The 57,671-nt window shown below is 50.8% G+C and carries 49 protein-coding genes (2 of these 49 running past the window's edge); 44 read left to right on the top strand and 5 right to left on the bottom strand.

The features are described 5' to 3' along the window. The 12 genes from ffh to ACYVUU_RS06820 form a co-directional block, all read left to right on the top strand. Positions 1–1,259, top strand: partial view of a signal recognition particle protein gene (ffh, locus tag ACYVUU_RS06875; RefSeq protein ID WP_484500424.1) — the 3' portion only. 172 nt of this gene lie to the left of the window's left edge; the window shows 1,259 of its 1,431 coding nt (coding positions 173–1,431); its start codon lies beyond the left edge, outside the window; its stop codon occupies positions 1,257–1,259. A 94-nt stretch (positions 1,260–1,353) separates the two neighbouring features. Continuing rightward, entirely contained in the window at positions 1,354–1,626 is a 273-nt protein-coding gene (rpsP, locus tag ACYVUU_RS06870; RefSeq protein ID WP_002879737.1) for a 30S ribosomal protein S16, read from the top strand. Positions 1,627–1,689: 63 nt separating this feature from the next. After that, the gene (gene rimM / locus ACYVUU_RS06865; protein WP_270447732.1) at positions 1,690–2,193 is read left to right on the top strand and encodes a ribosome maturation factor RimM; all 504 of its coding nucleotides are present in this window, start codon (positions 1,690–1,692) and stop codon (positions 2,191–2,193) included. Continuing rightward, the gene (gene trmD / locus ACYVUU_RS06860; protein ID WP_484500423.1) at positions 2,193–2,921 is read left to right on the top strand and encodes a tRNA (guanosine(37)-N1)-methyltransferase TrmD; all 729 of its coding nucleotides are present in this window, start codon (positions 2,193–2,195) and stop codon (positions 2,919–2,921) included. The genes rimM and trmD overlap by 1 nt, the downstream gene beginning before the upstream one ends. Before the next feature lie 19 nt (positions 2,922–2,940). Next, a complete protein-coding gene (locus ACYVUU_RS06855; protein ID WP_484500422.1) occupies positions 2,941–6,489 on the top strand; it encodes a DEAD/DEAH box helicase in 3,549 nt (1,182 codons plus the stop codon). Between the two features lie 121 nt (positions 6,490–6,610). Beyond that, positions 6,611–6,958, top strand: a complete 348-nt coding sequence (gene rplS / locus ACYVUU_RS06850; RefSeq protein WP_003612033.1) for a 50S ribosomal protein L19 — start codon at positions 6,611–6,613, stop codon at positions 6,956–6,958. 266 nt (positions 6,959–7,224) lie between these two features. Continuing rightward, on the top strand, positions 7,225–9,075 hold the full coding sequence (locus tag ACYVUU_RS06845; RefSeq protein WP_484500421.1) for a bifunctional metallophosphatase/5'-nucleotidase: 1,851 nt from the start codon (positions 7,225–7,227) through the stop codon (positions 9,073–9,075). A gap of 153 nt (positions 9,076–9,228) precedes the next feature. Then, positions 9,229–11,124 carry a TerB N-terminal domain-containing protein gene (locus ACYVUU_RS06840; RefSeq protein WP_484500420.1) on the top strand — a complete coding sequence of 632 codons (1,896 nt, stop codon included), beginning with the start codon at positions 9,229–9,231 and terminating at the stop codon, positions 11,122–11,124. Continuing rightward, positions 11,124–12,446, top strand: coding sequence for an ATP-binding protein (locus ACYVUU_RS06835; protein ID WP_439776237.1), 1,323 nt, complete (start codon positions 11,124–11,126; stop codon positions 12,444–12,446). Before ACYVUU_RS06840 ends, ACYVUU_RS06835 begins: the two co-directional genes overlap by 1 nt. Before the next feature lie 23 nt (positions 12,447–12,469). Continuing rightward, a complete protein-coding gene (locus ACYVUU_RS06830; protein WP_484500419.1) occupies positions 12,470–14,704 on the top strand; it encodes a DEAD/DEAH box helicase in 2,235 nt (744 codons plus the stop codon). Between the two features lie 56 nt (positions 14,705–14,760). Then, positions 14,761–15,294, top strand: coding sequence for a hypothetical protein (locus tag ACYVUU_RS06825; RefSeq protein WP_484500418.1), 534 nt, complete (start codon positions 14,761–14,763; stop codon positions 15,292–15,294). Positions 15,295–15,489: 195 nt separating this feature from the next. Next, positions 15,490–16,350 carry a transporter substrate-binding domain-containing protein gene (locus ACYVUU_RS06820; protein WP_484500897.1) on the top strand — a complete coding sequence of 287 codons (861 nt, stop codon included), beginning with the start codon at positions 15,490–15,492 and terminating at the stop codon, positions 16,348–16,350. 86 nt (positions 16,351–16,436) lie between these two features. Here the strand turns inward: ACYVUU_RS06820 and ACYVUU_RS06815 are convergent, their stop codons facing one another. After that, positions 16,437–17,285 carry a GRP family sugar transporter gene (locus tag ACYVUU_RS06815; RefSeq protein ID WP_439776233.1) on the bottom strand — a complete coding sequence of 283 codons (849 nt, stop codon included), beginning with the start codon at positions 17,283–17,285 and terminating at the stop codon, positions 16,437–16,439. Between the two features lie 427 nt (positions 17,286–17,712). Then, positions 17,713–19,125 (bottom strand): RNA-guided endonuclease InsQ/TnpB family protein, encoded by a 1,413-nt coding sequence (locus ACYVUU_RS06810; RefSeq protein WP_484500417.1) that lies wholly within the window; start codon positions 19,123–19,125, stop codon positions 17,713–17,715. A 66-nt stretch (positions 19,126–19,191) separates the two neighbouring features. On the opposite strand from ACYVUU_RS06810, the gene tnpA reads away from it, so the two are divergent. Continuing rightward, positions 19,192–19,653 (top strand): IS200/IS605 family transposase, encoded by a 462-nt coding sequence (gene tnpA, locus ACYVUU_RS06805; protein ID WP_484500896.1) that lies wholly within the window; start codon positions 19,192–19,194, stop codon positions 19,651–19,653. Between the two features lie 69 nt (positions 19,654–19,722). Here tnpA and lexA read toward each other — a convergent pair whose 3' ends face one another. Beyond that, positions 19,723–20,343: a transcriptional repressor LexA gene (gene lexA, locus ACYVUU_RS06800; protein ID WP_439776232.1), complete on the bottom strand. Its 621-nt coding sequence runs from the start codon at positions 20,341–20,343 to the stop codon at positions 19,723–19,725. Positions 20,344–20,495: 152 nt separating this feature from the next. Between lexA and ACYVUU_RS06795 the strand changes: the two genes are divergently transcribed. The 4 genes from ACYVUU_RS06795 (at position 20,496) to ACYVUU_RS06780 (ending at position 24,741) form a co-directional block, all read left to right on the top strand. After that, positions 20,496–20,732, top strand: a complete 237-nt coding sequence (locus tag ACYVUU_RS06795) for a DUF896 domain-containing protein (RefSeq protein ID WP_484500416.1) — start codon at positions 20,496–20,498, stop codon at positions 20,730–20,732. Between the two features lie 112 nt (positions 20,733–20,844). After that, a complete protein-coding gene (locus ACYVUU_RS06790; RefSeq protein ID WP_296226826.1) occupies positions 20,845–21,069 on the top strand; it encodes a YneF family protein in 225 nt (74 codons plus the stop codon). A gap of 128 nt (positions 21,070–21,197) precedes the next feature. Then, positions 21,198–22,958 (top strand): ABC transporter ATP-binding protein, encoded by a 1,761-nt coding sequence (locus tag ACYVUU_RS06785; protein WP_439776230.1) that lies wholly within the window; start codon positions 21,198–21,200, stop codon positions 22,956–22,958. Beyond that, positions 22,951–24,741, top strand: coding sequence for an ABC transporter ATP-binding protein (locus tag ACYVUU_RS06780; RefSeq protein WP_484500415.1), 1,791 nt, complete (start codon positions 22,951–22,953; stop codon positions 24,739–24,741). The genes ACYVUU_RS06785 and ACYVUU_RS06780 overlap by 8 nt, the downstream gene beginning before the upstream one ends. A 57-nt stretch (positions 24,742–24,798) precedes the next feature. On the opposite strand, the gene ACYVUU_RS06775 is transcribed toward ACYVUU_RS06780, so the two are convergent. Further along, positions 24,799–25,233 carry an ACT domain-containing protein gene (locus ACYVUU_RS06775; RefSeq protein WP_439776228.1) on the bottom strand — a complete coding sequence of 145 codons (435 nt, stop codon included), beginning with the start codon at positions 25,231–25,233 and terminating at the stop codon, positions 24,799–24,801. A gap of 139 nt (positions 25,234–25,372) precedes the next feature. Between ACYVUU_RS06775 and ACYVUU_RS06770 the strand changes: the two genes are divergently transcribed. From ACYVUU_RS06770 to ACYVUU_RS06760, 3 genes are read left to right on the top strand one after another with little or no spacing between them, the layout of a single operon-like run. Beyond that, on the top strand, positions 25,373–26,521 hold the full coding sequence (locus tag ACYVUU_RS06770) for a homoserine dehydrogenase (protein ID WP_484500414.1): 1,149 nt from the start codon (positions 25,373–25,375) through the stop codon (positions 26,519–26,521). After that, positions 26,514–27,854, top strand: a complete 1,341-nt coding sequence (locus ACYVUU_RS06765; RefSeq protein ID WP_484500413.1) for an aspartate kinase — start codon at positions 26,514–26,516, stop codon at positions 27,852–27,854. The genes ACYVUU_RS06770 and ACYVUU_RS06765 overlap by 8 nt, the downstream gene beginning before the upstream one ends. Continuing rightward, positions 27,855–28,841: an aspartate-semialdehyde dehydrogenase gene (locus tag ACYVUU_RS06760; RefSeq protein ID WP_484500412.1), complete on the top strand. Its 987-nt coding sequence runs from the start codon at positions 27,855–27,857 to the stop codon at positions 28,839–28,841. Between the two features lie 81 nt (positions 28,842–28,922). Here ACYVUU_RS06760 and ACYVUU_RS06755 read toward each other — a convergent pair whose 3' ends face one another. Further along, positions 28,923–29,537: a lysophospholipid acyltransferase family protein gene (locus ACYVUU_RS06755; RefSeq protein ID WP_439776224.1), complete on the bottom strand. Its 615-nt coding sequence runs from the start codon at positions 29,535–29,537 to the stop codon at positions 28,923–28,925. Between the two features lie 70 nt (positions 29,538–29,607). Between ACYVUU_RS06755 and ACYVUU_RS06750 the strand changes: the two genes are divergently transcribed. From ACYVUU_RS06750 to ACYVUU_RS06635, 24 genes are all read left to right on the top strand, one after another. Then, the gene (locus ACYVUU_RS06750) at positions 29,608–30,618 is read left to right on the top strand and encodes a GIY-YIG nuclease family protein (protein WP_484500411.1); all 1,011 of its coding nucleotides are present in this window, start codon (positions 29,608–29,610) and stop codon (positions 30,616–30,618) included. Between the two features lie 163 nt (positions 30,619–30,781). Beyond that, positions 30,782–31,543, top strand: a complete 762-nt coding sequence (rpsB, locus tag ACYVUU_RS06745; protein ID WP_270447754.1) for a 30S ribosomal protein S2 — start codon at positions 30,782–30,784, stop codon at positions 31,541–31,543. A 62-nt stretch (positions 31,544–31,605) separates the two neighbouring features. Next, positions 31,606–32,634, top strand: coding sequence for a translation elongation factor Ts (gene tsf, locus ACYVUU_RS06740; protein ID WP_439776222.1), 1,029 nt, complete (start codon positions 31,606–31,608; stop codon positions 32,632–32,634). 149 nt (positions 32,635–32,783) lie between these two features. Beyond that, positions 32,784–33,509: a UMP kinase gene (gene pyrH / locus ACYVUU_RS06735; protein ID WP_296226799.1), complete on the top strand. Its 726-nt coding sequence runs from the start codon at positions 32,784–32,786 to the stop codon at positions 33,507–33,509. Beyond that, a complete protein-coding gene (gene frr / locus ACYVUU_RS06730) occupies positions 33,509–34,066 on the top strand; it encodes a ribosome recycling factor (RefSeq protein WP_050890309.1) in 558 nt (185 codons plus the stop codon). Before pyrH ends, frr begins: the two co-directional genes overlap by 1 nt. A gap of 2 nt (positions 34,067–34,068) precedes the next feature. Further along, on the top strand, positions 34,069–34,800 hold the full coding sequence (uppS, locus tag ACYVUU_RS06725; protein ID WP_484500410.1) for an undecaprenyl pyrophosphate synthase: 732 nt from the start codon (positions 34,069–34,071) through the stop codon (positions 34,798–34,800). Between the two features lie 5 nt (positions 34,801–34,805). Then, complete coding sequence (locus ACYVUU_RS06720; protein WP_439776090.1) at positions 34,806–35,603, top strand: phosphatidate cytidylyltransferase; 798 nt, start codon at positions 34,806–34,808, stop codon at positions 35,601–35,603. A gap of 9 nt (positions 35,604–35,612) precedes the next feature. Next, entirely contained in the window at positions 35,613–36,860 is a 1,248-nt protein-coding gene (rseP, locus tag ACYVUU_RS06715; RefSeq protein WP_439776089.1) for an RIP metalloprotease RseP, read from the top strand. 39 nt (positions 36,861–36,899) lie between these two features. Further along, complete coding sequence (locus ACYVUU_RS06710) at positions 36,900–38,597, top strand: proline--tRNA ligase (protein WP_439776088.1); 1,698 nt, start codon at positions 36,900–36,902, stop codon at positions 38,595–38,597. 12 nt (positions 38,598–38,609) lie between these two features. Further along, entirely contained in the window at positions 38,610–42,947 is a 4,338-nt protein-coding gene (locus tag ACYVUU_RS06705) for a PolC-type DNA polymerase III (RefSeq protein ID WP_484500409.1), read from the top strand. A gap of 109 nt (positions 42,948–43,056) precedes the next feature. Continuing rightward, the gene (rimP, locus tag ACYVUU_RS06700; protein WP_439776086.1) at positions 43,057–43,533 is read left to right on the top strand and encodes a ribosome maturation factor RimP; all 477 of its coding nucleotides are present in this window, start codon (positions 43,057–43,059) and stop codon (positions 43,531–43,533) included. 19 nt (positions 43,534–43,552) lie between these two features. Continuing rightward, on the top strand, positions 43,553–44,749 hold the full coding sequence (gene nusA / locus ACYVUU_RS06695) for a transcription termination factor NusA (RefSeq protein ID WP_439776085.1): 1,197 nt from the start codon (positions 43,553–43,555) through the stop codon (positions 44,747–44,749). Between the two features lie 9 nt (positions 44,750–44,758). Continuing rightward, positions 44,759–45,058 carry an RNase P modulator RnpM gene (rnpM, locus tag ACYVUU_RS06690; protein WP_072551267.1) on the top strand — a complete coding sequence of 100 codons (300 nt, stop codon included), beginning with the start codon at positions 44,759–44,761 and terminating at the stop codon, positions 45,056–45,058. 26 nt (positions 45,059–45,084) lie between these two features. After that, the gene (locus ACYVUU_RS06685; RefSeq protein ID WP_484500408.1) at positions 45,085–45,369 is read left to right on the top strand and encodes a L7Ae/L30e/S12e/Gadd45 family ribosomal protein; all 285 of its coding nucleotides are present in this window, start codon (positions 45,085–45,087) and stop codon (positions 45,367–45,369) included. A 4-nt stretch (positions 45,370–45,373) separates the two neighbouring features. Continuing rightward, positions 45,374–47,851 carry a translation initiation factor IF-2 gene (gene infB / locus ACYVUU_RS06680; protein ID WP_484500407.1) on the top strand — a complete coding sequence of 826 codons (2,478 nt, stop codon included), beginning with the start codon at positions 45,374–45,376 and terminating at the stop codon, positions 47,849–47,851. Positions 47,852–47,863: 12 nt separating this feature from the next. Further along, positions 47,864–48,226 carry a ribosome-binding factor A gene (locus ACYVUU_RS06675; protein WP_270447765.1) on the top strand — a complete coding sequence of 121 codons (363 nt, stop codon included), beginning with the start codon at positions 47,864–47,866 and terminating at the stop codon, positions 48,224–48,226. Positions 48,227–48,276: 50 nt separating this feature from the next. Continuing rightward, entirely contained in the window at positions 48,277–49,173 is an 897-nt protein-coding gene (gene truB, locus ACYVUU_RS06670) for a tRNA pseudouridine(55) synthase TruB (RefSeq protein ID WP_484500406.1), read from the top strand. 14 nt (positions 49,174–49,187) lie between these two features. Next, positions 49,188–50,129, top strand: coding sequence for a riboflavin biosynthesis protein RibF (gene ribF, locus ACYVUU_RS06665; protein ID WP_484500405.1), 942 nt, complete (start codon positions 49,188–49,190; stop codon positions 50,127–50,129). Between the two features lie 134 nt (positions 50,130–50,263). Next, a complete protein-coding gene (gene hrcA, locus ACYVUU_RS06660) occupies positions 50,264–51,307 on the top strand; it encodes a heat-inducible transcriptional repressor HrcA (protein WP_439776080.1) in 1,044 nt (347 codons plus the stop codon). Positions 51,308–51,318: 11 nt separating this feature from the next. After that, on the top strand, positions 51,319–51,936 hold the full coding sequence (grpE, locus tag ACYVUU_RS06655; protein WP_484500404.1) for a nucleotide exchange factor GrpE: 618 nt from the start codon (positions 51,319–51,321) through the stop codon (positions 51,934–51,936). A gap of 58 nt (positions 51,937–51,994) precedes the next feature. Next, positions 51,995–53,839: a molecular chaperone DnaK gene (gene dnaK, locus ACYVUU_RS06650; protein ID WP_439776078.1), complete on the top strand. Its 1,845-nt coding sequence runs from the start codon at positions 51,995–51,997 to the stop codon at positions 53,837–53,839. An 82-nt stretch (positions 53,840–53,921) separates the two neighbouring features. Beyond that, the gene (gene dnaJ, locus ACYVUU_RS06645; RefSeq protein ID WP_484500403.1) at positions 53,922–55,061 is read left to right on the top strand and encodes a molecular chaperone DnaJ; all 1,140 of its coding nucleotides are present in this window, start codon (positions 53,922–53,924) and stop codon (positions 55,059–55,061) included. 122 nt (positions 55,062–55,183) lie between these two features. Further along, positions 55,184–57,022, top strand: coding sequence for a translation elongation factor 4 (gene lepA, locus ACYVUU_RS06640; RefSeq protein WP_484500402.1), 1,839 nt, complete (start codon positions 55,184–55,186; stop codon positions 57,020–57,022). Continuing rightward, positions 57,003–57,671, top strand: the 5' portion of a protein-coding gene (locus ACYVUU_RS06635; RefSeq protein ID WP_484500401.1) for a class A sortase. The gene runs 33 nt beyond the window's last position; the window shows 669 of its 702 coding nt (coding positions 1–669); the start codon lies at positions 57,003–57,005; the stop codon falls past the right edge of the window. Before lepA ends, ACYVUU_RS06635 begins: the two co-directional genes overlap by 20 nt.

Below are 57,671 nucleotides of genomic sequence, written 5' to 3'. Positions count from 1 at the left end.
AGCGGGCCCTGGGCCAGGAAGTGCAGGAATCACTGACTCCAGGCCAGCAGGTCATCAAGATCGTCAACGAAGAATTGACCAAGATGATGGGGGAAGAAGCGGTCGGCTTGAACAAGTCCCCGCATATCCCAACCGTTATCATGATGGTCGGTCTGCAGGGTACTGGTAAGACCACCACGGTCGGCAAACTGGCCAACCGCTTGATGAAGGAAGAAAAGGCCCGGCCGTTTTTGATCGCCGGCGACATCTACCGACCAGCCGCCATTGACCAGCTCAAGCAGATCGGGGCGGACTTGAACGTGCCGGTTTTCAGCGAGCCGGATGAAAAGAACGTGGCCAAGATCGTGGAAGACGGTCTGGCCGAAGCAGCCGTCCACAGAAATGACTACGTGATCATCGACACGGCCGGCCGGCTGGAAATCGATGAACCGTTGATGAAGGAACTGGAAGAAGTCAAGGCGGTCAGCCACCCGGACAACATCCTGTTGGTAGTTGACGCCATGACTGGGCAAGCTGCTGCTGACGTGGCCAAGACTTTTAACGAACGCTTGGACGTCACCGGGGTTGTCTTGACCAAGCTGGATGGTGACACCCGGGGCGGGGCAGCCTTATCCATCAGAGCTATTACCGGCAAGCCGATCCTCTTCACTGGTCAAGGGGAAAAGCTGACTGACCTGGAAGTCTTCCACCCGGACCGGATGGCTTCAAGAATCCTGGGCATGGGGGACATGCTGACCTTGATTGAAAAGGCCCAGCAGGACTACGATGCCAAGCAGGCGGAAAAAGTTGCCCAGAAGATGCGGGAAAACAGCTTCGACTTCAACGACTTCATTGACCAGTTGGAACAAGTGCAGAAGATGGGGCCGCTGGATGAAATCATGAAGATGATTCCTGGCATGGCCAACAACCCGCAGCTGAAGAACTTCTCAATCGATGAGAAGCAGATCGCCCACACCAAAGCCATCGTCTACTCCATGACTCCAGAGGAAAGAGAAGACGAAAGCCTGCTCAACCCGAGCCGGCGCCGGCGGATCGCGGCAGGTTCCGGCGTGCCGATCGTGGAAGTCAACCGGATGATCAAGGAGTTCAAGACCGCCAAGGACATGATGTCCAAGGTGACCAAGGGCAATTTCAAGGACCTGGAGAAATTGCCTGGCATGAACAGCCCGATGGCCAAGATGGCCATGCGGCGGATGGGGAAGAGCTTCAAGAAGAAGAAGGCCAAGAAAATGAAGAAAGTCAAGCGCTTCCACTCATAATTTTTAAAAAAGAGCAGGCTGTTAAGTAAAAATACTTTACAGACTGCTCTTTGGGTGTTATAGTAGAACTATTGAAATTTAGGAGGACTAATTAATGTCAGTTAAGATTCGTATGCGCCGTATGGGTGCCAAGAGAAAGCCATTTTACCGGATTGTTGTAGCAGATTCACGTGCACCTCGTGACGGCCGCTTCATCGAAGAAGTTGGTTACTACAACCCAGTTTCACAACCAAAGGAATTGAAGCTTGACGAAGACAAGATCTTTGAATGGTTGAAGAAGGGTGCACAACCTTCAGACACTGTTCGTTCACTTCTTTCAGGCGCTGGCTTGATGGCTAAGTTGCACGACGAAAAGTACAACAAATAATTGGAAAAGGTTTGGGGCACTAGCTTCAAACTTTTTTTATTTGAAAAGGAAAAAACAAACAATATGAATTACTACAATGTTGGCAAAATCATCGCGACCCACGGCTTGAAGGGTGAAGTCAAGGTCGCTTTGACCACCGACTTTCCGGAAGACCGCTTCAGAACTGGGTCACGTCTCTACCTGGGCGATGGCAGCCGGGAAGTGACGGTCGCTGCTGGCCGGCCCTTTAAGCAGTTCTGGCTGGTAACTTTTGAGGAAATCACTGATATCGATCAGGCTGAAAAGCTGAAGGGAACGGAAATCTTGATCAGCGAAGAAGACCAGGGGGAACTGCCTGACGGAGTCTACTACTACCGGGACCTCTTGGGCTGCAAGGTTTTCGACGATGAAAGCGGGGAAGAAATCGGCGAATTGACCGATATCGAAGCTCCAGGCGCCAATGACATCTGGGAAGTAACTGACGAAAACGGCAAGAGCTTCTGGCTCCCATACATCCCGCAAGTCGTTAAGAGCGTGGATATTGCTAAAAAAGAAGTCCGGGTTGAATTAATGGAGGGCTTGAGATAGTGAACATCAACGTATTGACCCTTTTCCCTGAAATGTTTACCCCCTTGCAGGTATCCTTGCTGGGCCGGGGGCAGGAAGATGGCAAGTGGAAGTTGAACTTGGTTAACTTCCGCGATTTTTCAGACCGGCCGCACAAATCCGTCGATGACACCCCTTATGGGGGCGGGGCCGGGATGGTTTTGCAGGTGATGCCAATCAAGAAGGCCTTAGATTCGCTTGAAAACAAGGGCAAGGTCATCATTACGGCTCCTCAGGGGAAGACTTTCAACGAGCAGATGGCTCAAGAGTGGTCCAAGGAAGAAAATCTGACTTTCATTTGCGGGCACTTTGAAGGCTTTGACCAGCGGGTTTATGACCTGGCTGACGAAACTGTCTCCATCGGCGACTACGTTTTGACTGGCGGGGAGCTGCCAACCATGAGCATGATCGACGCCACTGTCCGCCTTTTGCCAGGAATCTTGGGCAATGCCTTGTCACCAGTTGAAGAATCCTTCTCAGACGGCCTGTTGGAATATCCGCAATACACCCGGCCAGCTGATTTTGAAGGGCAAAAGGTACCGGAAGTCCTCCTTTCAGGCAACCACGGCAAGATCGATGAATGGCGGCACTACCAGGCCTTGAAGGCCACTAAATTGCACCGGCCGGACCTGCTGGAGAAGCGGAATTTGACGCCAGAAGAGGTCAGAATGCTGCGGCAGATCAGAGCAGACGAGCAGGCAGAAGACTAACTAAGGAATAGGTGATTAGATGACGCTGCAATGGAGAAAGCTTTTTTCCAACCGGATCCTGGACCGGGGAAGGGACTACTGGAAAAGGGACTGGGTTTACGCGCCCAGCTACAGTGAATTGCCTGCTGGCATTCACTGCCGGGTTGGCAAGCCAGGGAACAGCTATGATGTAACGATCGACTTCTCTGACGACTGGAGCGAGATCAAATGGATGGACTGCGACTGCCCCTACGCTGCTGAAGGCTACAACTGCAAGCACGAGGCAGCTTGTTTGTACGCCACGGAGCTTTTTATCGAAGGGATGCAGGCCATCCAGGAACCCTTGACCAGTGATTTGACAATTGACGAGCGCAAAAAGCGTCAGAAAGAGATAATTGACAAAGTATATGGAATGGGCCAGAAATACGTCAATTATATTTTTGACGCTGGCAAGATCCTTGAATCTGTCGACTTTGACCCGGTCCTTTGGGAGCGGATCAATAAAAATCCTGCCTTGGCCAATTTGGGATTTGTCAAGGTGAGTGAAGATGGTGAGCAGCTTCTGACCGCTAAGTCATTCGGCCAGTTTTCTCCCCGTACAGGTCAAGACGAAGAAGCCGAGGTCAAGGTCAGCCCGGATAAAGCGATCGAGCTGAAATGCACTTATGACGAATGCCAGCAGGACCAGATCACTGGACCTTGCCGGCATGAAATTGCCCTTTTGCAGAAGCTGGTCTATATAATCATGCGGGAAAACCCGGGTGAAGTAACCGACTATCAGGCAGACCAGGCCTTGACCAGGGCAGAGATGCTGGAAGAATTCGACCAGGATGCCTTGCAAGACGTTAAGCTTTTGGCTCAGCTGGAAAGCGAGCTTGGCGGATCTTTTTTAGTCAAATTTAAAGTCGGCAAAAAGCGGCTCTATGTGGTGAAAAACATCGAGACCTTCGTAAATGACGTTATAAACTGGCGGCCAATTTCCCTGGGGAAAGAAGAAGTTTTGCTTTCACCGGATTCTTTTGACCCGGCCAGCCAGCGCCTGTTCAGCTTTTTGGCCACGATCGCGGCCGATGGTGCCGATATATACGGGGAGACAAAAAGAAGCATTGAGATTGCTTCCGGCCGAATTGACAGCTTTTTCGCGGCTGTTGAAGGCAGTAAAGTCGAGAATTTGAACAATAAGCAGCTTGTCCCAGCCAAGCGGGGTGAGCTGGAAAAAGCTGACCTCGAAATCGACGATTACCAAGGCCGGGGGATCAGCATTACCGGGTCCTGTCCGCCGGTTCTCCGGGGCATCCAGGCCAGCTACCAGCTGACTGATGAGGCATTTGTAGCTAGCAAGCTTGGCAATATGTTATACGCTCTGTTTAACAATCAAGAAAACATTGACGCAACTTTTGACTTAAACCAGCTGAGCCAATTCAAGGCCACTGTCCTGCCCCTTTTGAAAAAATACAGCAACTTGACCATTAGTCCGGCTGCCCAGCAGCTTTTAGAAGAAGCAGGAGGCCTGGAAAAGAGCCAGCTGCGCCTGGATGTAGAGGGCGATGAAGTAGTTGGCCAGGCCCGGGTCTTTTACCAGGGTAAATCGCTTCGCTTGGGCGAAAGCGGCGAGCGGGAAATTAAGCGGGACTGGTACAAGGAAAAGAAGCTGGCTGAGCTTTTAGAGAAATTTTTTGACCTGGAAGACGGCGACTGCCGCTTGGACAAGGGGGATGACGACGCGGTATACCAGCTTTTGCAAGGGATGCCGAAGTTGCTTTCCGCCTTTGATGAAGTTGAAGTCACCCCGGCTTTTAAAAAGCTCAAGTTTAAAGACAAGCTGAATCTGGCTTTTGGCCTTTCCTTAAGTGACGGGCTTCTGCACCTGGATCTGAAAAGCGACCTCACGCCAGAAGAATTGGCGGAAGTTCTCAGCCAGTACAAGGACCGAAAGAAGTACATCCGCTTGAAAAACGGCAACTTTGTTAACCCGGATAGCCAGGACTTGGCAAAGCTGGCTCTTTTGGCCCAGAATCTGGATTTAAGCGCCAAGGATTTTGGCAAAGAGCAACTGGAAATGCCGGCCTACCGGGCCCTTTACGTCGACCAGCTCTTAAAAGAGCAGGAGATGGGCGAAATTGAAAGAGACGACCACTTCCAGCAATTGATCAACGACTTTGACCAGAAAGAAGCGCCGCTAAAATTGCCAGAAAGTCTGGACAAGATCCTCCGGCCCTATCAAAAGACCGGGACGGCTTGGATGAACCGGCTGGCCCAGCATGGCTTTGGCGGGATTTTGGCGGATGAAATGGGCCTGGGCAAGACCCTGCAGGTGATCAGCCTCCTGGCCAGTCAAAAGGACAAGCCAAGCCTAGTCGTGGCTCCGGCCTCTTTGGTCCTTAACTGGGAAGCGGAGTTTAAAAAGTTTGCCCCGGAAATGAAGACCCTGGCTTTAGCCGGCTCTAAGAAAGAGCGCAGCGAGCAACTGGCTGATTTGAATGATGTCGACGTTGTGATCACTTCTTATGACCTGCTTAAGCGCGATATTGCCAACTACGCCCCGCATACTTTTGTCTATGAAGTAATCGATGAGGCTCAGATGATCAAAAATCCGCGCACAGCCGCGGCTAAGGCGGTTTCTGTCGTCAAGGCCAAACACCGCTTTGCCCTGACCGGGACACCGATTGAAAACCGCTTGAGCGAGCTTTGGAGTATTTTTAACTTCATCATGCCGGGCTTTTTAAAGAGTTACCGGGAATTCAAGAAGGATTTTGAAAGCCCGATCGTTAAGGAAGATGACCAGGACTGCCTAACCCGGCTCAGCCAGATGGTTGTCCCCTTCATCCTCCGCCGCTTGAAAAAAGACGTCCTCAAGGACCTGCCAGACAAGCTGGAGGAAGTTCGCTACGTCGGCATGGGCAAGGAGCAGAGAAAGCTTTATGACGCTGAAATTGCCCGCTTGAAAAAGAAAGTCATGGCTGAAGACGAGGAAGGCATCAAGCGCGAGCAGATTCAGATTCTGGCGGCATTGACCAGAATCAGGGAAATCTGCTGCGACCCAGGCCTGCTCTATGAAGACTACAAGGGTGAATCGGAAAAGCGCCTGGCCTGCGTGGATTTGATCAAGAGCGCGATTGACGGGGGCCACAAGGTCCTGCTTTTCTCCCAGTTTACCAGCATGCTGGACCTGCTGGAAGAAAGCCTTAAAGCAGAGGAAATCGGCTTTTTACGGATCGATGGCCAGACTCCTAAGGCCAGACGGCTGACTTTAGTCAACGTCTTCAACCATAAAGACAGTCCGGCTAAGGTCTTCTTGATTTCCCTTAAAGCCGGAGGGACGGGCCTTAACTTGACCGGGGCGGATACCGTCATTCACTATGACCCATGGTGGAACGTGGCGGCCCAGAACCAGGCAACCGACCGGGCCCACCGGATCGGCCAGGAAAAGAAGGTAACGGTCTACAAGCTGATTGCCAAGGACACGGTTGAAGAATCTATTTTGGACTTGCAGGAAGCCAAGAGCCAGCTGGCCCAAGGTATTTTGACAGCTGAATCAGTTTCCAGCGCCAGCCTGCAAAAGGAAGACTTGCTCAAGATTTTGGACTAAAGAAGCTTGCTTTGCCTGGCCAAAGATGGTATTCTATTAGACGTGGTATTTTGCCAATAAAGATTAGGGGTGTTCCGCTGGCCCAGAGAGGTTGATGAATGCCGTAGAAGGAGAAACAATAATGGATCCATTAATTCAAGAATTGACTAAAGAACAACTTCGTGACGACATGCCTGAATTCCGTGCCGGGGACACTGTTCGTGTTCACGTACGTGTTGTTGAAGGTACTCACGAACGTATCCAGATCTTCGAAGGTGTCGTAATCAAGAAGAAGGGTACTGGCATCGGTGCTACTTACACTGTTCGTAAGATCGCTTCCGGCGTTGGCGTTGAACGGACTTTCCCAGTTAACACTCCACGTGTTGCCAAGGTTGAAGTTACCCGTCACGGCCGCGTACGTCGTGCTAAGCTTTACTACCTGCGGACTCGTAGCGGTAAGGCTGCTCGTATCGCAGAACGTCGTCGTTAATTCTGACAACGAATCTGAAACTGCTTTGCATTTTGCAAGGCAGTTTTATTTTTGCAAAAAATGAGAAAAAACAAAGTGATTTTTTCTGACTAATTATAGTTTTTGCCTTAAAAATAATCCGTGTTTTACCGAGAACATTGCTTAATATATTTGAAAAAAGCAATTGTTTGCCTTTGGTAGCCGAACTTTTCCTGTTAGCCAACTCTTTTTTGCGCTATACTAGCAGCATGCTGTTGTTTAATATTGAGTAATTCACGGAGGAAAACATGGCTAGATCCATCAAAAAAGAACTTGCTGCCCTGCTTTTGGCCGCGGCAGTTTTAGCGCCGGGCCAGGCTAGCGCCAGCAAATTGAAAGTTACCAGCAAGGCTGACACTGCCAGCAAGCCTGCTCAAAGCAAGGACTGGAAGAATTCCAAGAAGTACAGCAAGGACATTCCAGTGCAGTTTTTGAGCATCAATGACCTGCACGGCAACCTGTCAACGACTGGTACGGCAACTCTGGGGCAAAAGAGCTACAGCAATGCCGGTACGGTTGCCCGCCTGGCTGCTTACTTGAATCAAGCCCAGAAGGATTTTAAGCAGAAAAACAAGCAAGGGACGACCTTCAGAGTCGAGTCTGGGGACATGGTGGGGGCATCCCCGGCCAATTCCTCACTTTTGCAAGATGAATCAACCATGCATGCCTTAAAGGCCATGAAGTTTACCATCGGAACCTTGGGCAACCATGAATTCGATGAAGGCTTGGGCGAATTCAACCGGATTCTTTTAGGCAAAAAGCCAGTTAAGAAGTACAATTCTGCTGAAATGGCCTACCCCCACCAAAAATCGGGCTTAAAGATTATTGTGGCTAACGTTGTTAGAAAGTCCACCGGCAAGGCACCATATGGCTGGAAGCCTTACACGGTCAAGACGGTCAAGGCAGGCAAGAAGAAGGCCAAGGTCGGCTTTATCGGGGTTTTGACCACGGAAATGCCAACTTTGACGACCAAGAAAAACTACTCTGCCTTCAAATACCTGGATGAAGCCAAGACCATTGCCAAGTATGAAAAGGTTCTGCGCAAGAAAGGCGTTAAAGCAATCGTTGTTTTGGCCCACAAGGGGGTTGAAACGGCAGCAGATAGTAAGGGTAAGCTGACTACCAGCGGCGACAGCGTGAAGATCTTAGAGAAGCTAAACAAGATCGATCCGAAAAACACCGTCGACTTGATGATCGCCGGCCACTCCCACCAGTATGCCAACGCCAAGGTCGGCAAGACCCGGCTGGTTCAAGCTTTGAAGTATGGCCAGGCCTACACTGACTCAATCGGCTACATCAGTCCAAAGACTAAGGACTTCGTCAAGGGCAGCCTGGTTTCCCATGTCTACCCAGTCCTGTCAGCTGCTGATGACCCGAAGACTAAGGACAACAAGACGGTTGCCAAGATTGTGGCTGACGCTGACAAGCGGGTTTCAGCCATCACCAAGCAAAAGATTGCTACTGCCCAAAAGGCGGAAACGATCACTGGCCGGGAAAACAACAATGCTTCAAATGAAAACGCGGTTGGTGACTTAGTTGTTGACGCGCAATTGTCTGAAGCCAACCGGCAAGGTTTCAAGGCCGACTTTGCCATGACTAACGGCGGCGGGGTCCGGTCTGGCCTGGTTGTGGGCAGCGACAAGTCAATTACTTATGGTGCAGCTATGGCTGTTCAGCCTTTTGGCAACAGCCTGCAGGTTTTGACCATGACTGGCAAGCAGATCTTGGCCGCCCTTAACCAACAATACCAGCTGGATGGCCACTACTACCTCTTGATCAGCGGTCTGCACTATGTCTACACCAAGGACGCGGCTGGCAAGGTCAAGATCGTTAAGGTTTATGTTGGCGAAGGCGAGAAGACTGAACTCTCTTTGACTAATAATTACCGGGTCGTAGCTAACGAATTTATCGCTGGCGGCGGCGACCACTTCAGCCAATTTACTGCTGGCAAGAAGGTTGGTATCTTGACGGGAACGGACACGGAAACCTTCATCAGCTACCTCAAGCAGCAGACGGCTAGTGGTAAGCAGATTGCAAGCCCGGCTTTGAACCGGAAGGTAGAAATTTCTGCTGACCAGGCAGCTGCTTTGGAAAAATAGAAATAGGCCGTAAATAGCTTGCAAACAGGCGACAATTAATTTTTGCTAACTTGAAATCTTCCCTCTCGGGAAGATTTTATTTTTGCGCGTTTTGGAACTAACGTTCGAAAAATCGTGCTATAATTATGATAAAAACAGCAAGGAGGGGCAGGCATGCGCTTGGCGGAAGTAGCCGACTACATTCAAAGCAAATATGGAATTGAGGCCAGCTATGTCGACCTGGCTGGGCAAACCCTGGCCGCGGTCACGGTCCCAGGAGCAAACGAAAGCTTCGCCCTGCTTCTTAAGAAGGACGGCCGCGAAACGGTTGAACTGAAATGCGGGTCATTGGCTAAGTTTTTGGCTGCCCAGCCGGCTTTTGGACCGGCCATCTTTATGCAGGATCTGGCCTGGATCAGCGTTGATTTAGCAAATCCTGCTTTAAACGACCGCTTCTTTTACAAGACCCTGGATTCTGCCTACCAGAGTTCCCGGCCGCTGGAAGCGGTGAAAAGTAATGTAGAAGAAAAGAGCCAGGAGCATGAAATCTACCTGCTAGACGAAGAGGGAGAAGACTTCCAAGAAGAAGTGATCCCAAAGAGAAAGCAGCGGCCAGCCTTTTTCAAAGACAGCGACTTTGACCGTCTGCTGGCTGAGAAGGGCAAGCCCGTGGTTCCGGAAGGGATCAAGCAGATGCAGGAAAGTTACGATTATCTGGCCGTTCCCCGGCGGGAGAGCAATTTTTACCGGCAAGGGATGCTGATGGCCAATTATGAAGATGACTTTGGTAAAATGGTCCCAATTAACAAGCAGCGGCCAGTCTACCATGATCTGAATGTTGACCAGTTGCGGTCCTATTTTTCCTGGCGGACCAAATTCCGGCAGGGCAAGTACAAGACTGCTTCTAGCGCCTATATTTACCTTCTGGCCAGTGAATTGGTCAGCCAGATTGGGGTTAAGGATAAAGCCGACGGTCTGCGCCAGCTGCGCCTGCTTTTTGCCAAGTGCGCGGAACAAAAAGATATTTCCACCAGTTGGCAGCAGAAACACATCCTGCAGAATTACCTGGTCTATTATGATTTTCCGCTTGATGAAGTCCGGCCAGCCTTTGAAGACGAGCTGATGCGGGGGGAAGTTTATCATAATCTCCTGTCTGCTGAAGCAAGCGGGCAGGAACTCTACCAAGCCATCTGCTGCTTGTCTTCATATTTGCCCAAGAACAATCCCTTGCTGAAAAAAGAGCCGGAGAAGTTTTATGAACTTTTAGCCCAGGTTTGGCAACAGGTCCGCTTGAACCCTTACCAGCTGCTCAAGCTTTTGGTGGGAGAAAAGACCACTTTTCCGGTAGAAATGTTTGCTGACACGGTCTTCTTCAGCCTTGATCCGGTAAAAGAGGCTGAGCTTGTTTTAGGCCCTGGCCTGGTCTACCGCTGCCAAGGCGGGCAGTGGAGTAATGAAGTCTACTGGCCTTCCAGCCGGCAGAGGCAGCTTTTGGCCAATTTCATGCATGAATTTGACCGCTTAAGCCGGCAGGCTTTTAAACAGGGGCGGGCCCTAAAAGAAAAAGACCTGCCCCCGGCTTTTAAACAGGCAATCGTGCAAGGAATTGCCGACTACCAGGAAATTCTGGCTGAAAGAACCCGGCCAAAGGTTAAAATCAACCTGGCCAGCTTGGACCAGATCCGGGCCGATGCCGCTGAAACCAAGGAAAGCCTGCTGACTGAGGAAGAGCGGCAGCTGGAGGCGGAAGAAGCTGAGATAAGTAAGCAAGTAACTGATTCTTCTGCTGCAGAAGAAAAGCTGACAAAGGACATCGATGAAATGGCTGCCATCGACCTGGGCTTAAACGACACTGAGCAAAAGCTCTTGCTGGCCATATATAATGATCAGCCCTACCAGGACTTTTTGCGCCAGCAGCACCTGCTTTTAAGCGTAGTCGTGGACCAAATTAATGAAAAGATTTTTGACGAAATCGGCGATGCCGTAATCGACTGCGATGGCCAAAAGGCGGAAATCGTGGAGGATTACCGAAGCGACCTCGCTGACTTATTAGGAATTGAGGAGAAATAGTGGAGCAAAAGAAACGGATTCCCAAGCGGATTGCCCAAACAGTTATCAGTTCACTTAAAGGCGGGGTAGTGCCTCGGATCGGCCTGCCCTATATTACAGTGGGCCGGAAGGCGGAAATCGCGGCCCTTTTACATGACGTCGACTTAGTCAAAGAAGGCGGGGCTTCCTTCCGCTTCGTCGTGGGCCGGTACGGGTCGGGCAAGAGCTTTTTGCTGCAGACCATCCGCAATTATGTGATGGACAGGAATTTCATCGTCTTAGACGCTGACCTGTCCCCGGAACGCCGCCTGCAGGGCAGCAAGGGGCAAGGTTTAGCTACCTACCGGGAACTGATCCAGAACCTGGCAACTAAAACCCGGCCGGAAGGCGGGGCCTTAACTTTAGTTTTGGACCGCTGGATCAACAATGTCCAAACGGCAGTAGCCAGCGAAATTTCTTTTGATGACCCCGGCTTTCAGACCGCTGTTGACCAGAAGATCGTCAGCCAGATTTCTTCTTTGAGTGAAATGGTGCATGGCTATGACTTCGCCCAGCTTTTAGAGCGCTACTACCATGCTTACCTGGCTGGTGACGAAGAGACCAAGGGCAAGGTAGTTAAATGGTTCAGAGGGGAATACCGGCTGAAAACCGAGGCCAAGCAGGACCTGGGCGTCAACATTATTATTTCTGACGAAGACTGGTACGAGTACTTGAAGCTTTTTGCCGTCTTCTTCCGCCAGGCTGGCTACAGCGGCATGTTCATCATGGTCGATGAATTAGTCAACCTCTACAAGATTCCCAACGCCATCTCTCGCCAGTACAACTATGAAAAGCTGCTTAGCATGTATAATGATGCCATGCAGGGCAAGGCCAAGTACCTGGGCATTATTATGGGGGCCACGCCGCAAGCGATCGAAGACCGGCGGCGGGGTGTTTACTCTTATGAAGCACTTAGGTCCCGTCTGGCTGAAGGCAAGTTTGCCAAAGAAGGGCAGCGGGACTTGTATGCCCCAGTTATCCGCCTGGAGCCCTTGACCGCTGAGGAAATGCTGGTTTTAACTGAAAAGCTGGCTGACATGCATGCCAGTCTTTACGGCTATGAACGGACGATCAGCGAAAAGGATCTGGCTGACTTCATCAAGATTGAGTATGGCAGAGTCGGCACGAGCAGCATGATCACCCCAAGAGAAATTATCCGGGACTTTATTGAGCTGCTGGACATTGTCTTGCAGAATCCTGGCCAGACCGTGCAGAGTCTTTTAACAGACGGAGATTTTGCCTATACTGAGCCAGACGCCGTCTCAGATGAAAAGACCAGCGATTTTGCTGAATTTACGATTTAAGATGTGCTAAGGGAAGTTTGTTTATGGATACTTTTTCCCGCTATGCTCCCTTCATCCAGGACTATATTTATTCCCGGGGCTGGGAGACCTTGCGGCCCCTGCAGACGGCAGCGGCCCAGGTGATTTTTGATACGGATGACAATCTGCTTTTGTCGGCTTCGACTGCTTCCGGGAAAACCGAAGCAGCCTTTTTTCCCATCTTGACAGATTTGGCGGAAAATCCGGCTGACTCCATTGCCTGCCTCTATATCGCCCCTTTAAAGGCCTTGATCAATGACCAGTATGACCGGTTAAAAGACATCTGCGAAGGCAGTGACGTCCCGGTTTGGCGCTATCATGGGGATGTTTCGGCTTCTCAAAAGCGGAAAATGTTCAAAAGGCCCCAGGGAGTCCTGCAGATAACGCCGGAGTCTTTAGAGAGCCTCATGATCAACAAGCACGCGGATATTCCGCGCTTATTTGGCGACCTGCGCTATGTCGTCATCGACGAGCTGCATTCCTTTTTAAGAAGTGACCGGGGCGGGCAGACCTTTTGCCTCTTAGAGCGCCTAAACCGGCTGGCGGCCGTTAAGCCGCGCAGGATTGGCCTGTCAGCTACTATCGGGGATCCAGGGGCGGCTGGACAGTTTTTAGGGGCAGGATCGGGCCATAAGACCAGGATCCCTAAGGTTAAAAGCCAGCCCCAACGCTGGCGCTTGTCAATGGAGCACTTTTATAAGAGCGGTGAGCAGGCAGGCGAGCATTCTGCCCTGCCGGCCCAAGCTGTTTTGGCTAAGGCCAGTGACCAGGCACCAGAATTAGCTGATCCGGGTCTGGCCTATATTTTTGACCATACTCGGGGCAAAAAGTGCCTGGTCTTTACCAACAGCCGGGAAGAATGTGAAGCTGTCTGTCAAGTTTTGCGGCAGTATTGCGAATATAAGCACGAACCAGACCGCTTCATGATCCACCATGGCAACCTGTCCGCTGCTCTCAGGCAAGGGGCGGAGGCCATCATGAAGGATGAAGACGCCAACGTTACGACCTGCGCAACGGCTACGCTTGAACTGGGCATTGACGTCGGCCAGCTGGAGCGGGCCTTTCAAATTGAAGCGCCCTTTACGGTTTCCGGCTTTTTGCAACGGATGGGGCGGACCGGCCGGCGGGGCAACCCGGCAGAAATGTGGTTTGTCATGCGCGAAGAGCAGGCCGAAAGCCGGGCCATGCTGCCGGTCTTGATTCCCTGGTCACTTCTGCAGGGGATTGCCTTGGTTGAGCTGTATTTACAAGAGCGCTGGGTCGAACCGCCAAGAGACCACCAATTGCCTTACAGCCTCCTTTACCACCAGACCATGAGCACTTTGATGGCCGGCGGGGAGATGAGCCCGGCAGAACTGGCCTCCCGTGTCTTGACCCTGTCCTACTTCCGCTGGGTCAGCCAGGATGACTATAAAGTTTTGCTCCGCCATCTGATCAAGACCGACCAGATCCAGCTGACGGAAAATGGCGGTTTGATCGTTGGCCTGGCCGGCGAGCGGGTCACCAACAATTTCAAGTTTTACGCCGTTTTCCAAGAAAATGAGGAATACAGCGTTCACGCTGAGTCTGAAGAACTTGGGACGATCGTCAAGCCGCCGCCCTTGGGGGAAAAAATCGCCATTGCCGGCCATGTCTGGGTGGTTGAAGAAATCGACCGCCGCCGCCGGCAGGTCTATGTCCACCAGGTCAAGGGCCGGATTCCGGCTTACTTTGGGGATGTAGCGGGCGACATCCATCCCAAAGTCCTCCAGCAGATGAGGAAGATTCTAGCAGAGGAGCGTCAGTATCCTTACTTGATGAAAAACGCGGCTGCCCGTTTGAGCGAAACCAGGGCAATGGCGCAAGCGGCCGGCCTGCCAGGTAAGCAGCTGGTCAATTTGGGAGCTAAAACATACTGCCTGTTTCCTTGGACGGGTTCTTATGCCTTCCTGGCTTTGGAGCGCTTCTTGCGCCTTAAATGCGCAAGCCGCTTAGGGCTGAAGAATTTTGACTCAGTCCGGCCCTACTACATCCAGTTCAGCATGGATGTCAGTGAAGGAGACTTTTACCAGATTCTGGCTGAAGAAGCTGCTAAAGACTTTGACCCTTTAGACCTGCTTTATCCCAAGGAAGTGCCGGTTTTTGACAAGTATGACGAATACCTGCCAGATGACCTGGTCAGAAAAGAATTTGCCTATAGCGTCCTGGATTTGGCTGAAATGCGGCGGGCAATTGGAGAGATTACGAGACAAAAGGACTGAAAAAGTTGTACAATAATTTCTAATAATCAAATCTCGATTTTTTAGAAAGGAAATTTATGTCAGTAAGCAAGCGTCCGATTTCCAGTTTTCAAGAATTAGAAACAGCCGCTGATGACAGCGATGAGATACATTTTAAGTTAAACGGCCAGCAGTGGCTTTTAGTTGATGACGGCAATCCTTTGACTCCAGAAAGCAAAACCTTGATCAACTGCGATTTGCCAGAAGAGCAGCAGTTTTTTGCCAATACAGAGGAATTTCTGGCCTGTGAGATTGGGGGGCAATCTTTAGCCGCCTGCTGGCCTGCGATGAGCGAGGTGGCCGTTTGGAGCGTGCAATTTGAGAGCTTGGAGGAGTTTGTCCAGGCAATAAAAGACGGCTGCGACATTCAGTTTTCTCTGGAGGGCCGCCAATACAGTCTGGGCCAGTCCAGTGAGCGGAAGGTTTACCGGCAGCTGACCTGGCGCTTGGAAAAAGGCGGGCAGGTGAAGGTAAAAAAATTTGCTGACCTGGACCAGCTCTTAGCCTTTGAAATTGCTGGCAAAAGCTTGGGCAAGCAATGGTCAGCCATGAAAAATGTCGACTACGGTTGATTTTAATTTAAATTTTTTCGAGGACAAAAACTCAAGGAAAAGGCTTTACTTTTCTGAAATCATAATTTTTCAAGCTTTTCACTGGGTCTAACTTAATAAAATAAGAAAAATAGACTTTTAATATAAATAAAAGAAACTTTCTTGATTATCGGGTATAATGTTAAATAGATCCTATATGATAGAAAGATGAAAAACATGAAGAGACAGCCGCAAACAATTAAGAGAATCATCCAGGCCTTGGCTTTGAGCCTGCTGCTTTTGCTGGCGACCAGCCTGACTGCTTGTTCCAGCCAGCAGGAAAGCAGCTATGCCCGGGCCAAGCAGTCCAAGCAGATTACCTGGGGGGTTCGGCCGGACACGAAGCTGTTCGGGCTGACCAACATCAAAACCGGCAAGATCGAAGGTTTTGAAATCGATCTGGCAACGGCCATCACTAAGCAGATCTTAGGGCCTAAAGGCAAGGCTGTCTTCCGGCCGATCACGGAAAAGACCCGGATTACGCTTTTGCACAACGGCTCCCTTGATGCCGTCATCTCAACTATGACCATCACCAAGGAGCGGATGAAGGTGATTGACTTCTCAGACGTTTACTTTAACGCCAACGAATCGATGATCGTCAAGAAGTCCAGCAAGATCAGAACGATTGCTGACCTTAACAAAAAGGGTGTCGTAGTTATTGCCATCAAGGGGACCGACGTGGCCAACCAGGTGGCCAAGCTGGCACCAAAGGCCAGCGTCAAGCAGTTTGACGATTATGGTTCAGCCTTCAATGCCTTAAAGGCAGGGCAAGGGGATGTCATGATCGACGACAACGGGATTTTGGCCGGCTTGATTGCTGACACGCCGGAATTCACCTTGACCAAGGCCAGTTTGGCTGAGGAGCCTTATGGTATCGGGGTTGAAAAAGGGCAAACCGAAATGCGCCAGGCCATTAATAAGGCCTTGAAGAAGCTGCGGGCCAGCGGTAAATATGACCAGCTGGTCAAGAAGTGGTTTGGCAAGGTCTCCGGCTTTGACGTCAAGCAGGCAGAAAGCCAGAAGGTCAAGATTCAATAAAGAATCAGAACAAGACAGAAAGCAAAAAGCTAGGAGCGTCAGCTCCTAGCTTTTTTGCTAGCACGTAAAATTTTATATTTTTAGTCTTAAAGAATGGCGCCGACAACGATGAGGCAGAGGCCTGCAAGCGTAGCGACCAGTTCTTTGCCTTGCTTGCGTTCACCTAGCAAGGTCATCCCGCCGATAGTGGAGATGATGACGCTCAGCTGCCCGTAGATAAAGGCGTTAGTCACCCCATTGACTTGCGCGGAGATGATGTAGGCGTAAGCGGCAATACCGAAGCTGATCCCGGCGAAGAGGTCAAGGTAGCTGGCCTTTTCCTTGAAGGCAGCCTTGTTGCCGCTGAAGGCCAGGTAGAGCACTGAACCCAGCAGGATCCCCAGGGTTTGCGGCAGGAACATTGATTCAGCATCAGCCGTGATAGTCTTAGGGAAGGCGGAGTAGGCCAGGTAGCCGACCGTGGTCAAGACCAGGAAGAGAATATCCTTGTTGGTAGTCTTCTGGCTGAAGTCGTCGCCTTTTTCCGTGTAGGCGGTCAAGACAACGCCGACCATGATAATGGCCAGGGCGATGATCCCGAAGATGAAGTCGTTGCTGGTCTTCCATTCACCGAAGATCAAAGCCCCGATGATGGTGTTGCCGACCAGCTGCAGGCCAGTTGAGATCGGCATGGTCTTGCTGACCCCAATCCGGGTAAAGGAAATGAACTGGCCGATTTGGCCGATGGTCCATAGAGCACCGGACAGTAGTGACAGGAAGAAGACCGGCATGGACATGGCCGGATGCTGAATTAAAGTCACGATAATGCCAACGATAGTGGCACCCATGCCGACGCCGAAGATTTGGTTGGCCGGCTTGCTGTTCGGAACCTTGTTGACGATCCATGGCATGACCCCCCAGCCAATGGCTGGCAGTAAAGCAATGATGATATTCATTAATTGAAAACCCCTTTAACTAATAATTTGTCGAATAGTTACTAGGTTAACGGAGTTTTAGGAAAATAGCAATAGAAAACACTATGAAAATGTCAACCGTTTTCAGAAAGCGGTTAAAAGAAAAAGATGATTTGCATAAAACAAAGCATCTTTTTCAAAAAATATTAGTCAATAGCAGTCAATATTGGTCACTTACCGGCAATAATGAATTATTGAACCTCCCACGACTAAAGTCGTAGGAATCTGGGGGCCACCCAGCACATTGCACGTAAGATAGCTGACTCCAAGAAATACTTAGAGCGCTTAGGCATAGCCCGGTACCGTCTCGTCTTCGTTTTGACTCGCTCAGAAGATTACGCAGGCAGATACCGTCTAGTGCTAAGGACGATTGTTCCGTTTCGCCCTGGCTGTTTTTAGTGCTTTAAGCTTAGACTTCTGTCACTAGTGATGAAGGACTAAGCTTTTTTTCTTCTTCGTTTGCTTTCTTTAGCTTTGCGTGATGCTCCGGATGAATCCCCCAATCTAATATGTTTCTTGCCGCATTCAGGTCTCTGTCTATCATCTTTTTGCAGCTTGGACACTGCCATTCTTTCTGACCAACTTTAAGATCCTCATTGATGTACCCACACTCATGACACGACTTGCTTGTCCAAAACGAATCCACTTTAATAAGCGTCTTGTTTTGCTTCTTTACAAGCGACTCTAAAACGGTCATCAGCTCATAAGGCTTGAGAACAGCCAGTCTGCGATTAATGCCCTTGCTTAGTGCAGAGTCTTTTCCACGCTTACGCATCTCGTAGGCATCCAATTTCTCAACGACGATTGTGTCGCAGTCATCGGCTACTTCGTGCACCAGATGACGGTATTCGTTGGTAAGCAGGTTAGAGCGCTTTGCATTCAGCTTTTGCTGCTTACGGTGCAGCTTTCTATAGCGTTTGCTGTTTCCATGAATGTTTTCTTCTTGATCCCGCTCTGACTTGATCTTATTGATCTTCTGCTCATACTCGTCAGCTAGCTTGATTGCAGTGTTTGACACCTTGATCCGCTTGCCATCTGATGAGCAAAAAGCCTCATTATTGGCCATGTTCCAGTCAAAGCCTCTGATAATTTTTGATTCCTGCTTCTTGCGGGGCAGTGAAAAGGCCAGCTGCAGTCTGTAAGTACCATCTGGAAGCTTCTTTATCTTTGTCAGTGCAATAGTTTTTAAGTTTAATTCCGACAAATCTTCAATGACTTCCACAGTGCCGAAATCAGCTACTGTTAAGAAGGTGTGGTTGTCTGTATGCTTGTTCTCAATTCTGATGCCGCCTTTAGAATCTTCTGAAAGCTTTTGCGAAGTGATGGTTCTAAAGCTTGCGCCGTCTTTCAAAAAGTTGATCGACCCCTTACGATACCAAGACTTGTGGAGCTGGTTTTTGTGCTTGCCGTGCTTGTCTTTAGTGACGTTCATTTTGAAGTTGTAGCGAGCTTTTTCGTCCATGCTCTTGTCTGTTTTCACCAAGCGCTTGCGATACTGCGAGAAGTTGGTGTAGACGGTCTTGAGAAATTCATCAGCTGAATGTGATGATAAAAACAGCACAGACTTATTCCAGCGGACTAAGTCATACCTATCCTTGATAAAATCAGCTTTTATCTTATTGAGGACGTACTGAATTGGCTTCTGGCTAAATGGCATAGGCCGTCCGATATGCTTAACGCCATAAGTCTTAAAGAGATACTTTAAAGCGTACTGAAACAAAGCATTCTGGGTTTCCAATGCCTTTTCATGCTGAACTTTTTGCTTGTCAGTCAGCAGTACATGGTACTGTCTGGTAAATCCATACTTTTTCTCTTTAGACACGTATGCACACCTTCTTTCCTTCTTCTCTATGCTATAATTATAACATAGAGAAAGGTGGCATGAATGATGATTGTTCATGCGAGAGGCTGCGTTTATAACTTCAATTTCCATCTGGTTTTCGTAACCAAATATCGTAAAGAAGTCTTTGACAGTCCAGAAAAGGTTAAAGAAATGAAAGAGCTGCTCCAAAAAAGAGCGGATATGTCGGAGATCGAGATCCAGCAAATGGAAGTAATGCCCGATCACGTTCATATGCTCATCTCTTTTTCGCCAAAACAGAGGCCTGTAGACATAGTTAAAGGGCTGAAAGGCTGGACAGCCCGGAAATGGTTTGAGCTTCACCCGGAAACTAAGCAGATGCTGTGGGGTGGCCATCTCTGGTCACCGAGCTATTTTATGAGCACCTTAGGTGATATGAGCAAAGAAGTCGTTAAAAATTACATCGCTTCTCAATACACAGCGGCCATGAAAAAGCAGCAGAATGGCAAATATGGCGAAATGGAAAGAAAAAGAAAAAGTAGGAACTAAAAAAGCGCCCCAATGGGGCGCTTTTGCGTGCTTGACTCATGTCTAAAGACACGAGTTTGCACACGCTTTTTAATCAATATTTGTTCTGTAAAGGCCAACAACCTTGCCTAAAATCTGCACATGGTCCAAGATAATTGGATCCATGGCATCATTTTCCGGCTGCAAGCGGTAGTGGAGGTCTTCTTTGTAGAAGCGCTTGACTGTTGCTTCACCGTCATCAGTCATGGCGACCACGATTTCCCCGTTTTGGGCCGTGGTCTGCTTGCGGACGATGACGTAGTCACCGTTCAAGATACCGGCATTGATCATTGAAGTGCCGTGCACCCGGAGCATGAAAAGCTCACCAGCATCACTGGCCAAGTTCGGCGGAAGCGGGAAGTAGTCTTCCACGTCCTGGACAGCCAGAATCGGCTGGCCGGCGGTAACAACGCCGATCACAGGGATGTCTTTAGGCTTGATACCCAAGGCGTCAAGGCCGGCATGGGTGATTTCCAAAGCCCGGGGCTTGGTGGCGTCCTTGATGAGGTATCCCTTGCGCTCCAGTCTGGTCAAGTGGCCGTGGACGGTGGAGGTTGAGGACAGGCCAACAGCAGCGCAGATTTCCCGGACCGTCGGCGGGAAGCCGCGGTTTTCAACGGTATCATAGATGTATTGCAGAATTTCTAATTGTTTCGAGTCATGAGTTGCCATATTTTTTACCTTCGTCAAAAATCTTATTGTCGGTTATTATTTATTTTAGCAAATATTCGGAGAGTTTGCAAACAGGCGTTCTAGGCTTAAAACTTTTTTTATTTTTACAAAGCGAGTACACTATTCATATCACGAGAAAGGTGGCTATGTTTATGGCAGAATCAGATCAAGTAAGACAAAGAATCAATGAATTGTACAAGAAGAAGCAGGAAAGCGGCTTGACGGAAGCAGAAGAAGCCGAACGCAAAGAACTGCACAAGAAGTTTATCGCTAATTTCCGGGCGGGCTTTAGGCAGCAGCTGGACAGTCTGGTGATCGTCGATGACAAAGGCAAGGACGTCACCCCAAAGAAAGCCAAGCAGATTCAGAAGGAAAAGGGCCTCAGATAGGAATTTTTTCTTTAAAAATGGTCTGAAGTTTTGTAAGATAGTATTTGTGTGACTAACGAATACTATCCGCTGAGGCGGATAACAAATTAAGACCAATGGAGGTTTAGCGATAATGAATTTAGGTTTGGCGATTTTCTTGATTATTTTGGCAGCTCTTCTGGGTGCGGTTGCCGGCTTTTACGGTGCCCGGACTTACATGAAGAACTACTTTAAGAAGAATCCCCCAATTACCCGGGAAATGGTTGAAACCATGATGTCACAAATGGGCCAGAAGCCTTCAGCCAAGAAGGTCAACCAAGTGATGAACATGATCAAGCACCAGTCAGCCAAGAACTAGGTTTAAGAGGCAAAGAGCGCTAGGGGAATCCGGGCGCTCTTTTTTTGCGGGCTAGGGGAATTAGAAAAAAAGGTGAAAATGATAGAATTAGGATAAAAAGAAGAAGCAAAGAAAAGAGGGAGGAAAAAATGGATACTTTCAGCAAGCTGGGCTGGTTCTTTAAAGCCCACCGCAAGCGTTATGCCCTGGGGATCACGGCTCTCATCTTGACCTCGGCAGCCAACTTGGTTCCGCCGCGGATCCTGGGCATGATGGCTGATCAGCTGGACACGGGAAAAATCAGCTGGCAGCAGTTTTTTGGATTTGTTTTGGCAATTTTGCTGGCGGCTTTGGCCCTGTACGTTTGCCGCTATTTCTGGCGCAAGCAGATTTACGGCGGGGCGGCAATTTTGGAAAAGGAATTGCGGGGCCGGCTCTTTTGGCATTTTCTGCAGATGGACCGGACCTTCTTTCAGCGCTACCGGACCGGGGACTTGATGGCCCGGGCGACCAATGACGTCCAAGCCGTCCAGAACGTGGCCGGTGACGGAATCTTGACCTTGATCGACTCGATTTTTACCGGGGGGACCACCTTGCTGGCCATGATGATCCTGGTAGACTGGCGCTTGACCCTGGCTGCCATGCTGCCTTTGCCGCTTTTGGCCTTCTGTGCCCGCTACTTGGGCGATCGCCTGCACGATGCATATATGGATTCGCAGGCGGCATTTTCACGCTTGAACAATAAGACCCAGGAATCCTTGTCCGGGATTAAGGTCTTGAAGACTTTTGGCCAGGGAAAAGAGGACGCTGAAGCTTTTAACAAGATGACCTATGAAACGGTTGACATCAATAAAAAGGTCTTCCGGATCGACTCACTTTATGACCCGATGATTACCGTGATCATCGGCATCACCTACATTATCACCATTATTTACGGGGGCCGGCTGGTTCTCAGCAAGACGATCAGCCTGGGTCAGCTGATTTCCTTTGTTTCTTACATCGGGTCCATGGTCTGGCCAATGTTTGCCATCGGCTACCTGTTTAACGTTCTTGAGCGGGGGAGTGCCAGCTACGACCGGATCATGACCCTGCTCAATGAAAAATCTTTGATCGTGGACTCTGATTCTATGGACAAGGAGCAGAAGCTGACCGGGGACTTGCGCTACCACGTGACCAGTTTTGCCTACCCGGATGAACCAGACAAGAATGCCTTAGGAGCCGTTGACTTTGACCTGAAAAACGGGCAGACGATCGGCCTGGTAGGCCGGGTCGGGTCAGGCAAGACGACCATTATCCAGCTCTTGATGCGGGAATTTGACAACTACAAGGGCCGGATTACTTTTGCCGGCCACGACATCCGACAGATCCCCCTGGACGTCTACTTGAAGGAGATTTCCTATGTTCCGCAAAACAACTTCCTGTTCTCCATGTCGGTAAGGGACAATATTGCCTTTGCCAAGCCGGATGCCAGCCAGGAAGAGGTTGAAGCAGCAGCAAAAAAGAGCGCCCTTCACGACGATATCTTGGCCTTCCCGGATGGCTACCAGACCATGATCGGGGAAAACGGGGTTTCCCTGTCCGGCGGGCAAAAGCAGCGGATGTCAATTGCAAGAGCACTTCTCCATGACAGCGAAATCTTGATCTTGGACGATGCCTTGTCAGCTGTTGATGCTAAAACGGAGAAGGCAATTCTGACTAAGCTCCGCCAAGAGCGGGAGAAGAAAATTACCGTCATCGCTGCCCACCGCTTAAGCAGTGTGATGGATGCCGACTTGATCCTCGTTATGCAAGACGGACAGGTGGCAGAAAGAGGAACGCATGAAGAATTGCTGGCCAAGGGCGGCTGGTATGCCCGCATGTGGCAGCGGCAGGAACTGGCCCAGAAAGTAGGTGAAGATGACGATGAATAATGAAGACTTCCAATCAGTCTGGCAGCAGCCGATTTCAACCAAAGAGCAGGGGCAGATTTTAAAGCGGCTCTGGACTTTTGTCTGGCTTTACAAGGCGGAATTATTGACTGCCGTCTTAGGGATGGTGGCTGTTTCCGCTATCAATATGCTCCTGCCGACCTGGCTGCAGTATTACATGGACCATTATCTAAAAAGCGGCCAGGTTGATTTCAGCACGGTCTATTATGTTGCTTTGATTTACGGCATTGGCGTGGTATTTAAGGCGGGCTTCCAGTTTACCTATGAATATCTTTATGCCTTAGCCGGAGAAAAGGCCTTGGAAAAGGTCCGCCGGGTCCTTTACGCAAAAATCCATACCCTGGGGATGCGGTATTTTGACCAGACTCCTGCCGGGTCGATTTTATCCCGGGTAACCAACGACACGATGACCTTGGGCAACTTTATGCAGGTTTTCTCTGCCTTTTTGTTAGGGATCGTGTCCATGGTAACTGCCTTGATTGCCATGTATATGGCTGATCCGGTGGCCGCGGCAATCGTGACGGCCTTTATTCCACTTATCGTTGGGGCAATCTGGCTTTACAACCGGGTCAACTCCAAGACCTATCACGAATACCGGGCCCGCAACTCCTTGATCAACACCAAGCTGGAAGAAAGCATTGCCGGCATAAACGTAATTCAGCAGTTCCGCCAGGAAAAGCGGGTTGATGAAGACTTTGAAAAAATCAACAGCCAGCAGATGCAGACCCGCTTCAAGCTGATCAGAACCAATGGCTTGCTCTTGTCGCCATTTACGACCCTGCTCTATTCTTTAGCCTTGACCTGCGTTTTGGTTTGGTTCGGCTATCCCCTCCGGGCAACTTTTGTCCCGGCCGGGATGATCTATGCTTTTGCCAACTACGTGCAGAACTTTTTTAACCCCTTGTCAGACATGATGAATTCTTTAACTTTCTTCACCGACGGGATCGTGGCCGGCAAGCGGATCTTCAAGATTTTGGACCAGGAAGAGTACGAACCTGAGCAAAAGGAAAAGGCGGACGCTAAGATTACAGAAGGGAAAATCGAGTTCAAGCACGTGTCGTTTTCTTATGACGGAAAGCACGATGTTCTTCATGACGTTTCCTTCACCCTAAATCCAGGTGAGACTTTGGGGATTGTTGGCCATACTGGGTCAGGCAAGAGCTCGATCATCAATGTGATGATGCGGTTTTACGAGTTCCACGATGGCCAGATCCTTTTGGACGGAACCGACATCCGGGACTTTTCCAAGGCGGAACTGCGGCAAAAAATAGGACTGGTTCTGCAGGAACCCTTCATGTTCTACGGGGACGTGGCTTCTAACATCCGCTTGTATAATGACAAGATCACGGATGAGCAGATCGAAGAAGCGGCCAAAACCGTCCAGGCTGACCGCTTTATCGAAAAATTGCCCGGGAAATACCAGGCCAAGGTCATCGAAGGAGGGTCGGAATTCTCCAGCGGGGAAAGACAACTGATTTCCTTTGCCCGGACCCTGGTAACCAATCCCAAGATTTTGATTTTGGATGAAGCTACCGCCAACGTGGACACGGAGACAGAAAGCTTGATTCAAATGGGCCTTAAAAAGCTGCGCCAGGGCAGGACCACCCTGGCTATTGCTCACCGCCTGTCGACGATTGCTGACGCTGACCAGATCATTGTTCTGGACAAGGGGAGAATCGTCGAACATGGCAAGCATGAGGAATTGCTGGCACAGAAGGGCTACTACTATGACCTTTACACCCTCCAGCAAAACCGGGAAAAGTAAAATTGAATTAAATTAAGCTAAAAGCAAAATAAGAGCGCGCCCAGTGGACGCGCTCTTTTATTCTAATCCGGCAAGCTGGAGATTTTTGACGAAAGGGAGTTTTTTCAAATCGCCCAAAAGGGTATTAAGGTCGCCCTCAAGGCCGGCCAAGTCCAAGGACATTAAAACGCTGGCGTGACTGGCCAAAGGAATGGCCTGGGAAATGGTCAAGACCGAGGCCTGGTGGTCAGTCACGCAGGTCAAAACCGCGGACAGGGCCCCGGGCTGGTCGGCTAAGAGCAGGGATAAGACCGCCTGCTGGCCCCGGGAAGGGTCTTTAGCTCTGAAAACATAGTCTTTATAGCGGTAATAAGTGTTGCGGGAGATGCCGACGCGTTCAGTTGCCTCGGTAACGGTGGCTGCCTCCCGGCTGTCCAGCATTTCCCTGGCCGCTAGGACCTTTTCCAGATAGTCGGGCAGGATCTTTTTATGTACGTAAAAATAGTCGGCCATGGCCAATCCTCCTTTGACATATTGCTTTAATTTTTGTTTAATAATAAGTGACTTTCCCCTTGTCAGGCCTTGCGGATAATGATACTATGTTTTTAATTCAAAAACAAGTGTCCCTGTATTAGAAACAACGGAGGCGGGTATGCAAATTGCGATCTTAGGCCGCGGAGTGGTTGGCGGCGGTATTGTCAAGCTGGTTGAAGAGGCGGAAAGTCCGCTTTTGCAGAATGTGAAAATTAAGAAGATCCTGGTGCACCGGGATGAGCAGATCTTAGATGACCAGCACACGACGGACTTTGAGGAAATCGTGGATGACCCGGAAATTTCAGTGGTCTGCGAGTGTATCGGAGGCCTTGAGCCGGCCCACAGCTATGTTAAACGGGCCTTGGAAGCGGGCAAGCACGTGGTGACGGCCAATAAGAAGATGCTGGCGGTTTTCGCGGGTGAACTCTTTGCCTTAGCCAGGCAAAAAGGCCTGGTTTTGGCCTATGAGGCCAGCGTTGGCGGCGGGATTCCTTGGATTGCTAACATCAAGCGGATTCAGCGTCTGGAGCCGGTCACGGCCTTCCAGGGAATTTTTAACGGGACCAGCAACTACATCCTTTCCCAAATGGAAGAAAAGGACCTGGACTTTGCCACCTGCTTAAAAGACGCCCAGGACCTGGGCTACGCGGAAAAAGACCCCAGCGACGACATCGACGGCGGGGATGTTTGTTACAAGGTCTGCCTGTCAGCCTTGACCGCTTTTGGCAAGATTGCCGATCCAGGCCAGGTTGAGCAATGGGGGATCCGGCATTTGACCAAGGAAGACTTCGCCTGGGCTAAGGCAAACGGCCGGACCATCAAATTGCTGGGCCGGGGCAGGCAAGCAGGAGAGAAGCTGTCCTTGCAGGTTTTGCCGGTCATGCTGAAAAAGACCAGTCTTTTGGCTGGAGTGGGCCTTAACTTCAATGCCTTAGAAACTGATTCCGCCAGCCTGGGCCCGGCAACTTTTGTTGGTCAGGGGGCTGGATCCTTGCCGACCGCCCACGCGGCTGTCCAGGACCTCTTGGATCTGGCTGAAGGGAAAAAGGAAATCGTGCAAAGCAGTCAGCCGGCCCAGCTGCTTGATGAAGAAGAGCAGACTTTTTACCTGCGGACTGACCGGGCTGGCTTTTTCCAGGATGTAGCGGCTGAAAGAATCAATGAAAAGGCGCTTTTGACGAAAAAAATGACCTTGACGGCCTTGTCTCGCCTGGTCAAAGAAAGCGGAGACCCGGCAGCCTTTTTGGCGGGAGTGGCAGATGAGTAAAGCAGTAAAATTTGGCGGCTCTTCAGTCGCTAACAGCGAACAATTTAAAAAGGTCAAGCAGATTATTCTGGCTGACCCGGACCGCAAGTACGTGGTGACCAGCGCCTGCGGCAAGAGCGGAAAGGAGGACCACAAGGTTACCGACCTCCTCTACCTCTGCGCCGCCCACATTACCTATGACGTCAGCTATGAGTCGATTTTCCAGACCATCGTGGACAAGTACATGGAAATCAAGCGCAGCCTGGGCCTCAAAATTGACCTGGGCAGAGAATTTGCCAAGATCCGGCAGAATATGGCTCAGAACTTGAACCTGGACTACCTGGTTTCCCGGGGCGAGTACTTGACCGGCCTTTGCCTGGCTGAATACCTGGACGCGGACTTCGTTGATGCCAGCCGGGTGATCCGTTTCCATTATGACGGATCAATCGACCTAAAAAAGTGCCAAGAACTGCTAAAGGCCCAGGTTGACCCGGGCCGGCGGGTGGTGATCCCAGGTTTTTACGGTTCTTTGCCAAATGGGGTCATCAAGGTCATGAGCCGGGGCGGGTCAGATATTACCGGGTCAATCGTGGCTAATGCCTTTGACGTTGACGTCTATGAAAACTGGACCGACGTTTCCGGCTTTTACGTGGCGGACCCGCGCATTATTAAAGACCCTGTCCAGATTCCGCGGATTACCTACTCTGAATTGCGGCAGATGAGCTATATGGGGGCCAATGTCCTGCATGACGACGCGGTTTTCCCTGTTCGGCAGAAAAACATCCCGATCAATGTCCGCAACACCAACTACCCGGAAAATCCCGGCACCATGATCATGAATGACTGCAGCGAACTTGATGCGCAAGAGCTGCCTCATGTCATCACAGGGATTACGGGCAAGCAGAACTTTACGGTCATCACCATGGTCAAGTCGCATGTTTCAGCCGAGGCGGGCTTTTTGCGCAAGGTTCTGGCCGTTTTTGAAAAATTCCAGATCTCGATTGAAAGCGTCCCGGTTACGGTCGATACTTTTTCAATCGTGGTCCAGACCAAGAAGATCGAGCGCTACCTTTATGAAATCGTGGCGGAATTAAAGCAGGAACTGCGCCTTGACGACATCCAAGTCGAAAGCCAGCAGGCCATGTTGGCCGTGGTTGGCCGGGCCATGAGGCAGATGCCGGGGATGTCGGGCAAGATTTTGTCAACACTGGGTGACCAGCAGATCAACATCCGCACCATCAACCAGGCCTGCGATGAACAAAGCATCGTCATCGGGGTTAACAACCAGGACCTGGTTCCGGCAATCAAGGCGATTTATCAGCAGTTTATTAGTGAAGAAAGAGTGGAACGATAAATGAAGATTGGTATTTTAGGTGCTACAGGGGCCGTTGGCCGGCAGATGCTGGAATGCATTGAAGAAAGAAAGCTGCCGGTTGAAGAGCTGCGCGTTTTTGCTTCCGAGCGCTCTAAGGGCAAAAAGCTGTCCTTTGCTGGCCAGGAATTGACCTTGGAAGTGGTCAGCCAGGAAAGACTAAACGGGCTTGACTACGTTTTGGGGGCAGTTTCCAACAGTCTGTCCAAGGAATACCGGCCCTTGGTTGAAAAGAGCGGGGCAGTCTACATCGACAACAGCTCAGCCTTTCGGCAAGAAGATGACGTGCCTTTGGTAGTGCCTGAAATCAATGGCCCAGATGCTTTAGAGCACCGCGGCGTCATCGCCAATCCAAACTGTTCAACCGCCATCACCTTGATGGCTCTGGCGCCAATTGCCAAGTTGTCCCCGATCAAGACCATCAACGCCTGCACCTACCAGGCCGTTTCCGGCGCCGGCATGGGCGGGATCAGCGAACTTAAGGATGAAGTAACGGCTTTGACCAAGGGCGAGAGCGTGGAAGCCAAGGTCTTCCCGGCCCAAATTGCCTTCAATGTCATCGCCGATATTGGCAGTCCTTTGGAAAACGGCTATACGACTGAAGAAATGAAGATGCAGAATGAAGGAAGAAAGATCCTGCACTTGCCAGAGCTCCTGGTTACCTGCACCTGCGTCCGGGTTCCGGTCTACCGGTCCCACTCAATTGCCGTGACGGTCGTTACTGAAGAGCCAGTCTCAGTTGCAGATGCTGAAAAAGCTATCGCGGCTTTTGACGGAGACCTCCTGGTTACCGACCACACCCCGACTCCGCTGGAAAACTCCGACAAGGACATCGTGCAAGTTGGCCGCCTGCGCCGGGACTTGACCAACCCTAACGGCCTTACTCTCTGGTGCACCGGCGACCAGATCCGGAAGGGCGCGGCAACCAACGCCGTCCAGATCATGGAATACCTGGAAAATAACAAGTAAGTAGCAGCAGTAGAAAAAGCATAAAGAAAAAGGATTGAGCACTCCAGCTCAATCCTTTTCTTGTTCTTTTGTCATAATTAATTATTTGGCTTCATAGTGGAAATTCGGGTCCAGTTCCTGGTCGATCTTTTGCCAGGCTTCTTCCAGCTGCTGGTTGTAGGCAGCTTCAGTTTCAGGGGTCAATTTGGTCTTGCGGTCGATAACGATCGGGTCGCCGAAATTGATTTCCATGCCTTTTCTTTTTAATACCCCTTTAAAAGTAAGCGGACCTTGGTAGACAGCCGGGACCAGGGGCCGGCCGGACATTCTGGCGATAACCAGGGCACCGGATTTAAGGGAGGCTGAGTGCCGGGTGCCGGAAGGAAACATGATCAAAGACAGGCCTTCTGACTTTAAGCCCTTGACCGGGATCTTGATGACAGAAGGACCCGGGTGCTCACGGTTGACCGGGAAGGCGTGGGCATTGTTTAAGATCCAGCGGAGGACAGGATTTTTAAAAAGCTCCTGCTTGGTCATGAACATGAATTCCGTGGGGCTGGCGGCCAGGGCAAACAGAATCGGCTCCCACCAGTTTCGGTGCGGGGCAACCAGGATGTAGGTGCCTTCCGGCAGTCTTTCCTTGTGGTGGACATGCAGGTGGCCGTTTAAGACCCAGACGATGAAGCGGACAATCGGTCTGAAAATACGATAAAGCATAAAAGAACCTCCAAATGATGTAGAATAAATTATAACACATCTAAGAATAAGGGACGGGCTTCAGAATTACATGATTGAACTTAAGGAAAACGAACGCATCGATTACATGCTGGGCGAGCAGCTGAAAATTATCCAGGACGGGCAGTCTTTTGCCTTCTCCCTGGATACCCTGCTTCTGGCTTACTGGGCCAAAGAAGCCATCAAAAACCGGTCCAAGGTCGTTGAACTCTGCAGCGGCAACGCGGCAGCCAGCCTCTACATGGCCGCTTTTAACAAGGCCCATTACGACGATGTTGAACTGCAAGAGGACATCGTTTCCAAGGCCAGGCGGTCGGTTGAATTAAACAACATGCAGGACCGGATCACGGTTCACCAGGGAAATGTCAAAGACGCGGGGAGCTTTTTGCGAAAAGACAGCTATGACGTCGTCGTGGTCAACCCGCCATATTTCAAGGCTCCAGCCGGTCACAAGCTGAACCCGGACCGGTCTAAAGCTATTGCCCGCCATGAACTGGAGATCAACTTGGAGGAAATTATCGCCGTCTCAGCAGGCCTGTTGAAAATGAAGGGGAAGATGTTCATGGTTCACCGGCCGGAACGCTTGGGTGAGATCATCAATTACGGCTTTAAACATGACTTAGTCGTCAAGACTGTCCAGCCCTTTGTCTCCAGAAGAGGGCAAGACGCTAATTTAGTCATTGTCGAGGCAGTCAGAAGCGGGAAGGGCGACGGGCTGGTTTTGCGCGATGCGATCGAAGTCCATGAAGCTGATGGGAGCAACACTCCGGCAATTAAGAAGATTTTAGAGGCCAAATTGCCGGAGGAAAAGCATTACTTTTATGTTCTCCTGTGCAGCGATGGCAGCTTTTACGGCGGCTACACCAACGATTTAAACAAAAGGCTACAGGCTCATAATTCCGGCAAAGGGGCCAAATATACCAAGAGCAGGCGGCCGGTTGAAATGATCTATCATGAAGAGTACGCCGACAAGTCAAAAGCAATGCAGCGGGAATATTGGTTCAAGCACCATGACCGGGCCTGGAAGGAAAAATTCCTCAAAGAGCAGGGGGTTAATTTTTAGGCGGAAAAGCTTGCGTTTAAAGGGAAAATCGAGTATGATAGACAAGCGTGCGATTGCACGCTAGAAAACACATCAAGAGCGATCGGCATTCAGGTGCCTAAAGACAAACGGTTGAATGCTGAAATGAACGCTTGAGAGGAAATAACCTAGGAGGAATTTATTTATGTCAGTTGTATCTATGAAGCAATTGCTTGAAGCTGGTGTACACTTTGGTCACCAAACCAGAAGATGGGACCCGAAGATGAAGCCATACATCTTCACTCAAAGAAACGGGATCTACATCATCGACTTGCAAAAGACCATCAAGATGCTTGACGACGCCTACAACTACGTTAAGGCAGTTGCTCAAGACGACGGTGTTTTCCTGTTCGTTGGTACCAAGAAGCAAGCTCAAGAAGCAATCGCTGAAGAAGCTACCCGCGCAGGCCAATACTACGTCAACCAACGTTGGTTGGGTGGTACTTTGACCAACTGGACTACTATCCAAAGCCGGGTTAAGCGTCTGAAGGACTTGAAGAAGATGGCTGAAGACGGCACCTTCGACGTACTGCCAAAGAAGGAAGTTGCTTTGCTGACCAAGGAAATGGACAAGCTGCAAAAGTTCCTGGGCGGTATCGAAGACATGCCACGGATTCCTGACGTAATGTTCGTCGTTGACCCTAAGAAGGAAAAGATCGCCGTTCACGAAGCCAACAAGCTTGGCATCCCAGTTGTAGCCATGGTTGACACCAACACTGACCCAACTCCGATCGACGTAATCATCCCTTCAAACGACGACGCTATCCGTGCTATCCGCTTGATTGCCGGTGCTATGGCTGACGCTGTAATCGAAGGCAAGCAAGGTGCAGATAACGCCGACGTTGAAAAGGAATTGTCTGAAAGTGCTGAAGAAAACTCTGCTGAAGAAGTAGACGATGCTGAATAATTTGTCGTAAACTATCTTTAGAAGAATTCTGTTATTTAGTTTGACCTGGAGGACTTTTTTAAATGGCAAACATTACTGCTAAGCAAGTCAAGGAATTGCGTGAAACTACTGGTGCCGGCGTCATGGACGCCAAGAAGGCCCTGGTTGAAGCCGAAGGCGACATGCAAAGAGCTATCGAAATCATCCACGAAAAGGGTGAAGCAAAGGCTGCCAAGAAGGCTAACCGGATCGCTGCTGAAGGTTTGACTGGCGTTTACGTTGACGGCAACGTTGCTGCTATCGTTGAAGTTAACGCTGAAACTGACTTCGTTGCTCAAAACGAACAGTTCAAGACTTTGGTCAACGAAACTGCTGAAACTATTGCCAAGGGCAAGCCAGCCAACAACGAAGAAGCTATGGCATTGACCATGCCTTCAGGCGAAAGCCTTGAAGAAGCATACGTAAATGCTACTGCTACTATCGGTGAAAAGATTTCCTTCCGCCGTTTCGCTGTTCTTGAAAAGACTGATGACCAACACTTTGGCGCTTACCAACACAACGGCGGCCACATCGGCGTCTTGACTGTTGTTGAAGGCGGCGACGAAGCTTTGGCTAAGCACATTGCAATGCACATTGCCGCAATGAGCCCAAAGGTTCTGTCATACAAGGAACTTGACCCAGCTTTCGTTCGCGAAGAACTGGCTCAACTCAACCACAAGATTGACCAAGACAACGAATCACGTGCCATGGTCAACAAGCCAGCTTTGCCACACCTTAAGTATGGTTCAAAGGCTCAATTGACTGACGAAGTCATTGCTCAAGCTGAAGAAGACATCAAGGCAGAATTGAAGGCTGAAAACAAGCCAGAAAAGATCTGGGACAAGATCATCCCAGGCAAGATGGCCCGCTTCATGCTGGACAACACCAAGGTTGACCAAGAAAACACCTTGCTCGCCCAACTTTACGTTATGGACGACAGCAAGACTGTTGAACAATACCTTGACTCAGTCAACGCTTCCGTAGTAAGCTTTGTTCGTTTCGAAGTCGGCGAAGGCATCGAAAAGAAGCAAGAAGACTTTGCTGCTGAAGTTGCTGCACAAATGAAGAACTAATTTCTTCTAGCAAGAAAAAGGATGGGGAAACCCATCCTTTTTTTGTGGGCAAATTAACTTTTGCAAATTTAAGCTGGTGAAATAGCGTAAATAGGAGAGACAGTTTTCTGTTTTATGGTAAAATAGTTAGAGCTAATTAGGAGGGCATTATGAGTCAAGTTAAATATCATCGTATCATTTTGAAAATTTCCGGCGAAGCTTTGGCCGGGGAAAAGGGAACTGGCATTGACCCAACTGTGATCAAGAAATTGGCACATGAAATCAAGCTGGTTCATGACATGGGCGTGCAGATCGGCGTCGTTTGCGGCGGCGGCAACATGTGGCGTGGTGAAACCGGGGCCAAGCTGGGCATGGAAAGAGCCCAAGCTGACTACATGGGCATGCTGGCCACGATCATGAATGGTCTGGCCTTGCAAGATGGTCTGGAAACTGCTGGCGTGCCAACCAGACTGCAAACTTCAATCTCCATGCGGCAAGTTGCTGAACCTTACATCCGCCGGGTGGCAATCAGCCATATGGAAAAGAACCGGGTCGTTATCTTCGGCGGCGGCACTGGCAACCCTTACTTCTCAACTGATACCACGGCCGCTTTGCGGGCAGCGGAAATCAACGCTGACGTGATCTTGATGGCCAAGAACGGGGTTGACGGGGTCTACACGGCTGACCCGAACCTGGATCCAAGTGCCAAGAAGTTTGCTGAACTGACCCAGCTGGACATGATCTCCAAGGGCCTGCAAGTCATGGACAGAACGGCCAGCTCCTTGTCCATGGACACCCATATTCCATTGATTGTCTTCAACGTCAACACTCCAGGCAACATCAAGCGGGTGGTTGAAGGTGAAAACATCGGAACCATTATCAGAGGTGACAAATAATGAACAACGAAACGATTGCTAAAGCCAAGAGCAACATGAACAAGTCCATCGAAGTCTACCAGAGCAATCTGGCGACTGTCCGGGCCGGGGTTGCCAACGCTTCCCTTTTAGACCGGGTGATGGTTGAATACTACGGGGTACCGACTCCGCTGGTCCAAATGGCCGGGATTACCATTCCAGAACCACGGGTTTTGATGATTACCCCTTACGACAAGACTTCTTTGAATGATATTGAACACGCCATTTTGGCCTCTGACCTGGGCCTTACTCCGGCCAATGACGGTAACGTTATCCGCCTGGTTATCCCGCAACTTACTGGGGAACGGCGGCAGGAAATTGCCAAAGAAGTTGGCAAGCTGGCTGAAGAAGCCAAGATTGCTGTCCGCAATGTCCGCCAGGAAGCCATGAAGGCTTTGAAGAAGCAGGAGAAAGACGGCGAAATCACTGAAGACGAAGAACGGCGCCTGGAAAAGGAAGTCCAGAAGGTCACTGACGAATCAACCAAGAAGATTGACCAAATGGCTGACAACAAGCGCAAGGAAATCACTCAGGGTTAATTATGGATAAGAATAAGCAGCTGAATCATTTGGGGATCATCATGGACGGCAATGGCCGCTGGGCGAAGAAGCGGCACATGCCGCGCTTCATGGGCCACAAGGCCGGGATGGACAACGTTGAAAAGATTGCGCTCGCGGCAGATGAGTTGGGAATTAAAGTCCTGACTCTTTATGCTTTTTCGACGGAAAACTGGGCCAGGCCCAAGGATGAAGTCAATTATTTGATGAACCTGCCGGTCAAGTTTTTTGACAAGTTCATGCCCCGCCTGCAGGCCCACAATGTGAAGGTCAACATCATGGGCTATCTGGATGCCTTGCCGGACTCAACCAGAGAAGTTGTTGAGCGGGCCATGGCAGAAACGGCTGAAAACACTGGCCTGGTATTGAATTTTGCCTTCAATTACGGGTCAAGAAAAGAAATCGTTTCAGCCGTGCAGGCTTTGGCCAAAGAAGCCGCCGAAGGAAAAATTCAGCCTGGCGAAATTACTGAAGACATGGTATCCGCTAAGCTGATGACCGCCAAGTTCGCTCCGTACTCTGACCCGGACCTTTTGATCAGAACGTCTGGCGAGCAGAGAATCAGCAATTTCCTGCTCTGGCAGATTGCGTATTCAGAGCTTGCCTTTACGGACAAGGCCTGGCCGGACTTCGATGAAAACGACTTGGCCGAAATGGTTAAGATTTACCAGCACCGGGACCGGCGCTTTGGTAAATTAGATGAAACAGATAGTTAGGTAATATGAAACAAAGAGTAATTACAGCAGTTGTTGCTTTATTGATTTTTATCCCGGTTTTGATTGCCGGGGGCATGTGGATTGATTGGCTGGCTGCCTTTCTGGCCGCTGTCGGCATCAGTGAAGTCTTCTTGATGAAGAAGCAGATTCTGGTCTCAGTTGACTTTACCCTGGCAGCCCTGGCCACCTTGACCTGGACCGTGCCCAACTCCTTCTTCGGCTTTTTGCCAAAAAACTGGAGCAAGTGGGGCGTATTCTATGCCTTGGTAATGCTGCTCTTGACCTGGACGGTTTTGTCCAAGAACAAGACGACTTTTGATGACATCGGCGTGTACGTTCTGTCAAGTTTGTACATCGGGACTGGTTTCCATTACCTGGCAGCGATCAGAAACAGCGATCCGGCCCACGGCTTGTGGCGGCTGCTGTTTGCCTTCGTGATCGTCTGGACGACTGACACGGCTGCTTACATGGTTGGCCGCAAGTTCGGCAAGCACAAGCTCTGGCCAGTGATCAGCCCGAACAAGACCTGGGAAGGGTCAATCGGTGCCGTGATCATCGCGGTTATCGTTACCGCGATTTACGTCAACCTGGCTCCAGTCGGTGGCGACAAGACCAGCTTGATCATTGCTTCCTTCTTCCTGTCAATCGTCGGCCAGATGGGCGACCTGGTTGAATCAGCCTACAAGCGCTTCTACGGCGTCAAGGACTCCGGCAAGATCTTGCCGGGCCACGGCGGGATCCTGGACCGGTTTGACAGTACGCTTTTTGTTTTGCCAATCGTTGCCCTGATCTTTGGAATTTAGGAGGTAGCCGTGAAAAGTATTCTAGCCTTCATTATTGTTTTTGGCCTGGTGGTCTTTGTTCACGAATTTGGACACTTTTTCGTGGCGAAAAAGGCCGGTATTTTGGTGCGCGAATTTTCAATCGGCATGGGGCCAAAACTGGTTCAGTGGCGGCCCGGACAAACCACTTACACCATCCGCTGGCTGCCTTTAGGCGGCTATGTCCGCCTGGCCGGCCCCGATGAACAGAGTGAAATCGATCCTGGGACGGCTGTTGTCTTGGAACTGAATGAGGCTGGAATTGTCACGCGAATCGATGCTTCAGAATCGGACCTGCCGATTGAAGGCCGCCCCTTGCGGGTGACCAAGGCAGACCTGGTTGATGACTTGACGATTGAAGGATATGAAAACGGGGATGAGAGCCAGCTGGTGACCTACAAGGTCGACCATGACGCGACCATGATCGATGAAACGGGCACTGAGCTGCAGATTGCCCCCCGGGACGTGCAGCTGCCGGCGGCCAAGCCTTGGAAGAAGCTGGCAACCTCTTTTGCCGGACCTTTCATGAATATCGTTTTGGGCTTTGTGGTCTTGATGATTTACAGTTTTGCCTCAGTTGGCCCGGCAACGACGACTGTCGGTCAGGTAGCGGCCAATTCCCCGGCCCAGCACGTTTTGCAAAAGGGTGACCAGATCGTGGCCATCAATGGTCAGAAGATCAGTACTTTTGACCAGGTCAGCCAGGCAATCTCTTCTTCCAAGGGCAAGACCATGACTGTCAAGGTCAAGCGGAAGGGGAGCGAAAAGTCAGTCAAGCTGACGCCAAAATACTCAAAGAAGACTAAGTCTTACCTGGTTGGTATCGTTGCCCAGGCTGACAACTCATTTTCCGCTAAATTGAAGCGGGGCTGGGATTTGAGCTGGCAGGTGACGGGGATGATCTTCCAGGCCCTGGGCAACTTATTCAAGCACTTCAGCTTAAACAAATTGTCCGGTCCAGTCGGGATCTACTCGGAAACCTCTAAGGCAACTTCCATGGGTCTGACCTACATGTTGGCCTTTGTCGGCATGCTGTCCATCAACCTGGGGATCGTTAACTTGATTCCGATTCCCGGCCTGGATGGGGGCAAGCTTTTGCTGGAACTTATCGAGCTCCTGCGGGGCAAGCCAATTCCAGAGGAGCATGAAACAGTCGTTGACTTGATCGGGGTGGTCTTCTTGCTGATTTTGATCATCGCGGTAACGGGTAACGATATCTACCGCTACTTTATCAAATAGTCCTTAAAATAATAAATGTTTAGGAGAATTTAGTTAATTATGCGTCAATCAATCTTTTTCATGCCGACGCTGAAGGAAACTCCAGCCGACGCGGTTGCCAAGAGCCACCAAGTAATGCTGCGGGGCGGCTACATCCGGCAGGTTACGGCTGGTGTCTACTCATACCTGCCGCTGGGCTACAAGGTCTTGCGCAAGACTGAAAAGATCATTGAAGAAGAAATGGCCAATGCTGGCGTGGTTGAAATGATCATGCCGCACATGCTGCCAGCTTCAATGTGGGAAGAATCAGGCCGTTTGCCGAAGTACGGTCCGGAAATGTTCCGTTTGAAGGACCGGCATGGCCGGGAAATGTTGCTAGGGCCGACCCACGAAGAAACTTTTACTGAAGTTGTGGCTAAGAGCCTTAAGTCATACAAGCAGATGCCTTTGCATCTTTACCAGATTCAAACCAAGTTCCGGGATGAAAACCGGCCACGTTTCGGTCTTCTCCGGGGCAGAGAGTTTGTCATGCTGGACGGCTACAGCTTCGCGGCCAGCCGGGAGCAGCTGGACAAGCAGTTTGAAGACGAAAAGGCAGCTTACCTCAAGATCTTCAAGCGCACGGGCGTTGAAGTGCGGCCAGTTATTGCTGATTCCGGGACCATGGGCGGCAAGAACTCCACTGAATTCCAGGCACCTGCCGCTGTTGGCGAAGACACTATTGCCACCAACGCTTCCGGCACTTACGCCGCCAACTTGGAAATGGCGGTCAGTGTTGACACCTTCAAGCAAGAGCCTGAAGAACTGAAGGCAATGGAAAAGGTTGCTACTCCAGGCTGCGATACAATTGACAAGCTGGCTGAATTCTTGCAAGTGCCAGCAACCAGAATCGTCAAGAGCATCCTCTACATCGTTGATGAAAAGAAGAAGGTTCTGGTTTTGATCCGGGCTGACAAGGAAGTCAACGAAGTCAAGCTGACCCACCTCTTGGACTGTGACAGCTTGCGGGTTGCTGAAACTAGCGACTTGGAAGAACTGACCGGGGCTGGCAAGGGCGGCGTTGGCCCGGTAAACGCTGACTGGGCTGACGAAATCGTGGCTGACGAAACCGTTAAGGGCCTTTACAACGTGGTTGTTGGCGCGGGCGAAAGCGATGCCCAATTCATCAATGCCAACCTGGACCGGGACTTCAAGGCTGACCGCTTTGCTGACCTCCGGGTTGCCAATGAAGGCGAACCAGACCCGGTTGACCATGAACCACTGCAGTTTACTACCTCAATTGAAGTTGGTCACATCTTCAAGCTGGGGACCTACTACACGGAAACCATGGGGGCCAAGTTCCTGGACCAAAACGGCAAGTCCCAGCCAGTTATCATGGGCTCATATGGGATCGGGGTTACCCGTCTGCTTTCAGCCGTTGTTGAACAGCACGCGACTGAAAACGGGGTTGCCTGGCCAAAGGAAATCGCGCCATTCGGTATTCACATCATCCAGATGAAGATGAAGGATGAAATTCAAAGCAAGCTGGCCGAAGACCTGGAAGCCAAGTTTGCCAAGTATGACGTCCTTTATGACGACCGTAATGAACGTCCAGGCGTTAAGTTCAACGATGCTGACCTGGTTGGCGCGCCAATCAGAATTACTGTTGGCCGCGACGCTGCTGACGGGATCGTTGAAGTCAAGCGCCCAGGCGACGAGCAAGCACAAAAGCTGGCCGTTACCGATCTGGAAGACTTTATTGCCAGCGAATTAGATTAGGATTGAACTCTCGTGACTGATAAAAACCAACTTTTTCTCAAATTGTTAAAACAGGTCGGCTTCCCGGCAGGGGCAGCTGACGAAGCGGTTTTACAGGCAGGGGAGATAAAAAACGTGGATGTCTACAGAAAAGAACGTAGATGGGATATCCACGTTTTTTTTACTACTCCACTGCGTTTTGAAAGCTACAACGCCTTGAACCAGGCGATTAAGCATGAATTTAACGACTTTGTCGACACCCGCCTGTTCGTTGAAACAGCAGACGGCCAGCAGCAGTACCTGCCAGACTACTGGCACTACGCGGTTGAAAATTCAGAAGTCTTGTCCGCCAATCCAGCTGCTCAGAATTTCCTGGTCGGGCAAACGCCCCATGAGGATAGCGGCCGCTGGATCATTCCGATTAACGGCCAGCTTTTTGACAAAATGCTGGAGCAGCGGCTTTTGGACAGTTTCTCTTTAGAACTGCGCGACTATGGCTTTTTTAACGTCAAGCTTTTAACAGAAGTTGACGAACAGGGCGGGCAAAGTGACTTTGAAAGCCTGGCCCAGCTGGTGGAAGCCCATGAAAAAAACATGCAGGAAGCCTTCCAGCAGGCCCCGGCCAAGCCAAAGCCAGCTCCCCGGCCTAGCTACCAGGGCCGGCGGGGCAAGAAGGCCAGTTTTGGCCCAGGCGCCATCAGTGACAATGCTGAAATCACTCAGCTGAAAGACCTGTCAGAAGATCAACGCAGCGCCGTTGTCGAAGGCCATGTCTTCAAGGCGGAAATGCAGGAACTGCGGTCGGGATCCTTTATTTTTAATGGGGAAATGACTGACTATACCGGTTCTGTCTCCTTTAAAAAATTCGTCCGTGATTCTGACAAGGAAGAAATCGAATACCTTAAAGGAATCAAGCCTGGTGTTTGGATCCGCATGCAGGGCAGCCTTAAAGATGACCAATATGCCCATGACTTGATCTTCAACATCTACAGCATGGAATTAACCGAGCACGTAGGCCGGCAAGAAGCCTACCAAGGCGAAGAAAAGCACGTGGAGCTGCATGTCCACACCAACATGAGCCAGCTGGACGCTACTGCTGACGTGGCAGACATCATCAAGACAGCCAAGAAGTTCGGCCAGCCCGCCATTGCGATTACTGACCATGCTGACTTGCAGGCCCTGCCAAATGCTTTTGAAGCGGGCAAAAAGAACGGGATGAAGGTCATTATGGGCCTGGAAGCCAACATGGTTGAAGACCACGGTCTGCTGGTTTTAAACCCGGCACATATGCGGTATGAAGACCAGGAATTCGTCATTTTCGACGTTGAAACGACAGGTTTGTCCTCGGTTTATGACACGATCATTGAAATCGGGGCCGTCAAGATGAAAAATGGGGAAGTGATTGAACGCTTTGATAAATTCATCAATCCCCACCACCCTTTGTCTGAAACCACGATCAATTTGACCTCGATCACCGATGAAATGGTCCAAGCAGCTGATGACGAAGCTGTCGTGATCAAGCAGTTCATGGACTTTTATGGCAATGATCCCCTTTGCGGGCACAATGTCCAGTTTGACGTGGGCTTTGTCAACGCTGCCTTGAAGCGCTGCGGCTATCCGGAAATCAGCCAGCCGGTTGTCGACACTTTGGAAGTTTCCCGCCTGCTGCACCCGGAACAATCCCGCCATACCCTGGACTCGCTTTGCCGCAAGTACAATGTGGTCCTGGAACACCACCACCGGGCCAACCAGGACGCTGAAGCAACCGGCTACTTGATGTTCAAGCTTTTAGATGCCTTTAATGACAAGTACCAGGAAGACGACCTGGGCAAGATGAACGACTACAGCAACGGTGAAGGCTACAAGCGGGCCCGGCCGACCCATATTACAGTCCTGGCCCAAAACCAAAAGCCTGGCCTGCGGAATTTGTATGAACTGGTTTCCTTGGCCGGAATCAAGTACAACTTCAAGGGGCTGAGAACACCCAAGTCAGAACTTCGCCGCTTGCACGCCGGCCTTTTGTACGGGTCTGCCTGCAGCCAGGGGGAAGTCTTCATTGCCATGATGCAGAAGGGCTATGAAGAGGCTAAAAAGAAGGCGGAATTTTACGACTTTTTGGAAATCCAGCCGCCGTCAAACTATTCCAGCTTGATCGCGGATGGCTTGATCGCCGATGAAAGCCAGCTGGAAGAAATTTTGACCAACATCTATAAGCTGGGCAAGGAGCTGAATAAACCAGTCGTAGCAACCAGTGATGCTCACTATATTGACAAGCATGAAGCCATCTACCGGGACGTTTTGCTGGCTGCCCAAAGGGGTAACCCGAACCGGAACAAGCAACACCCGGACCTGCACTTCTATACTACCCAGGAGATGCTGGATGAATTCAGTTTCATGGGTGAAGAAGTTGCTAAAGAAGTGGTCATCAGCAACCCAAACAAGATCAATGCCATGATCGATGAAGGGGTGCAGCCAGTCCAAGACGAGAGCTTCCCGCCAAAGATTCCGCATACTGCTGAGCGGGTACGCAAGCTGACCTATGACAAAGCTCATGAACTTTATGGTGACCCCTTGCCGGACAACATCCAGGCCCGGCTTGACCGGGAGCTTGATGCCATTATCGGTAACGGCTACGGGGTCGTTTACCTGATTTCCCAGATGCTGGTAGCCAAGTCAGTTAAAGACGGCTACCTGGTTGGTTCCCGGGGCTCTGTCGGTTCCAGTCTGGTCGCGACTATGATGGGGATCACGGAAATCAACCCGATGCCGCCCCATTACCGCTGCCCGAAGTGCAAGAAGTCAGAATTTTTTGAAAATGGCGAATATGCTTCAGGCTTTGACTTGCCGGATAAAAAGTGTTCTGACTGCCAGGTCATGATGGTTAAAGACGGACAGAACATCCCATTTGAAACCTTCCTCGGCTTCCACGGCGACAAGGTGCCCGACATCGACTTGAACTTCTCCGGTGACTACCAGCCAGTTGCCCACAACTTCATCAGAGTTATGTTTGGGCCAAACCACTCCTTTAAAGCCGGTACGGTTGGTACCCTGGCTGATAAAAAAGCGATCGGCTATGCCAAGCACTACCAGGATGAGCACCCGGAAATCAAGATGAACAACGCGGAAGTCGACCGCCTGGCTATTGGGGTTACCGGGGTCAAGGCCACGACTGGCCAGCACCCGGCCGGGATCGTCGTTTTGCCGGATGACAAGGATATCTATGAACTGACTCCTTTGCAGTATCCATCAGATGATATTTCCAAGGAGTGGAAGACGACCCACTTCGACTTCCACCAGATCCACGACAACCTCTTGAAGTTCGACATCCTGGGCCACCAGGACCCGACCATGATCAGAATGCTGCAGGACTTGTCCGGGATTGATCCTTTGACTATTCCAACCGATGACCCCAAGGTCATGTCCCTCTTCTCCAGCCCGGAAGCTTTGGGGGTTACTCCAGAGCAGATCAATTCCAAGACCGGGACCCTGGGTCTGCCGGAATTCGGGACGCCTTTTGTCCGGGGGATGCTGGAAGAAACCAAGCCGTCAACTTTTGCCGAGCTCCTGCAGATTTCCGGCCTGTCCCACGGGACGGACGTCTGGCTGGGCAATGCTGAAGAGCTGATCAATAACGGCACTTGCAAGTTAAAGAGCGTGATCGGCTGCCGTGACAACATCATGACTGACTTGATCCACTGGGGAGTCAAGGAAGAAGTCGCCTTTTCGACCATGGAAACTGTCCGGAAGGGGAAGGGGATTTCTGATGAGAATATGGCCGTCTTAAAGGAAAACAAGAACATTCCAGACTGGTACATTCCGTCTTGTTTGAAGATCAAGTACATGTTCCCGAAGGCCCACGCGGCCGCCTATATCTTGATGGCCCTGCGGGTAGCCTGGTTCAAGGTCTACTATCCGGAGATCTACTATGCCGCCTACTTCTCAGTCAGAGCCGACAAGGTTGACCTGGAAGCCATGAGCCGAGGTAAAAATACAGTTGTCGCCTTGATCAACCGGATCAAGGAAAAGGGGACGGCGGCCACCAAGCTGGAAAAGGACCTGCAGACCTATATGGAACTGGTTAACGAAGCAATTGAGCGGGGGATCAATTTCAAGATGGTTGACATCAACGAGTCTGAAGCCACGACTTACAAGATCGTTGACAAGCACACCATCCTGGCTCCTTTTAACGCGGTTGACGGCTTAGGTGACTCCGCGGCCAAGCAGATCGTGGCTGCCCGCAGTGAAGCCCCATTTTTGTCAAAGGAAGACTTGCAGGTACGAGGCAAGGTCTCCCAGAAGATCATGGACTTTTTTGAAAACAACAATGTCTTAGAAGGGATGCCTGACCAAAACCAACTTTCCCTCTTCTAAGAGCTTCCTATTTACAAGTGGGAAAAATTTTGTTATAATCTTTTTCAGATCGAATATGGTAAATTCGAGTGAGCAGCAATGCTCACTCTTTTTATTACGGAGGAAAATTTTGCCAAAAAACTTAACACCTATCCAAGAAGCAATCGAACCGGTCATTAGCGGTCATGACTGTGAACTTGTTGATTTGGAATATGTCAAGGAAAAGAGTCAAGACTATCTGCGAATCTACGTGGACAAGCAGCCAAACGGGATTGACATCGAAACGATTGCGGAGCTGAGTGAGTTGGTTGGAGAAAAATTGGACTCAATGCAGCCAGATCCGCTGCCAGACCCGTACATCTTGGAATTGTCCTCACCGGGCCTGGAAAGACCGATCAAGAAGGAGCAGGACTGGGAAAAGGCCAAGGGCCAGTACATCCACGTCGGCCTCTACCAAAAGTTGGAAGGCGAGAAGGTCTTTGAAGGTCATTTGCTTGACCTGGACGACCAGGAGATTAAACTGGAAATCAAGATCAAGACCCGGCGCAAGCAGCTGACTATTCCGCGCAAGCAGATCGCCAGCGCCCGTTTTGCAATCGAATTTTAGAAAGAGTGATCCAAAACTTATGTCAAAAGAAATGCTGGAAGCCTTTGACGTCTTGGAAAAGACCAAGGGCATCAAACAAGACGTTATCGTTGAAGCCATGAAGGCCGCTTTGGCCGCTGCCTACAAGAAGAACTACGGCCAGGCTGAAAATGTTGAAATCGACTTTAATGAAAAGAAGGGCGATTTCAAGGTCATGGCTTTGAAGACGGTAGTTGACGAAGTGCAAGACGACCGGGTGGAAGTCAGCTTGAAGGATGCCTTGGCCATCAACCGGGCTTACGAAGTTGGCGACACGATCAAGTTTGAAGTTACCCCAAAGAACTTCGGCCGGACCGCGGCGGCTACGGCCAAGCAGGTCGTAATGCAGCGCCTGCGTGAAGCTGAAAATGCCCACATCGTCAATGAATACTCTCAATATGAAGATGAGCTGGTTACCGGGACGGTTGAAAGAACTGACAACCGTTTCGTTTACGTCAACATCGGCAATGTTGAAGCAGTCATGGACATCAAGCGCGACACTATTCCAGGTGAACACTACAACCCACAAGACCGGGTCCGCGTCTTGGTAACTAAAGTCGGTGCTGACGGCAAGGGGGCCCAGATCCGGGTATCCCGGACTGCCCCTGACGTAGTCAAGCGGCTTTTTGAACAAGAAGTACCTGAAATCTTTGACGGCACGGTGGAAATCATGTCCATTGCCCGGGAAGCCGGCGAAAGAACCAAGATTGCCGTTAAGTCCAACGACCCGAACATTGATCCAGTTGGTACCTGTGTCGGCCCGCGCGGCAGCCGGGTGCAGAACGTGGTCAATGAACTGGGTGGGGAAAACATCGACATCGTTCAGTACGAAGAAGACCCATCTGACTACATCGCCAATGCCTTGAACCCAGCTGAAGTTATCGCTGTTCAGTTCGAAGACGAAGACGATGAAAAGAAGGCCTTCGTGATCGTGCCGGACTACCAGCTTTCCCTGGCCATCGGCAAGAAGGGGCAAAACGTCCGCCTGGCTGCCCGCTTGACTGGCTACAAGATCGACATCCGGCCAGAGTCAGAAGTCGAATTTGTTGACGAAAGCGAAGTAGAAGACGAAACTGAAGTAGCAGAAGATCAAGACCTGGGTCAAGCAGAAGCTGCAGATGAACAAGCAGAGACTGAAGCTGACGAAAGTGCAGAAGCTGAAGAAGCGGAAGACCTGGATCTTGACGAAGAAGAATAGGTGATTTCCTTGAAAAAGAGAAAAATCCCCATGCGGAAGGACTTGTTGACCGATACGATGCAGCCGAAGAAGGATCTGGTCAGAATCGTTGTTGACAAGGAAAAGAATGTTTCTGTTGATCCAAGTGGCAAGAAGCCAGGCCGCGGTGCTTATGTGTCCTTAGAGCCAGAAAAGATCGCTGCTGCCCGTAAGTCAAAGGTGCTGGAACGCAGTTTGGGCGTGAAGGTCGCCGATGAATTTTACGACGAGCTCTTCGCTTACGTGGACCACCAGAAGGCAAGAAAAGAATTATTTGGTGATCAAAAATAATTAACAACCGAGAGAAAGCCTTAAATTTGCTTGGTTTGGCAACCCGGGCCGGAAAGACGGTTTCGGGCACGGACATCGTTTTGGCCAAATTGAAGAAGGGCAAGCTTAAGTGCGTTATCATCGCGAATGATTTAGCAGAAAACAGCCGGGGCGAGATCGAAGCTGCTTTGAAGGCCCACCCAACTCCATTGCTGGACGTCTTCACGGAAGCTGAACTCAGCCAGGCTGTAGGTAAGAAACGCAAAGTTTTGGCATTAACAGATCGTGGTTTTGCGAAAGCCTTGCTGGATAAGATTAAAGAAGGAGTGTGATCTAATGACCAAGAAACAAGAAAACGAAACTTCAAAGGAATTGGGCATGGATAACAAGAAAACCAGCGGCAAGTCTGGTAAATTAAAGATTTCAGTCAGTGCTATTCGCAAGGGCGAAAAGAAGACTGAAGGCAAGAGACCAAATTCCCGCCGCCGGGCAAACAACCACTCTAACGACCACAGCAAGCGCCGCCGGCCAGCAGCCCAAGATTTGCTGAAGGATCTCAAGCAAAAGCAACGGGCTGATGAAGTCCGCTTGGACCAGGAAAGCAAGGCTGCCAAGCAGGAATACAAGAAGTCCTTAAGCAAGGCTGCTGCCAGCGAAAGCAAGCCGGTTGTGAGGAAGGTCGAAAGTGCCGACAAGGCAGCTGAAACTGCAATTGAAGCACCAAAGGTCCGCGGGCCAAAGATCTTGAAGCCATCCCCAGCCCGCCTTAAGCAAAACCAGGCAAGCAGTGAAAAGCCTGCTGCCAAGTCTTCATCTTCTCGCCGGCCAAGTTCCCGGCCAAGCTTTACTGAAGCGCCAATGCCTGAAAACAAGGATAACCGCCGCAGAAACAGCGGCAAGCCTGGCCGCAAGGGGCAAAATGCCTATGCTGACCAAGGCCGGGGCGCAAACAGCGACCGCAGCGAACGGCGCAAGCGCAAGAACAAGAAGCACCAAAATGCGCCACAAGTCAAGAAGCAGGTTACCCAAAGAAAGGATCGTCCGCTTCCAGAAAGCTTTGAATACGAAGTTGGCATGAACGCGCAAGACCTGGGCAAGATCCTCCACCGGGAACCAGCTGAAATCGTGAAGAAGCTCTTCATGCTGGGGATCATGACCAACCAGAACCAGTCTCTGGACAAGGACACGATCGAACTGCTGGCGGCTGACTACGGTATTGAAGCCGTGGAAAAGGTCCACGAAGACATTTCCGACATCGACAACATTTTTGCCCAGGAAATGGAAGAGTCCAAGAACTCTGAAAACCAGGTTGTCCGTCCGCCAGTCGTAACCATCATGGGTCACGTCGACCACGGTAAGACCACCTTGCTGGACCGCCTGCGCCACACCCGGGTTTCTGAACACGAAGCCGGCGGGATCACCCAGAACATCGGTGCCTACCAGGTCCGGATCAACGACCGTTTGATCACCTTCCTGGACACCCCAGGTCACGCGGCCTTCTCAAGCATGCGGGCCCGCGGGGCGGAAATCACCGACATCGTCGTTTTGATCGTTGCCGCTGACGACGGGGTTATGCCGCAGACCATCGAAGCCATCGACCACGCCAAGAGCGCGGGCGTGCCAATTATTGTGGCCATCAACAAGATGGACCGGCCAGGTGCCAACCCTGCCCACGTTACTGAACAGCTGATGCAGTATGAACTGATTCCAGAAAACTATGGTGGTTCAACCATCTTCGTCAACATCTCAGCTAAGACCGGGATGGGGATTGACGAACTTTTGGAAAACATCATCTTGGAAGCCGACATGCTGGAACTGAAGGCTGACCCGAAGCAAAAGGCGATCGGTACGGTTGTCGAAGCTCGTTTGTCCCGGGGCAAGGGTCCAGTTGCCGACGTCTTGATTCAGCAGGGTACCCTGCGGATTGGTGATCCAATCGTTGTCGGTGACACCTTCGGCCGTGTCCGGACCATGACCAACGACAAGGGCCACCAGGTCAAGAAGGCTACGCCATCAATGCCTGTTGAAATTACTGGTTTGAATGACGTGCCGGAATCAGCCGACAAGCTGGTTGTCTTTGATGATGAAAAGACTGCCCGCGCGGTTGGTGAAGCCCGGGCCCAGCAGTCTCTGCAAAAGCAGCGTGAAAATGTTCAGCACGTTACTCTGGACAACCTCTTTGACACGATGAAGCGGGAAAGCATGAAGTCTGTCGACATCGTTTTGAAGGCTGACGTGCAAGGGTCTGCTGAAGCCTTGGCCCAATCCTTCCAAAAGATCGACGTTGAAGGCGTCCGGGTCAACATTATCCACTCCGGCGTCGGGGCCATCAATGAAAGTGACGTTACCCTGGCCAGCGCTTCAAACGCCTTGATCATCGGCTTCAACGTCCGGCCAACGGCAACTGCCAAGAGCCAGGCTGCTCAAGAAGGCGTCGACATCCGCCTTTACAGCATCATCTACAAGGCTATCGATGACGTTAAGGCCGCTATGCAAGGGATGCTGGAACCAACTTACGAAGAAAAGGTTATCGGTAACCTGACTGTTCGCGAAACCTGGAAGGTATCCAAGATCGGGACCATCGCTGGTGCCTTTGTCGACAACGGCTACGTTACTAGAGAATCAGGCATCCGGGTTATCAGAGACGGCGTGGTCAAGTACGACGGCAAGGTTGCCTCACTGCGCCGGTTCAAGGATGACGTCAAGGAAGTCAAGGCAGGCTTTGACTGTGGTTTGACCATTGAAAACTTCAACGACATCAAGGAAGGCGATGAACTGGAAGCCTACGAAATGCAGGAAGTTAAGCCAGGTTAACAGGAGGCTGAAATGAAGCACAGAAAAGGACGGGTTGAAGGCGAAATCCTGCGGGAACTGACCAAGATCATCCGCAAGAACATCCGCGATCCCCGGGTCAGCGACGTGACTTTTACCGCCGTGGAGTGCAGCAATGACTTTTCATACGCGACTGTCTACTACAGTCTGCTGACTGAAGATGAACAGGCGCAAAAAGAAGCGGAAGCCGGCTTGGAAAAGGCTAAAGGAACCATGCGGCACTTGCTCGGCCAGAGCTTGACCATGTACAAGGTTCCGGAACTGATTTTCAAGCGGGACCAGTCCGTGATCTACGGCAGCAAGATCGACCGTTTGCTTGCTGACTTGAAGAAGCAGGAACAAGATCGCCAAAACTAGCAAAAAGCGCCTTCGGGCGCTTTTTTGCGTATAAAGAAGAGGAGAAAAAGATGTTCAACGGAATTATCGTAATCGACAAGGCAGCGGGCATGACCAGCGGGGATGTGGTTTATAAGCTGCGCCGGCTCTTAAAGCAAAAGAAGATCGGCCATGCCGGAACCCTGGACCCGGAAGTCACCGGCGTTTTGCCGGTAGCTCTAGGTCAGGCAACAAAATTGATTGAGCTGATGCATGAGCGGCCAAAAGCTTATGTTGGTGAAGGCATGCTGGGCCTGGCAACTGATTCTTATGACCTGGAAGGGAAAGTTTTGGCGGAGAAAGCCCTGACTGAGCCGGTCAGTGACCAGGCCATCAAAGAGGCCATGCAGTCTTTGACTGGGGAAATCGTCCAGCAGCCGCCAATTTATTCCGCGGTCAGAGTCAATGGCAAGCGGCTCTACGAATATGCCAGAGAAGGGATTCCGGTTGAGCGGCCCAAGCGGTCTGTCCAGGTTTTTCGCTATGACTTGACGCGGCCAAGCCAGTTTGACCCAGAAAAAGGCCGGCAGACTTTTTCTTATGAAGTTGAATGTTCTAAGGGGACCTATGTCCGCAGCCTGGTCAACGACCTGGGCGATAAATTGGGCTTGCCGGCAGTGATGACCAAATTGCGGCGGACGGCCAGTTCTGGCTACAAACTGCAGGACGCGGTCACTTTGGAAGAACTGGCGGAGAATTTGGACCATGCTGAAGATTATATTCAGCCAATCGACAGCTTTTTTGCTGACTACCCGCAATTTGAATTAGACGATGCCTTATGGCAGCAGGTGAAAAACGGGGCCTGGATCAAACTCCCTCTTGATGCAGGCAAGGTCGCTTTGCGGTATAATGAAAAGGTTAAAGCGATTTACCGGGCCAAGGGACAAGGTCTCTACTGCCCGGACCTAATGCTTTTAAGTAATGAGTAATTGAGGGATTAAGTTTGAAAGTAATAAATCTAAGCTATCCGTTCAAGAAAGAACTGACGGCCGGCAAGGTTGTCCTGGCCCTGGGCTTTTTTGACGGAGTTCATATCGGCCACCAGAAGTTGATCAAGGAAGCCCGGATAATTGCAGATGAGAAGGATCTGCCATTGATGGTGCTGACCTTTGACCGCCATCCCAAGGAGGTCTACGCCGGGGTCAAGGACTTTGAGTACTTGAACAGTCCGGAGGAAAAGGCCTACGAAATGTCCAAGATCGGGGTCGACTACCTGGTGATTCTCAAGTTCACTCCGGAATTCAGCCACCTGGCTCCCCAGGCCTTCGTTGATGAGATCATCATGGGCCTTAAGGCAGACACGGTTGTTGCCGGCTTTGACTACAGCTATGGCCCAAAGGACGTGGCCAACATGGAAAATCTGCCGGTTTTTGCCAAGGGCCGCTTTGACATCAAGGTGGTGCCAAAGCAGATTTTTGCCGGGGAAAAAATTGGCTCAACCGAAATCCGTAAGGCTATTAAAAGCGGCAATCTCCGCTTGGCTACAGAATTGTTGGGTCACCCGTATCTAACTAGCGGCAAGGTCGTCCACGGCTTCAGAAACGGCCACAAGCTAGGCTTTCCAACCGCGAATCTGGAATTGGCCTGGCCAAAAGTGTTGCCGAAAATCGGCGTCTACGCGACCATGACCCAGGTGGGGGACAGCTGGTACCAGTCGATGACCAGCGTCGGCTACAATGTCACTTTCAATGATGAGAAGAAGATTTACATCGAATCCAACATCTTTGATTTTGACCAGGACATCTATGGCGAGCAGATCACCATTGCCTGGTACAAGTACTTGCGCGGGGAAGAAAAGTTTGCCGACATGGAAGCTTTAAGCGAGCAGCTGAAGCTGGACCAGGTCGCCAGTGAAAACTATTTTAGTTCCTTAATTGGACAGTAAAAAACGGTCTTTGAAAAGAGACCGTTTTTTTGCGGGATTTTTTTAGCATTCTCCTTGACTAACTGCTAATTTCTTGTTAATCTATACCATGTTAGCACATGAAAGATGTGAGTGCTAAAAGTGAGGGCGATGTTATGTTGACCGAACGTCAAGAACTTATTCTCAAGACAATTATTCAGGACTTCACCAAGACGCATGAGCCGGTCGGCTCAAAGACAGTCATGAATCAATTGCCGATTAAAGTGTCCAGCGCGACTATCCGCAATGAGATGGCGGTCCTGGAAGAGCATGGCTTGATTGAAAAGACCCACTCCTCCAGCGGCCGGGTGCCATCGACTGAGGGTTACCGCTACTACCTGGACAATTTGGTGCAGCCCCTGCAGCTGCCGGAAGAAATTTACAATCAAATTGGCTACCAGTTTGACCAGCCGTTCAACCAAGTGGACGAGATCGTCAAGGAAGCTGCCAAGATCCTGTCGGACTTGACTGACTACACGGCCTTCGCTGAAGGCCCCGAAGTCAAGAATGTCAGCATTACGGGCTTCAGAATCGTGCCCCTGGCACCCCGGCAGGTCATGGCAATTCTGGTAACCAGCGATGGCAGTGTCAAGAACCAGCTTTACACCTTGCCGCGGCACATCTCAGGGGATGAAATTGAACAAGCTGTCCGCTTGATCAACGACCAGCTGGTCGGCAAGAATTTAAGCGAAATCAACAAGCAGACCTTTGAGCAATTGTCCAGCTCTAATATCGTCGGCAAGAATGCTCCGGAATTTCTGGAGCTTCTGGAAGCCGTCATTAAAGACGCGGCAAGTGAGCAGCTGTACGTTGACGGTCAGCTGAACCTGCTCAATAATACAGAAAACAGCGATTTAAAAGACATCAAGTCGCTTTATGAACTGATCAATTCCAGCTCTTTAGCTGATGAACTGATCGATCTGAGTGACAGTCCCGGCCATTATCCAGTTCATGTCCGCTTAGGGACGGAATTGCAAAACGACCTGCTGAAGGATTTCAGCCTGGTGACGGCTGAATACAGCGTCGGCCGCTATGGCCGGGGAACGATCGCCCTCTTGGGGCCGAGAAATATGCCTTACTCGGAAATGATTGGCTTGATGGAATACTTCCGCCAGGAACTGGCCCGCAAGTTGTTAGATTACTATGGCAGATTTAAATAAGGAGGTTTGTCGTGAGCAAAGAAGAATTTCCAAGTGAGAAGGATTTGCCGCAAGAAGACCAGGAAAAGCAAGCCAAGCCAGCTGAAGCTGACAAGGCAGGCGTAAAAGAAGACAAAAAGGTAAGTGGCGACAAGGAAAAGGCTGACAAGGCAGCTGATTCAGAACTGGACCAGCTCAAGGCTGAAGTTGCCGCTTTGACCCAGAAGAACAAGGACCTGGAAGACAAGTACTTAAGAAGCGAAGCTGAGATTCAAAATGCCCAGCGCCGCTACAGCAAGGAAAGAGCCAACCTGGTCAAGTATGAGTCCCAGCGCTTGGGCAAGGATATCCTGGCCAGCGTGGACAACTTGGAAAGAGCCCTCCAGGTCAAGGCCGACGACGAGGCTTCCAGCCAGCTGAAGAAGGGGATCGAAATGACCCTGGAAGGCCTGGTCAGAGCCTTGAAGGATAACGGCATTGAAGAAATCAAGGCTGACGGTGAAAAGTTTGATCCGACATTGCACCAGGCGGTCCAAAGCGTACCGGCTGAAAATGATGATCAAAAAGACCATGTCGTCCAGGTCCTGCAAAAGGGCTATGTCTACAAGGACCGGACCCTGCGGCCAGCCATGGTTGTGGTTGCCCAGTAAGGCAATTTTTTAACAAAGCAATAAACAAGCAAAAATAATACAAAGGAGATAAAAGACAATGTCTAAAGTTATTGGGATTGACTTAGGTACCACCAACTCAGCAGTTGCGGTTTTGGAAGGCAAGGAACCAAAGATTATTACCAACCCGGAAGGCGCCAGAACTACCCCTTCAGTAGTTGCCTTCAAGGACGGCGAAATTCAAGTCGGTGAAGTTGCCAAGCGGCAAGCCATCACCAACCCGAATACTATTGTTTCCATCAAGCGGCACATGGGCGAAAGTGACTACAAGGTCAAGGTTGGCGACAAGGCTTACACCCCACAGGAAATTTCAGCCATGATCTTGCAATACATCAAGAAGTTCTCAGAAGACTACCTTGGTGAACCTGTAACTGACGCGGTTATCACTGTTCCAGCCTACTTCAACGACGCACAACGGCAAGCAACCAAGGATGCCGGCAAGATCGCGGGCTTGAACGTGCAACGGATCATCAACGAACCAACTGCTTCAGCTTTGGCCTACGGCTTGGACAAGGATGAAGACGACGAAACTGTTTTGGTTTACGACCTTGGTGGTGGTACTTTCGACGTTTCCGTTTTGCAATTGGGCGATGGCGTCTTCCAAGTTCTGTCAACCAACGGTGACACTCACCTGGGTGGGGACGACTTCGACAACAAGATCATCGACTGGCTGGTTGACGGCTTCAAGCAAGAAAACGGCGTTGACCTGTCCAAGGACAAGATGGCAATGCAGCGTTTGAAGGACGCGGCTGAAAAGGCCAAGAAGGACTTGTCAGGCGTATCTTCAACCCACATTTCTCTTCCATTCATCTCCGCTGGTGAAGCAGGTCCTCTGCACCTGGAAGCAGACCTTACCCGGGCTAAGTTCAACGAACTGACTGATGACTTAGTGCAAAGAACCAAGATCCCATTTGACAACGCCCTGCGTGACGCTGGCCTGTCAGTTGGCGACATCGACAAGGTCATCTTGAACGGTGGTTCAACCCGTATTCCAGCTGTCCAAGAAGCCGTAAAGAAGTGGGCTGGCAAGGAACCAGACCACTCAATCAACCCAGACGAAGCCGTTGCTTTGGGTGCCGCAATCCAAGGCGGGGTTATCTCCGGTGACGTTAAGGACATCGTTTTGCTTGACGTTACTCCGCTTTCCCTGGGTATTGAAACCATGGGCGGGGTCTTCACCAAGCTGATCGACAGAAACACCACGATCCCAACTTCCAAGAGCCAGATTTTCTCAACTGCCGCTGACAACCAGCCAGCCGTTGACATCCACGTTCTGCAAGGTGAACGGCCAATGGCAGCTGACAACAAGACTTTGGGCCGCTTCGAACTGACTGACATTCCAGCTGCTCCACGTGGCGTGCCACAAATCCAAGTTACCTTCGACATCGACAAGAACGGTATCGTTAATGTTTCTGCCAAGGACATGGGGACTGGCAAGGAACAAAAGATCACCATCCAATCAGCTTCAGGTCTGTCAGACGAAGAAATCGAGAGAATGAAGAAGGAAGCTGAAGAACACGCTGACGAAGACGCGAAGAAGAAGGAAGAAGTCGACCTCAGAAACGAAGTTGACGGCTTGATCTTCCAAACCGAAAAGACTTTGAAGGAAGTTGACGGCAAGCTCGCAGACAGCGACGTTCAACCAGTCAAGGATGCCCTGGAAGACTTGAAGAAGGCTCAAAAGGACAACAACCTGGACGAAATGAAGGAAAAGAAGGACGCTTTGAGCAAGGTTGCCCAAGACCTGGCTGTCAAGCTCTACCAGCAAAACGCCCAAAACCAGCAAGGCCAAGGCGGTCAAGCAGGCCCAACTGACAATGGCTCAAATGGCGCAAGCGGCGACACTGTTGACGGCGACTTCACCAAGGTAGACCCAGACAAGTAAAGCGACTATAATTAAACAAAAGGAGAAGAACTGCTTGATGTAGTTCTTTTCTTTTGTTAGTAAAAGGAGCAGTAATAAACAGATGGCAGCAAACCGTGACTATTATGACGTCTTAGGCGTGAGCCGGGATGCCAGTGACGCAGAAATCAGCAAGGCCTACCGGAAGTTGGCCAAGAAATATCACCCGGACTTGAACCACGAAGCAGGGGCAGAAGAAAAGTACAAGGAAGTCAATGAAGCTTACGAAGTGCTTCATGACCCGCAAAAGCGGCAGCAGTATGACCAATTTGGCCAGGCTGGCATGAACGGCCAGGGCGGCTTTGGCGGCCAGTACGGTGGTCAGGGCTTTGGCGGAGCTGATTTTAGTGACTTTGGTGACATCTTCAACAGCTTCTTTGGTGGCGGCGCCCGCCAGCAGGTAGACCCGACCGCTCCGCAGCGGGGGGCTGATTTAGACTACACGATGACGATCGACTTTATGGACGCCATCAAGGGCAAGACCAGTGAAATCAGCTACAGCCGGTCAACCACCTGTGAAGTCTGCCATGGTTCTGGGGCTGAAAAGGGGACCCACCCAATCACCTGCGACAAGTGCGGCGGCAGCGGCATGATGACTATTACGCAAAGAAGCGTTTTGGGCATGATCCAGCGGCAGACGACCTGTGACAAGTGCGCGGGCAGTGGGGTCATCATTCAGCATCCATGCCAAAACTGCCACGGCAAGGGGGTCAAGACCCAGAAGCAGACCCTGCAGGTCAAGGTGCCAGCGGGCATCGACAACGGCCAGCAGATCCGCCTGGCCGGCCAAGGCGAAGCCGGCAAGAACGGCGGCCCTTACGGGGACCTCTACATCGTCTTCCGGGTGCGGCCAAGCAAGGACTTCACCAGACGTGGCCAGACCATCTATACGACCGTGCCGATTTCCTTTGCCCAGGCAACCTTGGGTGACGAAATCAACGTCAAGACGGTTTACGGCGACACGAAACTGAAGATTCCGGCCGGCACCCAGCCGAACCAGAAGTTTACTTTAAAGGACAAGGGTGTTCCGAGCCTGCGCGGCGGCAGTTCTGGCGACCAGGTAACCACGGTTGAAATCGTGATTCCGAAGTCCATCAATGAGGCCCAGCGCAAGGCCTTGCTGGAATTCGTCAAGGCCAGCGGCGGCTCCATTGCCCCGCAGGAAAAAGGTTTCTTTGAACGCTTGAAGGAGAAGCTGAGCTAATTTTTTAAAGCAATTTAAGGAGGCAGTCTGAGAGGACTGCCTTTTTTGATGACTGGGAAAAGACAAACGGGCCAATTTCGGGTATAATTGTTTAGTACTTTAGTAAGGATGCGAGAAAATATATGGACTTAGAAAAATTAAAAGACTACCAAAAGCACATCCGCAATTTTTCAATCGTGGCCCACGTTGACCACGGCAAATCAACGATTGCCGACCGGATTTTGGAACTGACGGACACGGTTTCCAAGCGGCAACTGAAAAATCAAATGCTGGATGACATGCCCCTTGAACGCCAGCGGGGGATCACCATCAAGATGAACTCGGTGCAGGTCAAGTACCACGCCAATGACGGGGAAGACTACATTTTCCACTTGATTGACACCCCAGGTCACGTCGACTTCTCCTATGAAGTTTCCCGGTCCCTGGCCGCCTGTGAAGGGGCTGTCCTGGTCGTTGACGCTTCCCAGGGTGTCCAGGCCCAGACCCTGTCAAACACTTACCTGGCCCTGGAAAACGACTTGGAAATCCTGCCTGTTTTAAACAAGATCGATCTGCCTAGTGCCGACCCGGACATGGCCAAGAGCGAAATCGCTGACATGCTGGGCTTAGACGCCAGCGACGCCGTAGAAGTTTCCGGCAAGACCGGGGCAGGGATTCCGGAACTTTTGGAAAGAATCGTGACCGACATCCCAGCTCCGACCGGGGACTTGACCAAGCCCCTCAAGGCCTTGATCTTTGACTCCAAGTACGATGACTACCGGGGGGTGGTCATGTCAGTTAGAATCGAAGAAGGTACGGTCAAGCCGGGTGACGAAATCATGATTATGAACACCGGCAAGAAGTACGAAGTAACTGAAGTGGGCGTCTCCAGCCCTCACCCGGTTAAAGAAGACATCTTGATCGCCGGGGACGTTGGCTACATCACCGCCAACATTAAGTCCGTCCGGGAAACCCGGGTCGGGGACACGATCACCAGCGCTGAAAATCCAACGGCAGAAGCCCTGCCAGGCTACCGGCAGATCCCGCCAATGGTTTACTCTGGTATGTACCCAACTGACAACCGGGATTATGATGACTTGAAGGAAGCCCTGCAGAAGTTGCAGCTTAACGATGCTTCTTTGGAATTTGAGCCGGAAACTTCCCAGGCCCTGGGCTTTGGCTTCCGCTGCGGCTTTTTGGGCCTTTTGCACATGGACGTCGTTCAAGAGCGGCTGGAGCAGGAATTTGACCTGGACCTGATCATGACAGCACCGTCAGTTGACTACCACGCTATCATGCCAAACGGGGAGGTCAAGTTAATCGACAACCCGGCTGACCTGCCAGATGCAGGTGAATACAAGGAGCTGCAGGAGCCTTACGTCAAGGCGGAAATCATGGTGCCAAATGATTTCGTCGGGGCTGTAATGCAGCTGTGCGAAGGCAAGCGGGGCGAGTTCCAGACTATGGACTACCTGGACAAGTACCGGGTCAACGTGATCTACGAAATGCCCCTGGCTGAAATCATTTACGATTTCTTTGACCAGCTCAAGTCCTCAACCAAGGGCTACGCTTCTTTGGATTATGAAATTATCGGCTACAAGGCCACCAACCTGGTCAAGATCGATATTCTCTTGAACAAGGAACCGATCGACGCCTTGAGCTTTATCGCCCACCGCGAAGAAGCCAGAGACCGGGCTGTCCAAATGTGCAGCCTCTTGAAGAAGCTGATCCCGCGGCAAAACTTCCAAGTCGACATCCAAGGGGCAATCGGGTCCAAGATCATTTCCCGGGCCACGATCAAGCCTTACCGAAAAGACGTTACCTGGAAGATCCACACCGGTGACCCGGACCGGCGGGCCAAGCTTCTGGAGAAGCAGAAGCGGGGCAAGAAGCGGATGAAGTCAGTTGGCCGGGTGGAAGTGCCTCAAGATGCCTTCATGGCAGTTTTACGGATGAATGACGATGACATCAAAGGCAAATAAAAATAGAAAAGACCACCCAGTCCGGCGGATTATTCTGCGCGTAGTTGCCGTAATCCTCTTTTTGCTGGGCCTGGCTTTGGTCTTTAACCAGCAGATCAGCGCGTTTTTTGTCAAGCAGAACCAGACAGCCGCTTTAAAGGGCCTGACCCGGGACCAGATCGTGCAGAACCAGAAGAAGAAGGGGATGTACGACTTCAAGAAGGTCAAGTCAATCGACTTTGCCCAGACGACCCGCAGCCGGGTTAAGAATACGGCTGGCGCTATTGGGGCAATTTCCATCCCCAGCGTCAAGCTCTACCTGCCGATCATGAAGGGGCTGTCGGATTCGGCCATGTCAACTGGGGGCGGCACCATGCGGGCTGACCAGAAGATGGGGAAGGGAAACTACCCTTTGGCTGGCCACTATATGACCGATAAAGGCGCCCTTTTTTCACCCCTTGAGCGGGTGAAGCTGGGCAGTATGGTCTACTTGACTGACTTAAAGAAGGTTTACGTTTACAAGATCTACTACAAGAAGGTGGTTGATCCCAGCGCTGTCTGGCTGGTTGCCAACACCAAGAAAAAGATCGTGACCTTGATCACCTGTGCTGATGGCGGGACTAACCGCTGGTCTTTAAGAGGCAAACTGACGGCGATCAAACCTGCCAGC

This window comes from Lactobacillus sp. WILCCON 0058 (assembly GCF_057198005.1).
This window is presented reverse-complemented; position numbering and strand designations above follow the sequence as displayed.

Excerpts from the sequence above, each read along its gene's own strand:
- ACYVUU_RS06840 (WP_484500420.1), top strand. The coding sequence starts at position 9,229 with ATGCGCTTGGCGGAAGTAGCCGACTACATTCAAAGCAAATATGGAATT.
- ACYVUU_RS06755 (WP_439776224.1), bottom strand. The coding sequence starts at position 29,537 with ATGCTTTATCGTATTTTCAGACCGATTGTCCGCTTCATCGTCTGGGTC.
- ACYVUU_RS06675 (WP_270447765.1), top strand. The coding sequence starts at position 47,864 with ATGAAGCACAGAAAAGGACGGGTTGAAGGCGAAATCCTGCGGGAACTG.
- ACYVUU_RS06780 (WP_484500415.1), top strand. The coding sequence starts at position 22,951 with ATGAATAATGAAGACTTCCAATCAGTCTGGCAGCAGCCGATTTCAACC.
- pyrH (WP_296226799.1), top strand. The coding sequence starts at position 32,784 with ATGAGTCAAGTTAAATATCATCGTATCATTTTGAAAATTTCCGGCGAA.
- ACYVUU_RS06790 (WP_296226826.1), top strand. The coding sequence starts at position 20,845 with ATGAATTTAGGTTTGGCGATTTTCTTGATTATTTTGGCAGCTCTTCTG.
- frr (WP_050890309.1), top strand. The coding sequence starts at position 33,509 with ATGAACAACGAAACGATTGCTAAAGCCAAGAGCAACATGAACAAGTCC.
- lepA (WP_484500402.1), top strand. The coding sequence starts at position 55,184 with ATGGACTTAGAAAAATTAAAAGACTACCAAAAGCACATCCGCAATTTT.
- truB (WP_484500406.1), top strand. The coding sequence starts at position 48,277 with ATGTTCAACGGAATTATCGTAATCGACAAGGCAGCGGGCATGACCAGC.
- ACYVUU_RS06750 (WP_484500411.1), top strand. The coding sequence starts at position 29,608 with ATGATTGAACTTAAGGAAAACGAACGCATCGATTACATGCTGGGCGAG.
- ACYVUU_RS06820 (WP_484500897.1), top strand. The coding sequence starts at position 15,490 with ATGAAGAGACAGCCGCAAACAATTAAGAGAATCATCCAGGCCTTGGCT.
- ACYVUU_RS06855 (WP_484500422.1), top strand. The coding sequence starts at position 2,941 with ATGACGCTGCAATGGAGAAAGCTTTTTTCCAACCGGATCCTGGACCGG.
- infB (WP_484500407.1), top strand. The coding sequence starts at position 45,374 with ATGACCAAGAAACAAGAAAACGAAACTTCAAAGGAATTGGGCATGGAT.
- rimM (WP_270447732.1), top strand. The coding sequence starts at position 1,690 with ATGAATTACTACAATGTTGGCAAAATCATCGCGACCCACGGCTTGAAG.
- ACYVUU_RS06765 (WP_484500413.1), top strand. The coding sequence starts at position 26,514 with ATGAGTAAAGCAGTAAAATTTGGCGGCTCTTCAGTCGCTAACAGCGAA.
- ACYVUU_RS06770 (WP_484500414.1), top strand. The coding sequence starts at position 25,373 with ATGCAAATTGCGATCTTAGGCCGCGGAGTGGTTGGCGGCGGTATTGTC.
- rplS (WP_003612033.1), top strand. The coding sequence starts at position 6,611 with ATGGATCCATTAATTCAAGAATTGACTAAAGAACAACTTCGTGACGAC.
- rpsP (WP_002879737.1), top strand. The coding sequence starts at position 1,354 with ATGTCAGTTAAGATTCGTATGCGCCGTATGGGTGCCAAGAGAAAGCCA.
- hrcA (WP_439776080.1), top strand. The coding sequence starts at position 50,264 with ATGTTGACCGAACGTCAAGAACTTATTCTCAAGACAATTATTCAGGAC.
- dnaK (WP_439776078.1), top strand. The coding sequence starts at position 51,995 with ATGTCTAAAGTTATTGGGATTGACTTAGGTACCACCAACTCAGCAGTT.
- uppS (WP_484500410.1), top strand. The coding sequence starts at position 34,069 with ATGGATAAGAATAAGCAGCTGAATCATTTGGGGATCATCATGGACGGC.
- ACYVUU_RS06825 (WP_484500418.1), top strand. The coding sequence starts at position 14,761 with ATGTCAGTAAGCAAGCGTCCGATTTCCAGTTTTCAAGAATTAGAAACA.
- ACYVUU_RS06830 (WP_484500419.1), top strand. The coding sequence starts at position 12,470 with ATGGATACTTTTTCCCGCTATGCTCCCTTCATCCAGGACTATATTTAT.
- ACYVUU_RS06710 (WP_439776088.1), top strand. The coding sequence starts at position 36,900 with ATGCGTCAATCAATCTTTTTCATGCCGACGCTGAAGGAAACTCCAGCC.
- nusA (WP_439776085.1), top strand. The coding sequence starts at position 43,553 with ATGTCAAAAGAAATGCTGGAAGCCTTTGACGTCTTGGAAAAGACCAAG.
- ACYVUU_RS06845 (WP_484500421.1), top strand. The coding sequence starts at position 7,225 with ATGGCTAGATCCATCAAAAAAGAACTTGCTGCCCTGCTTTTGGCCGCG.
- ACYVUU_RS06815 (WP_439776233.1), bottom strand. The coding sequence starts at position 17,285 with ATGAATATCATCATTGCTTTACTGCCAGCCATTGGCTGGGGGGTCATG.
- ACYVUU_RS06760 (WP_484500412.1), top strand. The coding sequence starts at position 27,855 with ATGAAGATTGGTATTTTAGGTGCTACAGGGGCCGTTGGCCGGCAGATG.
- tsf (WP_439776222.1), top strand. The coding sequence starts at position 31,606 with ATGGCAAACATTACTGCTAAGCAAGTCAAGGAATTGCGTGAAACTACT.
- lexA (WP_439776232.1), bottom strand. The coding sequence starts at position 20,343 with ATGGCAACTCATGACTCGAAACAATTAGAAATTCTGCAATACATCTAT.
- rpsB (WP_270447754.1), top strand. The coding sequence starts at position 30,782 with ATGTCAGTTGTATCTATGAAGCAATTGCTTGAAGCTGGTGTACACTTT.
- ACYVUU_RS06795 (WP_484500416.1), top strand. The coding sequence starts at position 20,496 with ATGGCAGAATCAGATCAAGTAAGACAAAGAATCAATGAATTGTACAAG.
- tnpA (WP_484500896.1), top strand. The coding sequence starts at position 19,192 with ATGATTGTTCATGCGAGAGGCTGCGTTTATAACTTCAATTTCCATCTG.
- dnaJ (WP_484500403.1), top strand. The coding sequence starts at position 53,922 with ATGGCAGCAAACCGTGACTATTATGACGTCTTAGGCGTGAGCCGGGAT.
- ACYVUU_RS06720 (WP_439776090.1), top strand. The coding sequence starts at position 34,806 with ATGAAACAAAGAGTAATTACAGCAGTTGTTGCTTTATTGATTTTTATC.
- ACYVUU_RS06785 (WP_439776230.1), top strand. The coding sequence starts at position 21,198 with ATGGATACTTTCAGCAAGCTGGGCTGGTTCTTTAAAGCCCACCGCAAG.
- ACYVUU_RS06775 (WP_439776228.1), bottom strand. The coding sequence starts at position 25,233 with ATGGCCGACTATTTTTACGTACATAAAAAGATCCTGCCCGACTATCTG.